The 57,671-nt window shown below is 72.8% G+C and carries 46 protein-coding genes and 2 pseudogenes (2 of these 48 cut by a window edge); 25 read left to right on the top strand and 23 right to left on the bottom strand.

All coding sequences use genetic code 11. The features are described 5' to 3' along the window. A pseudogene (locus ACIBCM_RS09580) lies at positions 1 to 232 on the bottom strand (hypothetical protein); its annotated part reaches 60 nt to the left of the window's first position; the annotation flags it as partial. Positions 233 to 298: 66 nt separating this feature from the next. On the opposite strand from ACIBCM_RS09580, the gene ACIBCM_RS09575 reads away from it, so the two are divergent. Next, positions 299 to 769, top strand: coding sequence for an ATP-binding protein (locus tag ACIBCM_RS09575; RefSeq protein WP_399241421.1), 471 nt, complete (start codon positions 299 to 301; stop codon positions 767 to 769). A 527-nt stretch (positions 770 to 1,296) separates the two neighbouring features. Here ACIBCM_RS09575 and ACIBCM_RS09570 read toward each other — a convergent pair. Beyond that, positions 1,297 to 2,031: a 3'-5' exonuclease gene (locus ACIBCM_RS09570; RefSeq protein ID WP_399241420.1), complete on the bottom strand. Its 735-nt coding sequence runs from the start codon at positions 2,029 to 2,031 to the stop codon at positions 1,297 to 1,299. A gap of 60 nt (positions 2,032 to 2,091) precedes the next feature. Next, the gene (locus tag ACIBCM_RS09565) at positions 2,092 to 3,321 is read right to left on the bottom strand and encodes an SAV2148 family HEPN domain-containing protein (protein WP_399241419.1); all 1,230 of its coding nucleotides are present in this window, start codon (positions 3,319 to 3,321) and stop codon (positions 2,092 to 2,094) included. A 354-nt stretch (positions 3,322 to 3,675) separates the two neighbouring features. On the opposite strand from ACIBCM_RS09565, the gene glgX reads away from it, so the two are divergent. Then, positions 3,676 to 5,817, top strand: coding sequence for a glycogen debranching protein GlgX (gene glgX, locus ACIBCM_RS09560; RefSeq protein WP_399241418.1), 2,142 nt, complete (start codon positions 3,676 to 3,678; stop codon positions 5,815 to 5,817). Between the two features lie 399 nt (positions 5,818 to 6,216). After that, positions 6,217 to 8,559, top strand: a complete 2,343-nt coding sequence (gene treY, locus ACIBCM_RS09555; protein ID WP_399241417.1) for a malto-oligosyltrehalose synthase — start codon at positions 6,217 to 6,219, stop codon at positions 8,557 to 8,559. A gap of 371 nt (positions 8,560 to 8,930) precedes the next feature. On the opposite strand, the gene ACIBCM_RS09550 is transcribed toward treY, so the two are convergent. Beyond that, on the bottom strand, positions 8,931 to 9,512 hold the full coding sequence (locus ACIBCM_RS09550; protein ID WP_399241416.1) for a DUF1707 and FHA domain-containing protein: 582 nt from the start codon (positions 9,510 to 9,512) through the stop codon (positions 8,931 to 8,933). Positions 9,513 to 9,759: 247 nt separating this feature from the next. Then, entirely contained in the window at positions 9,760 to 10,164 is a 405-nt protein-coding gene (locus tag ACIBCM_RS09545; RefSeq protein WP_399241415.1) for a hypothetical protein, read from the bottom strand. Positions 10,165 to 10,593: 429 nt separating this feature from the next. Between ACIBCM_RS09545 and treZ the strand changes: the two genes are divergently transcribed. Beyond that, entirely contained in the window at positions 10,594 to 12,363 is a 1,770-nt protein-coding gene (treZ, locus tag ACIBCM_RS09540; RefSeq protein ID WP_399241414.1) for a malto-oligosyltrehalose trehalohydrolase, read from the top strand. Positions 12,364 to 12,413: 50 nt separating this feature from the next. Then, on the top strand, positions 12,414 to 13,406 hold the full coding sequence (locus ACIBCM_RS09535) for an aldo/keto reductase (protein WP_399241413.1): 993 nt from the start codon (positions 12,414 to 12,416) through the stop codon (positions 13,404 to 13,406). A gap of 144 nt (positions 13,407 to 13,550) precedes the next feature. Here ACIBCM_RS09535 and ACIBCM_RS09530 read toward each other — a convergent pair whose 3' ends face one another. From ACIBCM_RS09530 to ACIBCM_RS09505, 6 genes are all read right to left on the bottom strand, one after another. Next, entirely contained in the window at positions 13,551 to 14,675 is a 1,125-nt protein-coding gene (locus ACIBCM_RS09530; RefSeq protein WP_399241412.1) for an aminopeptidase P family protein, read from the bottom strand. 170 nt (positions 14,676 to 14,845) lie between these two features. Beyond that, positions 14,846 to 15,817: a hypothetical protein gene (locus ACIBCM_RS09525; protein ID WP_399241411.1), complete on the bottom strand. Its 972-nt coding sequence runs from the start codon at positions 15,815 to 15,817 to the stop codon at positions 14,846 to 14,848. Between the two features lie 80 nt (positions 15,818 to 15,897). Continuing rightward, positions 15,898 to 16,560, bottom strand: a complete 663-nt coding sequence (locus tag ACIBCM_RS09520; RefSeq protein ID WP_399241410.1) for a nucleoside/nucleotide kinase family protein — start codon at positions 16,558 to 16,560, stop codon at positions 15,898 to 15,900. Positions 16,561 to 17,492: 932 nt separating this feature from the next. Beyond that, positions 17,493 to 18,260, bottom strand: coding sequence for an ABC transporter permease (locus tag ACIBCM_RS09515; RefSeq protein WP_399241409.1), 768 nt, complete (start codon positions 18,258 to 18,260; stop codon positions 17,493 to 17,495). 107 nt (positions 18,261 to 18,367) lie between these two features. After that, positions 18,368 to 19,984, bottom strand: a complete 1,617-nt coding sequence (locus tag ACIBCM_RS09510; protein WP_399241408.1) for an ABC transporter permease subunit — start codon at positions 19,982 to 19,984, stop codon at positions 18,368 to 18,370. A gap of 86 nt (positions 19,985 to 20,070) precedes the next feature. Continuing rightward, positions 20,071 to 21,039, bottom strand: coding sequence for an ABC transporter ATP-binding protein (locus ACIBCM_RS09505; RefSeq protein WP_399241407.1), 969 nt, complete (start codon positions 21,037 to 21,039; stop codon positions 20,071 to 20,073). Positions 21,040 to 21,173: 134 nt separating this feature from the next. Between ACIBCM_RS09505 and ACIBCM_RS09500 the strand changes: the two genes are divergently transcribed. Together ACIBCM_RS09500 and ACIBCM_RS09495 are read left to right on the top strand one after the other, a co-directional pair. Further along, the gene (locus tag ACIBCM_RS09500) at positions 21,174 to 22,577 is read left to right on the top strand and encodes a sensor histidine kinase (RefSeq protein WP_399241406.1); all 1,404 of its coding nucleotides are present in this window, start codon (positions 21,174 to 21,176) and stop codon (positions 22,575 to 22,577) included. Further along, positions 22,574 to 23,302, top strand: a complete 729-nt coding sequence (locus tag ACIBCM_RS09495) for a response regulator (protein WP_399241405.1) — start codon at positions 22,574 to 22,576, stop codon at positions 23,300 to 23,302. The genes ACIBCM_RS09500 and ACIBCM_RS09495 overlap by 4 nt, the downstream gene beginning before the upstream one ends. Positions 23,303 to 23,521: 219 nt before the next feature. On the opposite strand, the gene msrB is transcribed toward ACIBCM_RS09495, so the two are convergent. From msrB to ACIBCM_RS09475, 4 genes are all read right to left on the bottom strand, one after another. Further along, a complete protein-coding gene (gene msrB, locus ACIBCM_RS09490) occupies positions 23,522 to 23,929 on the bottom strand; it encodes a peptide-methionine (R)-S-oxide reductase MsrB (protein WP_399241404.1) in 408 nt (135 codons plus the stop codon). Between the two features lie 13 nt (positions 23,930 to 23,942). Beyond that, positions 23,943 to 25,481: a UDP-N-acetylmuramate--L-alanine ligase gene (gene murC, locus ACIBCM_RS09485; protein WP_399241403.1), complete on the bottom strand. Its 1,539-nt coding sequence runs from the start codon at positions 25,479 to 25,481 to the stop codon at positions 23,943 to 23,945. A gap of 170 nt (positions 25,482 to 25,651) precedes the next feature. Continuing rightward, entirely contained in the window at positions 25,652 to 26,122 is a 471-nt protein-coding gene (locus ACIBCM_RS09480) for an indole-3-glycerol phosphate synthase (RefSeq protein WP_399241402.1), read from the bottom strand. Between the two features lie 106 nt (positions 26,123 to 26,228). After that, positions 26,229 to 27,101, bottom strand: a complete 873-nt coding sequence (locus tag ACIBCM_RS09475; protein WP_399241401.1) for a pyrimidine reductase family protein — start codon at positions 27,099 to 27,101, stop codon at positions 26,229 to 26,231. Here ACIBCM_RS09475 and zapE point away from each other — a divergent pair. From zapE to ACIBCM_RS09455, 4 genes are all read left to right on the top strand, one after another. After that, positions 27,100 to 28,218, top strand: coding sequence for a cell division protein ZapE (zapE, locus tag ACIBCM_RS09470; RefSeq protein ID WP_399241400.1), 1,119 nt, complete (start codon positions 27,100 to 27,102; stop codon positions 28,216 to 28,218). The two genes, ACIBCM_RS09475 and zapE, sit on opposite strands and share 2 nt — an antisense overlap. Positions 28,219 to 28,260: 42 nt before the next feature. Further along, complete coding sequence (locus tag ACIBCM_RS09465; RefSeq protein WP_399241399.1) at positions 28,261 to 28,686, top strand: OsmC family protein; 426 nt, start codon at positions 28,261 to 28,263, stop codon at positions 28,684 to 28,686. Between the two features lie 541 nt (positions 28,687 to 29,227). Further along, on the top strand, positions 29,228 to 30,589 hold the full coding sequence (locus tag ACIBCM_RS09460; RefSeq protein ID WP_399241398.1) for an alkaline phosphatase PhoX: 1,362 nt from the start codon (positions 29,228 to 29,230) through the stop codon (positions 30,587 to 30,589). Positions 30,590 to 30,691: 102 nt separating this feature from the next. Then, positions 30,692 to 30,823, top strand: a complete 132-nt coding sequence (locus ACIBCM_RS09455) for a hypothetical protein (protein ID WP_399241397.1) — start codon at positions 30,692 to 30,694, stop codon at positions 30,821 to 30,823. Positions 30,824 to 30,878: 55 nt separating this feature from the next. Here the strand turns inward: ACIBCM_RS09455 and ACIBCM_RS09450 are convergent, their stop codons facing one another. After that, positions 30,879 to 32,342 carry a S1 family peptidase gene (locus tag ACIBCM_RS09450; protein ID WP_399241396.1) on the bottom strand — a complete coding sequence of 488 codons (1,464 nt, stop codon included), beginning with the start codon at positions 32,340 to 32,342 and terminating at the stop codon, positions 30,879 to 30,881. A 141-nt stretch (positions 32,343 to 32,483) separates the two neighbouring features. Continuing rightward, complete coding sequence (locus ACIBCM_RS09445; RefSeq protein WP_399241395.1) at positions 32,484 to 33,005, bottom strand: cupin domain-containing protein; 522 nt, start codon at positions 33,003 to 33,005, stop codon at positions 32,484 to 32,486. Between the two features lie 156 nt (positions 33,006 to 33,161). Between ACIBCM_RS09445 and ACIBCM_RS09440 the strand changes: the two genes are divergently transcribed. Then, positions 33,162 to 34,082, top strand: a complete 921-nt coding sequence (locus tag ACIBCM_RS09440) for a polysaccharide deacetylase family protein (RefSeq protein ID WP_399241643.1) — start codon at positions 33,162 to 33,164, stop codon at positions 34,080 to 34,082. A 149-nt stretch (positions 34,083 to 34,231) separates the two neighbouring features. Here the strand turns inward: ACIBCM_RS09440 and ACIBCM_RS09435 are convergent, their stop codons facing one another. From ACIBCM_RS09435 to ACIBCM_RS09425, 3 genes and pseudogenes are all read right to left on the bottom strand, one after another. Further along, positions 34,232 to 35,836, bottom strand: a complete 1,605-nt coding sequence (locus tag ACIBCM_RS09435; RefSeq protein WP_399241394.1) for a serine/threonine-protein kinase — start codon at positions 35,834 to 35,836, stop codon at positions 34,232 to 34,234. Between the two features lie 205 nt (positions 35,837 to 36,041). Next, a pseudogene (locus ACIBCM_RS09430) lies at positions 36,042 to 36,330 on the bottom strand (ATP-binding cassette domain-containing protein); the annotation flags it as partial. Beyond that, positions 36,327 to 36,998 carry an AIM24 family protein gene (locus tag ACIBCM_RS09425; RefSeq protein ID WP_399241393.1) on the bottom strand — a complete coding sequence of 224 codons (672 nt, stop codon included), beginning with the start codon at positions 36,996 to 36,998 and terminating at the stop codon, positions 36,327 to 36,329. The gene ACIBCM_RS09425 and the pseudogene ACIBCM_RS09430, both read right to left, overlap by 4 nt. Positions 36,999 to 37,208: 210 nt before the next feature. Here ACIBCM_RS09425 and ACIBCM_RS09420 point away from each other — a divergent pair, with 210 nt between their 5' ends. From ACIBCM_RS09420 to ACIBCM_RS09395, 6 genes are all read left to right on the top strand, one after another. Beyond that, positions 37,209 to 37,910: a peptidyl-tRNA hydrolase gene (locus ACIBCM_RS09420; RefSeq protein ID WP_399241642.1), complete on the top strand. Its 702-nt coding sequence runs from the start codon at positions 37,209 to 37,211 to the stop codon at positions 37,908 to 37,910. A 340-nt stretch (positions 37,911 to 38,250) separates the two neighbouring features. Beyond that, a complete protein-coding gene (locus tag ACIBCM_RS09415; protein ID WP_399241392.1) occupies positions 38,251 to 39,027 on the top strand; it encodes a DUF4142 domain-containing protein in 777 nt (258 codons plus the stop codon). A 402-nt stretch (positions 39,028 to 39,429) separates the two neighbouring features. After that, positions 39,430 to 40,848, top strand: a complete 1,419-nt coding sequence (locus tag ACIBCM_RS09410; protein ID WP_399241641.1) for a DUF692 domain-containing protein — start codon at positions 39,430 to 39,432, stop codon at positions 40,846 to 40,848. Beyond that, positions 40,839 to 41,786, top strand: a complete 948-nt coding sequence (locus ACIBCM_RS09405; RefSeq protein ID WP_399241391.1) for a TIGR04222 domain-containing membrane protein — start codon at positions 40,839 to 40,841, stop codon at positions 41,784 to 41,786. The genes ACIBCM_RS09410 and ACIBCM_RS09405 overlap by 10 nt, the downstream gene beginning before the upstream one ends. Before the next feature lie 375 nt (positions 41,787 to 42,161). Beyond that, positions 42,162 to 43,013: a TIGR04222 domain-containing membrane protein gene (locus ACIBCM_RS09400; protein WP_399241390.1), complete on the top strand. Its 852-nt coding sequence runs from the start codon at positions 42,162 to 42,164 to the stop codon at positions 43,011 to 43,013. A gap of 125 nt (positions 43,014 to 43,138) precedes the next feature. Further along, positions 43,139 to 44,770 (top strand): alpha/beta hydrolase, encoded by a 1,632-nt coding sequence (locus tag ACIBCM_RS09395; protein ID WP_399241389.1) that lies wholly within the window; start codon positions 43,139 to 43,141, stop codon positions 44,768 to 44,770. Positions 44,771 to 44,959: 189 nt separating this feature from the next. On the opposite strand, the gene hemQ is transcribed toward ACIBCM_RS09395, so the two are convergent. Together hemQ and hemG are read right to left on the bottom strand one after the other, a co-directional pair. Next, a complete protein-coding gene (gene hemQ / locus ACIBCM_RS09390) occupies positions 44,960 to 45,673 on the bottom strand; it encodes a hydrogen peroxide-dependent heme synthase (RefSeq protein WP_399241388.1) in 714 nt (237 codons plus the stop codon). A 4-nt stretch (positions 45,674 to 45,677) separates the two neighbouring features. Further along, on the bottom strand, positions 45,678 to 47,186 hold the full coding sequence (gene hemG / locus ACIBCM_RS09385) for a protoporphyrinogen oxidase (RefSeq protein ID WP_399241387.1): 1,509 nt from the start codon (positions 47,184 to 47,186) through the stop codon (positions 45,678 to 45,680). Between the two features lie 126 nt (positions 47,187 to 47,312). On the opposite strand from hemG, the gene ACIBCM_RS09380 reads away from it, so the two are divergent. Together ACIBCM_RS09380 and ACIBCM_RS09375 are read left to right on the top strand one after the other, a co-directional pair. Next, entirely contained in the window at positions 47,313 to 48,362 is a 1,050-nt protein-coding gene (locus ACIBCM_RS09380) for a DUF4349 domain-containing protein (RefSeq protein ID WP_399241386.1), read from the top strand. A 28-nt stretch (positions 48,363 to 48,390) separates the two neighbouring features. After that, positions 48,391 to 49,764 (top strand): FAD-dependent oxidoreductase, encoded by a 1,374-nt coding sequence (locus ACIBCM_RS09375; RefSeq protein ID WP_399241385.1) that lies wholly within the window; start codon positions 48,391 to 48,393, stop codon positions 49,762 to 49,764. A 186-nt stretch (positions 49,765 to 49,950) separates the two neighbouring features. Here the strand turns inward: ACIBCM_RS09375 and hemE are convergent, their stop codons facing one another. Further along, positions 49,951 to 50,958, bottom strand: a complete 1,008-nt coding sequence (gene hemE, locus ACIBCM_RS09370) for a uroporphyrinogen decarboxylase (RefSeq protein WP_399241640.1) — start codon at positions 50,956 to 50,958, stop codon at positions 49,951 to 49,953. Between the two features lie 148 nt (positions 50,959 to 51,106). Between hemE and ACIBCM_RS09365 the strand changes: the two genes are divergently transcribed. From ACIBCM_RS09365 to ACIBCM_RS09345, 5 genes are all read left to right on the top strand, one after another. Continuing rightward, a complete protein-coding gene (locus tag ACIBCM_RS09365) occupies positions 51,107 to 51,787 on the top strand; it encodes a DUF3000 domain-containing protein (protein ID WP_399241384.1) in 681 nt (226 codons plus the stop codon). Between the two features lie 425 nt (positions 51,788 to 52,212). Next, positions 52,213 to 52,878 (top strand): response regulator transcription factor, encoded by a 666-nt coding sequence (locus ACIBCM_RS09360; RefSeq protein WP_015037008.1) that lies wholly within the window; start codon positions 52,213 to 52,215, stop codon positions 52,876 to 52,878. Between the two features lie 90 nt (positions 52,879 to 52,968). Then, on the top strand, positions 52,969 to 54,252 hold the full coding sequence (locus tag ACIBCM_RS09355; protein ID WP_399241383.1) for an HRDC domain-containing protein: 1,284 nt from the start codon (positions 52,969 to 52,971) through the stop codon (positions 54,250 to 54,252). 951 nt (positions 54,253 to 55,203) lie between these two features. Next, positions 55,204 to 56,424, top strand: coding sequence for a thiolase family protein (locus ACIBCM_RS09350; protein ID WP_399241382.1), 1,221 nt, complete (start codon positions 55,204 to 55,206; stop codon positions 56,422 to 56,424). After that, a protein-coding gene (locus ACIBCM_RS09345) for a 3-hydroxyacyl-CoA dehydrogenase NAD-binding domain-containing protein (protein ID WP_399241381.1) crosses the window boundary here: on the top strand, positions 56,421 to 57,671 show its 5' portion. 876 nt of this gene lie beyond the right edge of the window; only the first 1,251 of its 2,127 coding nucleotides appear in the window; its start codon is at positions 56,421 to 56,423; its stop codon lies beyond the right edge, outside the window. Before ACIBCM_RS09350 ends, ACIBCM_RS09345 begins: the two co-directional genes overlap by 4 nt.

Genomic DNA, 57,671 nt, shown 5'->3' with positions numbered 1-57,671 from the left:
CGGCTATACGTTCGATAACGGTCATGTCCTTGATAATGCGCTGCCCTTGGATCACTTCGCCCACGCGGCTGGGCGTGAGTTCACACCGGCGCGCGATGAGTGCCGGATAGATGCCCGCGCGCTTCACCAGCGTGAAGACTTGGGAGAAATCACGTTCCCGGCACGCGTCGATCATCTCGGGATCCCTCAGGAGCCGTGCGGGGAGGTCGATTGGAGGCTCGGACTTCGGCATGAGCGCTGCTCCGTGTGTCGGCTCCGCGTTGATCGCGATGGCTCTGCCCGGGAGATGCTACCCACCGTGGGTATTCACGCTGGTGTGGTCCACAAAATCGCCCACCGCAAGGCTGTCGCCATGAAGTCGAATGTGACAGTGACGAACGGGCCTTCGGTCGCTCACCGTTGGACCCGTAGCCCTCGCACGGTGGGCAAGGCTCGCGCCGAACTGCTTGAGGTGCTGACCGGATGGAACCTGTGTGCGATTGAGGACGAAGCCTTGGTGGTGCCCTCCGAGCTGGTCACCAATGCGGTGCGGCACGCGCGCACCTCGCCGGGGCGACAGATTGAGACACGGTATCTGCGTGAGGCCGACGGAATCCGGATTGAGGTCCACGGCCCGGACACTCAGCGCCCCACGGCTCGTGTGCCGGGAGAGTCCGGTGGCTACGGGCTCGTTCTCGTTGATGGTCTCGCCGACCGCTGGGGAGTCGAGGAGCTGGACGGAGCCGGCAAGCCGGTGTGGGCCGTGGTCACTCTTCCACATGCGTATTGAGATGAACGCCGCAGCACTGAGCGCGTCTGCGCCACCCGCCTTGCTGACCGCCGACTGCCTCTGGTGCCAACGCCGCACGACCGCTCCTGTGGCGGTCCGCTGGGCGGCGGAAACCGCCGGCTACGCCTGTCCGCACTGTGTCAGCCTCCTGACCCCCGGTCCCTCCCCCGATGAATCCCCCACGCCTCGTACACCGCAGGTTCGAGCGACCGGACCAGATACAGGACCTTCCTGAGCGGCCGAGAAAGGCGTCCTCCTGAGGACGGGCCCCGTTCATCTGCTGTTCTCGGCAGATGAACGGGGCTGCTCGCACCCTGCGCCCGGCTCTGCTGCCGTGTGCGGCGCCGCGCCCCGGGGCACAGGTCCGTCCTCAGACGCCAGACGGGCTGGAAAGGCAGCGCCACGCCTCGCGCCCGGGTCCGTCATCACGTGCCGGACCGGGTGGAAAACCAGCACCACGGTCGGCGGCCGGGAAAGGCAGCGGCGCGGCGGACGGGCTGGAAGGGCGTCCGCCGCGCCGGTAGAGGTCAGAGGCCCGGCGAAGGGGTGGAGGCGGGAAGGGGGTGGAGGGGCCAGGAGGTGGTGATCGTGGCGGACGGGTTGCCCTTGCGGCGGAGGAAGGCCTGGAAGTCGCGGGCCCACTCCGCGTACCAGCGGATCTGGCGGTCGTGCAGTTCGCGTGGGGAGAGCGCGGCCACGGAGGGGTGGCGGGCGGCCACCGCGCGGGCCACCGCCACCGCGGCGATCGCGTCCGCGGTGGCGTCATGGGCCGAGGCCAGCGGTATCCCGTACTCCTCGCACACGGCTTCGAGGGTGCGCTTGCCCTTGCGGTAGCGGTCGACCGCGCGGTCGATGGTGTAAGGGTCGATCACCGGACCGGGCTCACGGCCGTCGAGACGGTCGGTCAGGGACGGCAGGCGGTGCCGGTCCAGCTCCGCGGCCAGCAGGGTGAGGTCGAAGGCCGCGTTGTACGCGACGACGGGGACGCCCCGCGACCACTCCTCGCACAGCGCGGTCGCCACCTCGTCGGCGACCTCCCGCGCCGGGCGGCCCTCCGCTGCGGCGCGCTCGCTGCTGATGCCGTGGATGGCGGACGCCTGCGCGGGGATACGGATCCCGGGGTCCGCGAGCCAGGTGCGGCGGACGGGCCCGTCGCCGGCGCACGCGCGGACGACGGCCGCGGTGACGATCCGGGCCTCCAGCGGCTCGGTGCCCGTCGTCTCCAGATCGAAGCCGACCAGCGGTTCCTGATGCCAGGTCATCCTGGACCACCCCTCCTCATGTCCCCGTTGCATGTTCACCCTCCCACGCGGCACTGACACTCAGGAGACCGGCCGGGAGTCGGCCCAGACCGACTCGAACTCCTCGCGGTAGGTCTGGAACAGGCCGTGCTCCGGGTCGTTCCCCGCCCGGACGAGGGCCCGGCCGCCCCGCAGCACCAGGACGGGCGCCTCCATACCGCGCGCCCTGCGCAGATAGGACTGGACGACGGCGAGCCCGTCGGGTCCGTCGCCGTCGACGAGATAGGCCGTGAAGCGGGGCGTCTCGTCGAAGACGTGGATCTCGAAGGCGCCGGGGTCCCGGAGCCGGGATCTGACCCGGCGCATATGGAGGATGTTCATCTCCACCGTGCGGCTCAGCTCGCCCTTTTTTATGCCGAGTTCACGTTCGCGCCGCCTGACCGCGCTGCTCGCCGGATTGAGGAACAGAAGTCTGACCCGCGCTCCCGACTCTGCGAGGCGGATGAGTCTGCGGCCGGAGAAGTTCTGGACGAGGAGGTTGAGGCCGATGCCGATGGCGTCGAGCCGACGGGCGCCCCCGAAGAGGTCCTCCGCCGGGATCTGGCGCTGGAGTCTGACCCGGTCGGGATGGACGGAGACCACATCCGCGTAACGGTCGCCGACGAGGTCCTCGACGGCGTCGACGGGGAGGCGGTCGGAGGACGGGACCCCGGCCCCGCTGCCGAGTATCTCCAGCAGCCGTGAGGAGGCGCGCTCGGCCTGCGCGAGGACGGCCTCGTTGAGCGCGCGGTTGCGGGAGACCACGTTCCGCGCGACCTCCAGTTCGTCGAGCGCCAGCTCCACATCGCGCCGGTCGTCGAAGTACGGCTCGAAGCAGGGCCAGTGCTGCACCATCAGCTCGCGCAGCTGGGGCAGGGTGAGAAAGGACAGGACATTGTCGTCCGCGGGGTCGAGGAGATAGCCCTTGCGGCGGGAGACCTCCCGTACGGCGACGGCCCGCTGCACCCACTCCTGGCCGGCCGGGCCCGCCGCGGCCACCACCCAGTCGTCGCCGTGGACCGGCTCGTAGACGGGCCGGAGCACCGCGGCCACCACCGCGCGCAACCGCTGCTCCACCAGGTTCAGCCAGATATAGGCGCGTCCGGCCCGCTGGGCGCGCGTGCGCACCTCGCTCCAGGCGTCGGCGTCCCAGTCCAGTTCCGCCCCGATCTCCATCGGTCTGGCGAGGGAGACGGCACCCGGCGGGACGTCGGCGGAGTCCCCCTCGTGACCACCGTCACCGGGGGGTAGCTCCAGCCCTCCCGAGCTCACACGCGTACCCCTTCCCATCCCCCACCCAGCGATCAAGGAAGACTACTCCGCCAGCGGGACGCGGTGCAGCCGGAACGGCGGTGTCCTTTCCCAACTCCCCCTCACCACCAGGATGTTCCGGTCGGCGAGATCTGATGGAGTGAGCTGATTCATAGTGGTACGCCCCCCGCCCGGGCCCTGCACCGTGCCCGGCAGCGGGCTCCGTCCCCCGCCGGCGCCCTTCCCAGGTGACGGAACGAACCGGACGTTGACCCGCGTCGCCCACGGCGAGCGGGGTGCCGTCACGGTACGTTCGGGAAGGATCCGGGCCATGTGTCCCCCACCCGTCAGGATCAGAAGGGGAAGAGTTCATCCATGCAGGTCTGGCCGGGACAGGCGTACCCCCTCGGTGCCACGTACGACGGCGCCGGCACGAATTTCGCGGTGTTCTCCGAGGCGGCGCGCCGGATCGAGCTGTGTCTGCTGCACGACGACGGCTCGGAGACCGCGGTGGAGCTGCGCGAGACGGACGCCTTCGTCCGGCACGCCTATCTGCCGGGGGTGATGCCGGGTCAGCGGTACGGCTTCCGGGTCCACGGGCCCTACGCGCCGGAGGGCGGGCAGCGGTGCAACTCCGCCAAGCTCCTCCTCGATCCGTACGCGCGTGCGATGAGCGGGAGCGTCGACTGGGGCGAGCCGGTCTACGGCTACCACTTCGGGCGCCCCGACTCCCGCAACGACCTGGACTCGGCGCCGCACACCATGGCCTCGGTGGTCGTCAATCCGTACTTCGACTGGGGCGACGACCGCTCGCCCCGGACGGACTACCACCGGACGGTGATCTACGAGGCCCATGTGAAGGGGCTGACGATGCTCCACCCGGAGCTGCCGCCGGAGCTGCGCGGAACCTATGCCGGGCTCGCCCATCCGGCCGTCGTCTCCCATCTGACGGAGCTGGGGGTGACCACGCTCGAACTGATGCCGGTGCACCAGTTCGTCCACGACCACCGGCTGGTGGACGCCGGTCTGAGCAACTACTGGGGCTACAACACCATCGGCTTCTTCGCCCCGCACAACGCCTATGCCTCCTGGGGCGACCGGGGCGAGCAGGTGCTGGAGTTCAAGCACGCCGTACGGGCACTGCACCAGGCGGGGATCGAGGTCATCCTCGATGTCGTCTACAACCACACCGCCGAGGGCAGTCATCTCGGCCCGACGCTCTCCTTCCGGGGCCTGGACAACGCCTCGTACTACCGGCTCGCGGAGGACCGCCGTCACTATACGGATACGACGGGGACCGGGAACTCCCTGCTGATGCGCAGTCCGCACGTCCTTCAGCTGATCATGGACTCGCTGCGGTACTGGGTCACCGAGATGCATGTCGACGGCTTCCGGTTCGATCTCGCGGCGACGCTGGCCCGTCAGTTCCACGAGGTGGACCGGCTCTCGTCGTTCTTCGATCTGGTGCAGCAGGACCCGGTGGTCAGCCAGGTGAAGCTGATCGCCGAGCCGTGGGACGTGGGCGAGGGCGGCTACCAGGTGGGGAACTTCCCGCCGCTGTGGACCGAGTGGAACGGGAAGTACCGCGACACGGTACGGGATCTGTGGCGCGGGGAACCCCGTACGCTCGCCGAGTTCGCCTCCCGGCTGACGGGGTCCTCCGATCTGTACCAGGACGACGGCCGCCGGCCGCTGGCGTCCATCAACTTCGCCACCTGCCACGACGGATTCACCCTGAACGACCTGGTCTCGTACAACGAGAAGCACAACGAGGCCAACGGCGAGGGCAACCGGGACGGCGAGAGCCACAACCGTTCGTGGAACTGCGGTGCCGAGGGCGAGAGCGACGATCCCGGGGTGCTGGAGCTGCGCGCCCGTCAGATGCGGAACTTCATCGCGACCCTGATGCTCTCCCAGGGGGTGCCGATGCTGAGCCACGGTGACGAGTTCGCCCGTACGCAGGGGGGCAACAACAACGCGTACTGCCAGGACAACGAGATCTCCTGGGTGCAGTGGCCCGAGCCGCCCGCCGACGGGGCGGACGGGGGCGACGGGGGCGAGCAGACGCTGCTGGAGTTCACCCGGGCGATGGTGTGGCTGCGGCGGGACCATCCGGTGTTCCGGCGGCGGCGCTTCTTCCACGGGCGGCCGGTGGAGGGCACGCACGACGATCTGACGGACATCGCGTGGTTCACGCCCGAGGGCGAGGAGATGATCCAGCGGGACTGGCAGGCCGCGCACGCGAAGGCGCTGTCGGTGTTCCTCAACGGGAACGCGATCTCGGAGCCGGGGCCGCGCGGGGAGCGGATCTGTGACGACTCGTTTCTGCTGATGTTCAACGCCAGCTCCGACGAGCTGGACTTCTCCGTGCCGGTCCGTCACGGCCGGCAGTGGCAGGTGGTGGTGGACACCGCCCGCAAGGAGGGCGTCCCGCCGGGCGGGGGCCCGACGGTGGCGGCCGGGGAACGGCTGCGGCTGGTGGGGCGGAGCCTGACGGTGCTGCGCAGGCCCGCGTAGGAGCGGTACGGGGTAGGCGGCGGTCGCTCCGGGTGGTGTGCCGGACGGTCCCCGGGGCCCATGGGCCTTCTGCGGGGCAAGCGGCGGAGGCTTCGGGCGGGTGCCTTCCCTTGGCGCGCGGCGGAGGCTTCGGGCGGGTGCCTTCCCTTGGCGCGCGGCGGAGGCTTCGGATGGGCCCGGGGCACGCTCCGGACGGCGGCGGGCTTCTGCGGCAGGCGCCCGCCCCTTCCTCTGGCGAGGCGGCTTCCCCGGGCGGGCGCGGGCGGCCCGTGCCCGGTTCCGGCGCGTGGCCCACGGCCGCCTCCGGGCCGGGCGCGCGGGCGCGGGGATCACCCGATCGGGCCGCACCCGGGCCGGGGAGATGACACAGATCCGCTCCGGGAGGGTACGTACGCCACCATGACGCCCACCTCCACCTACCGCCTCCAGCTCCAGCCCGCCTTCCCGTTCTCCGCCGCCGCCGCGGTCGTGCCGTACATCGCGGGACTCGGTGTCTCGCATCTGCATCTGTCGCCGGTGATGGAGGCCGTACCGGGTTCGACGCACGGCTACGACGTCACCGATCCCACCCGGGTACGGGAGGAGCTGGGCGGTGAGGCGGGGCTGAGAGCGCTGGCCGGCGCGGCTCGGGAACACGGGCTCGGGCTCGTCGTGGACATCGTGCCGAACCATATGGCCGCGGTGCCCCGGTTCAGTCCCGCGCTGCGGGAGGTGCTGCGGGAGGGGCCCTCGTCGCCGTACGCCCGGTGGTTCGACATCGACTGGGAGGCGGGCGGCGGGAAGGTGCTGCTGCCGGTGCTCGGGGGCCGGTTCGGGGACGAGCTGGCGGCGATGCGGGTCGAGGGGGAGGTCCTGCACTACGGGGAGCACCGGTTCCCCCTGCGCGGACCGGTTCCGGACGGGGTGGGTCCGGCGGAGCTGCCGGAGCTGCTGGACCGGCAGTGGTACCGGCTCTGCTGGTGGCGGCTGGCCCGGACCGAGCTGAACTACCGGCGCTTCTTCACCGTCTCCGAGCTGATCGGTGTGCGCGTGGAGGATCCCGAGGTCTTCGACGCGACCCATGCCAAGATCCTCGAACTCGTCCGGGACGGCGTCGTGGAGGGGCTGCGGATCGACCACCCGGACGGGCTCGCGGACCCGGAGGCGTATCTGCGGCGGCTGGACGAGGCCACCGGCGGCACCTGCTGGACCGTCGTGGAGAAGATCCTCACCGGGGACGAGCATCTCCAGCCCGGCTGGCCGGTCGCGGGGACGACCGGGTACGACGCGCTGCACCGGATCGACGGGCTGCTCACCGACCCCGAGGGCGCCGGGGAACTCGTCACCCTCTTCCGGGAGTTCGCCGGTCCGGCCGGGGACCGGGGCGGTTACTGGGAGGCGACGGTCCGCCGGGCCGCGTACCGGGTCGTCACCCGTGAACTGGCCGCCGAGACCGATGCCTTGACCCGGCTCGCCGGGCGGATCTGCTCGGCGGATCCCGCCCTGCGCGACCATGCGCCCTGGGCGCTGCGGACGGCGGTGCGCGAACTGCTGGTACGGGTGCCTGTCTACCGGCCGTACCGCACCGGCGGCGAGGATGTCCTGACGCTCCGGGCGGCGGCGAGCGCGAAGGCGGCCTTCACGGTCCCGGAGGAGAGCATGGCGGTGGACGTCGTACGGGATCTGGCGCTGGGCCGGCTCGGCGAGGGGCCGGACCACGAGGCATTCGAGGCGCGGTTCGCCCAGACGGCGTCGGCGCTGCGCGCCAAGTCGGTCGAGGACACCGCGTTCTACCGCTATACGCCGCTGCTGTCCGCGAACGAGGTCGGCGGCGATCCGGGGCGGCCGGCGGTCTCCCCGGGTGAGTTCCACGCGTACTGCGAACGGCTGGCGCGCGACTGGCCCACCACCGGGACCGTGCTGACCACGCACGACACCAAACGCAGCGCGGACGTACGGACCCGGATCGCGGTGCTCTCCGAGTGCCCGGAGAGGTGGGAGGCCTTTCTGCGCCGGGTCGTCGAGGAGTCGGGCCGGCTGGAGGGCGGGCGGGCCCCCGATCCGCAGCTCGCGTGGGTGGCCTGGCAGACGGCGCTCGGCTTCGGATTCCCGTACGAGGAGCGGTTGCAGTCGGCGCTGCTGAAGGCCGCGCGGGAGGCGGCCCTGCACACCAGGTGGACACGGCCCGACGAGGTGTACGAGAAGGCGCTCACCGACTTCGTGAGCGCCGGGCCCGCGGGGCCGCCGCTGTACTCGGTGGCACTGTTCTCACGGGAGCTGGACCCCTATGCGCGGGCCAACGCGCTGGGGGCCGCGCTGCTGCATCTGACGATGCCGGGGGTGCCGGATCTCTACCAGGGCACGGAGCGGGAGTATCTGGCGCTGGTGGACCCGGACAACCGCCCGCCGTTCGCGGAGGGCCCGGCGAACGAGAAGACGGCGCTGACCCAGGTGGCGCTGCGGCTGCGCGGTGCGCGGCCGGAGGTTTTCGGCGCCTCGGGGACGTACGTCCCGCTGGAGGTGACGGGGACGGCGGCCGGGCACGCGCTGGCCTACTGCCGTACGGGCGAGGTGGTCGCGGCCGTCACCCGGCTGTCGCTGCGGCTCGAACGGGCGGGTGGCTGGGGAGACACGGAGGTGTCGATTCCGCCGGGGCGGTGGGCCGATCTGCTGGGTGGCCGGAACTTCGCGGGCGGCCCGGTGCGGGCGGCGGAGCTGTTCGGCGAGTGGCCGGTGGCGCTGCTGGAACGCCGGAGCGGGTAGGGGGCGGCTGGGCGGAGTCGCGGGCGGGGCGGAGGCGGGCGGCGCCGTCGGGCGGGTCGTCGGCGTTGCGTCGCGGGCGGGGCCGCGCGGGTCTCGGGGCAGGGCCGGGTCCACGCGGGCCGGGGGCGGGGTCGCGTCGATCCGTCGGCCGCGCGGCCTGCGTCGGGGCCCGGATGCCTCCGGCGTCCGCGCGGTGACGGGCCGGTACCGGCGGGGGCCGGGGCCGGAGAGCCGTACTCCGGGCACACGGTCCCGGAGCGTGCTCCGGGGAACGCGGGCCGGGGAGCCGTGCCCGGGGTACAGGGTCCGGGGCCGGTGTCTGCCGACGGCTGCCGCAGGCGGCGCCCGCCGACGCCCGGCCCGGCGCCGCCTTACCCCGGCATCGCCGGGCCCGCCGGGTCACGCGCGGTGAGCCGGAAGCCGATCCGGCCGAAGGCCACCATGTCCCCGTCCCGCACGGGCACGGCACCGGTCACGCGCCGGCCGTTGACGGTGGTCCCGTTGGTGGATCCGAGGTCGCGCAGGATCCAGACGTTGTTGTGGAGGCTCAGTTCGGCGTGCAGCCGGGAGACGCTCTCATGGCTGAGCCGCAGTCCGTTGGCGGGGTCGCGGCCTATCCGCAGCGGGTACGGTCCGGGTTCGGGCAGCAGCAGCGGCGGCAGCTTCTCGGCGGCCCAGGCCCTGCGGAGCCGTTCGAAGAAGGCGGACACCCCGCCCACCGCGCGGACCACACGCCGGGAAACCCCTTCGTCGGTGCGCAGATCGGCGGTGAGGGCTTCGAGTTCCGCCGGATTGCGGGCGGCCAGGGCCAGTTCCATCCGGCGCAGAAAGGTGTCGTGCGACAGCCTGCCCTGGGCCGCGCCCTCCCTGAGCACACTGACGGCACGGTCCCGCTCGGCGTCCGAGGGCCGCGCGGAAACGGGATAAGTGTGGAACTCGGAAGGCGACGTCACAGACCGATTGTCGGTCCGGCCGCCCCGGAGTGTCCAGAAAACCGGGGCATCCGTATCCGGCGGACGGCTTCTGACCTGCACGGAAGCGACGGTTCCGCCACAGGCGCGCTACCGGGCCCATGACATGTGCGCCTCCGCCGGGCGGATCGGATCCCCGCGGGCGGCTTTCCCCGGGTCCCCCGCCATGGACCCCTCCGATCCGCCCGCAGGCCCGCGCGAGGGCCGCCGGGCGGATCGGAACGGGGGATCAGGCGACGGCCTGCTCGGTGTGGCAGTCGTACGGATCCCGGTCGGAGCGGGTCTGGCAGGAGGTCAGGGTGACCCTGGTGCCCTCGGCGAAGCTCAGGTTGAACGTGGTGCCGGTCCCGGCGCCTCCGCTCCAGTAGTACTTCTCGCCGTTGACGATCGCCATCACACCCTCGCCGTTCGCCGCGTAGTCGGAGAGGGTCAGTTGTTCGCCGTACGACATGAACCTGACCATGTCGACCCTGATGTTCCCGGGGCCCTGATGGTAGATGCGGCAGGATTTCCCACCCGGATCACCGTCATTCGTCCAGCAGCCCGCCTCGATGGCCAGGGCACTGCCCTGGTTCAGAGCGAACAGAGCGCCCGCGGCCACGGCGACGGTCGCGATACGGCCCGGCTTGCGCATGAAAACCCCCTGGTAGCACGATGATTGCCGTCGGCGATCCTGACCGAATCTCGCGGGCGGCTGCAACTATCACCGCGTGCGCCCACAGCGGTGGCGGACCGGGTGTCCCTCACTGCCCCGGAGGACGTCATATGCTCCCCCGCACTCCGGATGACGGACCATCAGCCGCATCGCCGCCGGTCGTGACCGCCGGACACGCGGTACCGGACCGCTGCGGACGGAACTCCACCGGGCGGCCGGCGGTGAAGCCGCCCCCACGGGAGGCGGAGGTGATACCGGACGGCGAGGACGGCGAACGGGGGCGCAGTGCGCCTCCCGGCGCCGGGCGCGGGCCATGACCTCAATGGGCGTAACGATATGTCCGCCGCGCCCCGCCCTTGCCAGGATGGGAACCCCGGACCGGGGCCGTCGACGACAAGGGGACCGCCAGTGCTGTTCGAGGTGTGGGCGCCGCAGGCCGAGGAGCGGGTCGCGCTGTGGCTGGAGGGCGCCCAGCGGCCCATGGAGCGGGCCGAGGGCCGTCCGGGCTGGTGGAGCACGGAGGCCGGCGCGTCCGAAGGTACCCGGTACGGCTTCTCGCTGGACGGCGGCCCGGTGCGGCCCGATCCGCGCTCCCGCCGCCAGCCCGACGGGCCGGACGGCCCCAGCGCCGTCGTCCTGCCCGACACCCATGTGTGGCGGCACGACTGGCCGGGGCGCGGGCTGCGGGACGCCGTCCTGTACGAGTTGCACATCGGGACGTACACCCCGGAGGGCACCCTCGACGCGGCGGCCGGGCGGCTCGGGGAACTGGCCGCGCTCGGTGTCACCCATGTGGAGCTGATGCCGCTCTGCCCCTTCCCCGGTACGCGCGGCTGGGGGTATGACGGAGTGTCCCCGTGGGCAGTGCATGAACCCTACGGCGGGCCCCCTGCCCTGAAGCGCTTCGTCGACACCGCGCACGGGCACGGCCTGGGGGTGGTGCTGGACGTGGTCCACAACCACCTGGGCCCCTCGGGGAACCATCTGCCCGCCTTCGGCCCGTACTTCACCGACACCCATCACACGCCCTGGGGCTCGGCGGTCAACCTGGACGCGCCCGGCTCGGACGAGGTGCGCGCGTTTCTGCGGGGCAGCGCGCTGGCCTGGCTGCGGGACTACCGGCTCGACGGGCTGCGGCTGGACGCGGTCCACGCGCTCGCCGACACCCGTGCGCTGACGTTCCTGGAGGAGCTGTCGGCCGCCGTGGACGCCCTGTCCGCCGATCTCGCCCGGCCGCTGTTCCTGATCGCCGAGTCCGACCGGAACGATCCGGCGACGACCACCCCCCGGGAGGCGGGCGGTCTCGGACTCGCCGCCCAGTGGAACGACGACTTCCACCATGCCCTGCACACCGCCCTGACCGGTGAGTCACAGGGCTACTACGCCGATTTCGCCGCCGCCCCGCTCGCCGCGCTCGCCCGGACGCTCACCCGGGGCTTCTTCCACGACGGCACCTACTCGTCGTTCCGGGGCCGCACCCACGGCCGGCGCGTGGATCCGGTGGCGACGCCCTCCCACCGATTCCTCGGCTACGCCCAGACCCATGACCAGATCGGCAACCGCGCCCTCGGCGACCGGCTCTCGGCGACCCTCTCCCCCGGATCGCTGGCCTGTGCGGCGGCGCTCGTGCTGACCGGGCCGTTCACGCCGATGCTGTTCATGGGCGAGGAGTGGGGGGCCCGTACGCCCTGGCAGTACTTCACCGACCACACGGACCCGGATCTCGCGGAGGCCGTGAGCCTGGGGCGGCGGCGGGAGTTCGCGTCCCACGGCTGGGCGGCGGCCGAGATCCCCGATCCGCAGGACCCCGCCACCTTCGAACGCTCCCGGCTCGACCGCTCGGAACGGACCCGTGAGCCCCACGCCCGGCTGCTCGCCTGGCACCGGGAGCTGATCGCCCTGCGCCGTACGCAGCCCGATCTGACCGACCCCGATCTGGCCACCGTGAAGGTCGCGTACGACGAGGAGGCCCGCTGGCTCGCCGTCCGGCGCGGTGATCTGCGGATCGCGGTCAATCTGTCCGGGACGGCCGCCGGTATTCCGCTCGGCGGGGGCGCGGGCGGCAGGAGTGCACGGGTGCTGGCCGCGTGGGCCCCTGTCGAGCCGCCCCAGCCGCCCGGGCCGGACGGGGTTCTGTGGCTGGGGCCGGAGTCGTGCGTGGTGCTGGCGGACGAGTGATGCCCGCTGGGAGCGCACCAGGTCCTGGGGAGGTTCTAGGGTCGTCTCTCATGGAAACCACGAATCTCGGCCGGACGGGACTGAAGGTCAGCGAACTGTGCCTGGGCACCATGGCGTTCGCCGACGACGAGTCCGGACACCGTGTTCTCGACGGCTTCACCGAGGCGGGCGGCTCGTTCATCGACACCGCCGACATGTACGGGCAGGGCGAGTCGGAGGAGATCCTCGGGCGCTGGCTCAAGAACCGGCGCCGGGACGACCTCGTCATCGCGACGAAGGTATGGGGGCGGATGGGGGACGCGCCCAACGACGGCGGGCTCGGCCGCAAGCACATCCTGGCGGCGGTGGAGGCGAGCCTGCGGCGGCTCGGCACCGACTACATCGATCTCTACCAGACACACATCTGGGACTCCGGGACCCCTCTGGAGGAGACCCTGGCGACTCTCGACACCCTGGTGACCTCGGGCAAGGTCCGCCATATCGGCGCGAGCAACGTGACGGCGTCACAGCTCCAGCGCGCCCTCGACCTGGCGGAGTACCGGGGGTGGGAGCCCTACGTCTGCCTCCAGCCGCGCTACAACCTGCTGTGCCGGGAGACTGAGTGGGAGCTGCTGCCGCTCTGCGAGGAGCGGGGCGTCGGCGTCATCCCGTGGGGCCCGCTCGCGGGCGGCTGGCTGACCGGCAAGTACCACCGCGGGATGGAGTCCGTGCCGGCCGGCTCGCGCGAGGCGTACTGGCAGGAGCGGTCCGGTGAGGAGGGCTGGCGGGCCAAGGCCACCGAGGAGACCTGGCGGGTCATGGACGCGGTGCTGGAGGTGGCCGGGGAGACCGGGCGGACCCCGTCCCAGGTGGCGCTCCGGTGGGTCCGGGAAAAGCCGGGGGTCACCGCGCCCATCATCGGCCCGCGCACCCATGAGCAGCTCATGGACAATCTCGGCGTGCTGGGCTGGGAGCTGACGGCGGATCAGTCGGCGCGGCTGGCGGAGGCGAGCGAGAAGCCGCTGCCGTATCCGTACGAGATGCTGAGCAGACTGAGCGGGTAGCGGGAGAGAGGGCCGCTGGGGAGGCGGGGCGCGGAGGGGCGGGCGGCCCGCCGCCGGGACCCGGGGGCTGTCGGGCCGCGGATCGCCCGACCGCGCGGGATCCGGGGCCCGCCCGTGCGCAGGCCCGGTGAGGGCGGGGCCGGGCTACTCCACGATCGCCATCTCACGGCGGGTGTTGTTCAACCGGCGGCCGCCGTCCTCCGTCACCGTCACGATGTCCTCGATCCGGACGCCGAACCGGCCCGGCAGATAGATTCCCGGCTCGACCGAGAAGCACATCCCCGGTACGAGCGGCTGTTCCTCGCCCTCGATCATGTACGGCGGTTCATGGGTCGTGACGCCGATGCCGTGGCCCGTGCGGTGGATGAACAGATCGCCGTACCCGGCCTCCTCGATGATCGCGCGGGCGGCCCGGTCGACCTCCTGGCAGGCGACACCGGGCCGCACCGAGGCGACCCCGGCCTCCTGGGCCTCCCGTACGACATCGTGGATGTGCTGCTCGGCGGGGGCGGGTTCGCCGACGTGGACCGTACGGGTGGTGTCGGAGCCGTACCCCTCCATCAACCCGCCGAAGTCCAGAACGACCATGTCGCCGTGCCCGATGGTCCTCTCACCGGCCTCGTGGTGCGGGTTCGCTCCGTTGGGGCCGGAGCCGACGACCGTGAAGTCCACCTGCGCATGGCCGAACCGCCGGAGCAGGGAGTCGAGATCACGGGCGACCTCCGTCTCCTTCCGCCCGGCGAACCGGAGTTTCACGATCTCCTCGTACGTCGCGTCCGCGGCGGCCCCCGCCGCGGCCAGCCGCTCCAGCTCGTGCCGGTCCTTCACCGCGCGCAGCATCGGCAGCGCGTCCGACAGCGCGACGTACGACGACGACGGCAGTGCCCTCTGGAGGCCCAGCAGATGCATGGCCCAGGTGTTGTCGCTGACCGCGAACCGTCCGGAGGCGCCGAGCAGCGGTGCGGTGAGGGCGTACGGATCCACGCCGTCGGTCCAGTCGCGCAGGGTCATCACCGGGGCGCCGACCGCCTTCTGGGCGTCCGGTGCCTCCAGGGTCGGCACGACCAGGACCGGGTCCTGCCCGGCCACGAGCACGAGCAGCGTGAGGCGTTCGGTGGCGGCGGGCGGGTGGTACCCGGTGAGATGAACCAGGTCGGGTCCGGGCGCGACCAGCACGCCCGCGAGCCCGGCCTCGTCGGCCGCCCGGGCGGCGCGGCTCATCCGGGCGCGGTAGTCCTCGGCGGTGAAGGGCACGGGTGGTCTGGCCATGCGCCCATCCTGCCCGCGCCCCGGGACCGGCGCGACCCCACCGCCCCGGCCTTTCGGGCGCCTCGGTCTCTCCGGGCGCCCCGGCCTCTCGGGCGCCCCGGTATCCGTCCCCCGGGACCGGCCGTCGGCGGCCTGTCCCGGGGCCTGTCACAGTCGTCGCCGGACCGGTCTCAGTCGTCGTCGGACCTGCGGCGCCGGTCCTCGGTGACCAGGCGTTCCAGCAGGTCCTGGAACTCCTCCCCGACCACGATCCGCAGCCCCTCCCCGTCCTCGTCACGGTCGCTGAGCTGGGTGAGGGTGCCGTCGCGCCACCAGTAGACGTACGGGCTGATCGCACCGGGCGTATCGGCGTAACCGGAGGCCGCGAACGCGGTCATCCCGTTGAGCGCGGGAATGAGGCCGACATCGCGGATGACGTGGAAGGCGAGTTGATGCCGGAACGGCATCGCCACCAGCGCTCCGTCGGGCGTGAGCTGCTCCCCCGTCGCCTCGCGGACGACGCTCTCCAGGGCGAGGACCCGGCTCGCGGTGTAGAAGGAGTCGCCGAGGATCACCTCGAAGCGCATCCCGTCGTCGCCCTTGACGCTCTCATGGCCCTCGATCGGCAGCCCGCGCAGATTGTAGAGGGCCTGGTCACGCAGGTACTGGAGATCGCCGAGGGGCTCCAGCGCCTCGTCGGTGAGCATCATGACGCTCTCCGGGAGGTCGAGCGCGATGATCTCGTACAGTCCGGGCGCGAGGGGACGCGCATAGCCGAAGTTCTCCGGGTCGAAGCCCTCCGCGCCGAGGACCCGGGGGTAGAGCTGGGCCCGGATCTGCTCGGTCGGCAGGGTGTCCAGCGCGGAGGGTGCGTCCATGGTGCGCAGCACCATCCCCACATGCCGGCGCACCAGCTCGGGCCAGCCGCGCGGGCCCCGGTCGTCGTTGTGGAGGACCGCCGCGAGGTTGGCCAGCCCGAACTGCCGGCCCGCGCTGTCCGAGACCACATCCGCGTAGACGGTCACCTCAAGGCCCTGCTCGGCGAAGGCCTCCCGCACCAGGCCGCGGAAACGCGCGCCCTCGTCGGCCGAGAAGTAGGAGAACTCGGGGTCCCGGGGTGCATCGCGTCCGTCGCGCTTCGGCCCTCGCCGGAACAACCCCACGTCATCCGCCTTTCACTCGCTTGCCCTGCCCCGACTTCGAGCGTACCCACCCCGGCGGTTCCGCCAGGCGAAACAGCGGTCTACGGCATCGGAACGACGAGGTCGGCCCGGTCCCGGCCGCGGGCGACCAGGCGCGCGTTGGCCTCGTCGGAGTCGCGCACCCAGCGCTCGGCGTACGCCCTCTCCTTGCCGAAGCGCACATGGCGGTCCACAAGGCGTCGTACGCGGACTCCCGGTTCGAGTTCGAGGAACCAGATCTCGTCGAGGAGCGGGCGGATACTCGCCCAGGGGCCGGTGTCATGGAGGAGATAGTTTCCCTCGGTGACGACCAGAGGAACCTCCGGCGGCACGGGAATACTGCCGGCGACCGGTTCCTCCAGGGTCCGGTCGAAAGCGGGCGCGTACACGGTGGTACCGGCGTCGGGCGTACGCAGCCGGGTGAGCAGGGCGGCGTAACCGTGCGGGTCGAAGGTGTCGGGCGCGCCCTTGCGGTGGGAGCGGCCGAGACGCTCCAGCTCCCTGCGGGCGAGATGGAAGCCGTCCATGGGGACGAGGACGGCGAGGCCGTCCAGCGCGGCGACGATCTGCCCGGCGAGCGTGGACTTGCCCGCCCCCGGCGCTCCGGTGATGCCCAGAACGCGCCGCCGCCCGGGCTGAGCGAGCTCCCGGGCACGGGCCAGGAGCCGGGGCGGCGGTGGCGGGTGGGGCGGCGGTGCCTGCGGCGGCGTCGGACGGGCGGACATAGGCGCATTCTCGCACCGGGGGCGGGTGGGGTCCGGGGAGTGGGGGACGTGGGGCGGGGGGTGCGGGGGCGGGCGGTGCGGGGCGAGGGTGAGGGGGCCTGGTGTCAGCCGGGGCGCGCGGTCCCGCACCCGGGTCCGGGCCGGCATGCGGGCCGGCCCCCGGGCCGGGCCTCTGGGCTCGCCTGCCCCTCCGGCCCCGGTGGACCTGCCAGCCCCAGTGGTCTCACCAGCCCCGCCAACGGGTGAGGGTGGAGGCTCCACGACCGACTCCACGACCGGCCCACGACCTGTGCCCGCTCCTGTGAGCAGTGCTCACACACAAGATCGGCGCTCTGGAACCGAGACTGGAACCGAGAGCGGTGCTTCCTCCTGAGTACGGTGGCCGGGGGTGCGGGCGGCGCTTCCACATTGGGCTGCCGCTCGCGTTTGTGAGCGGTGCACTACTTCGAGAGCGGCGCTCTGCTTTGCGGTCGGCGCTCACGACGGTGAGCGGTGCCAACGAGAGCGGTGCTCACCGTTGCGGTCGGCGCTCCCGGCAGTGAGCGATGATCGCGAGAGCGGTGCTCTCGCCCCAGCACAGCGCACCAACATAAGAGCGGCGCGCACAAGTTGGAGCACGGGCCGCGAGTGTGAGCAGCGCTCACGCCTGCGATCGCTGCTCCCTACGGAGAGCAGTGCTCACCCTGGCGATCGCTGCTCGCGATAGAGAGCGGCGGCAGCGGGAGCGACGCTCACCCTTGCGATCACCGCTCCTGAAAGAGAGCAGTGCTCTCGCCTGCGATCGCCGCTCGCAGTCATGAGCAGTGACCGCGGGAGCAGCGCTCACCCTTGTGGTCGGCGCTCCCAGTGGAGAGCAGCGCTCACCCCTGCGACCACCGCTCCCGGCAGAGAGCAGTGCTCTTCCCGGGTCCGGCCCCCACCCGCCCCACCCGTCACGCATCCCGCAGCCTCAAGCTCGTCCAGCCCACGAGCAGCGCACCCACCGCGTACCCCGCTAGTACCGCGAGGCCGGACCAGGGGGCGATGGGCTGGAGGTGGAGGTCGGTCGTCGCCTGGATGGCGAGACCCGCCGAGCCGGGGCCGACACGCTGGAGACGTTCCACCCACCGGGGATCCGTCACCACCTCGCTGAACAGCGGAAACGCATACAGCAGGCCCAGTACCAGCGTCACGGACCCCGCCGTGTCCCGGAGCAGCGTGGCGACCCCGAGGCTGAAGAGCGCGACGAGCACGAGATACAGCACCGTACCCACGCCGGCGCGCACGGTCGAACCGTCCGTGAGCGAGTAGGGGGTGAAACCGCTGCCGGGCAGCAGTGCCCGGCCCGCGAGCAGGGAGCCGAGGACCGCCGGCGCGGCGGCGGCCGCCACCACGGCGGACAGGACGCCCGCCTTCGCCGCGAGGAGCCGGGCGCGGCCGGGGACCGCGGTCAGACTCGTACGGATGGTGCCGGTGCCGTACTCGCCGCTCATGGTGAGCACGGCGAGCACGACGACGGCCGCCTGGCCCGCCCACACCCCGGTCAGGCTCTGTTTCACGATGTCCTCGTGACAGCCGTCCGGTGCCCGGCAGTGCTCGGTGGACAGCGAACCCGCCGTCAGCGCGCTGACGGCCGCGGGCAGGACGACGGCGGCGAGCAGCAGCCACCAGGTGCTGGGCAGGGTGCGCAGCTTGGTCCACTCGGCGTGGGGCGCGTTCACGGCCGCCGCCCTCCCGGCACTCCTCCTCCCGGTACTTCTCCTCCCCGCTCTCCCCACCCCCCTCCTCCTCGTCCTCCGCGTGCGCCCGGCCCGGAGCGCGGTCTCGCTCATACGTCACTCCTGCGCAGCCGCCACACGGCGACAGCGAGCACCAGGACCGCGTACCCGCCCAGGGTGGCGAACCCCACCCACGGCCCCTGGGGGAAGCACCCGTCCTGGGGCAGGCACAGGCTGGTGACCTGGTCGTAGCGGATCCGGGTGTCGTGGAGGGCGAATCCGGCGGTGGGGGTGAAGCGCTGCAGCCACTGGCCGACCCCTACGGGCAGGCCCTCGATGAGCAGCAGCGGCAGGACGATGACGACGATCACGGCGCCCACCGCCGCCGCCGTGTGCCGCAGCAGCGCTCCGACGGCGAGCGCGAGGACGGCGGTGAGGGCGAGGATCGCTGCGGTGCCGATCACCGCGCGGAGCACGGGCCCGTCGGTGAGGGTGATCTCGGGGTAGACGGGCGGCCTGTGCCCGTTGTCGCGCAGGGTCCGGATGCTCAGCTCGAAGGAGACCACGGCCGCGACCAGGCCGACGGCGAAGGCCGCCCCGCCGACGACGAGCGCCTTGGCCAGCAGCATCCGGCCCCGGCGCGCGGACACGGTGGCCGTCGTCCTGATCATCCCGCGGCGGTACTCGGCGGTGATGAACAGCGCGCCCAGGGCCGCCAGCAGTACGAGGCCGATCCGGCTTCCGCTCAGGGCCTGGGAGGTGAGATCGCCGGTGGTGGTCAGGGGGGCGATGTCGCCGGAGCCGGTGAGGGTGGCGGTGCCGCCGTTCCACCGGGTCCCGGCGGCGTCCTTCGTCGCTTTGGGCCCCCCGGGTGCCGCCGCCTTGCCGCCCGCCGATTCCGGCATGCCGACCTGGGTGTTGCGCCAGTCGCCGCTCACCGTGCCGGTCAGGCCGACGCGGTCGAAGTCGGCGGTGGCCCAGGTGGAGGTCCCCCCGAGGGACAGCGAACCGAATTCGCGCTCGATACGGACGGAGTTGGGCGAGGCGACGAACAGTCCGGCCTCGACGGTGTCGGGCAGCCCGGCGAGCCGCACCGAGCCGATGGCCGTCCAGCGGGCCCCGTCGGCGGACTCGTAACCGGTGAGGGTGTCCCCCTCGCGGGTGAGTTTCAGCCAGCGTGACGAGGTGCCGGGAGTGTCGCTGCCGGGGGTGTCCCGGGTGAATCCGGACTGGAGGCGTACACCGTGGTCCTTCGTCAGCATGACCGCCGCGTAGGGCGATCCGGCTTCGGAGGACTCCTTGACGATGATCCCGGCCTTCGCCCACTCGGGGTATTCAGCGCCCGTCGCGTTCCCGCGCAGCCGGGACACACGGGCGACGATGCTGCCGTCCCCCTTCAGGGTGCGGTGCGTGAACTGGAACCGGTCCTCCACGGCGCTGCCCTGGGGCCCCACGGTGATGGGCGGACCTTCTCCGCGGCCGAAGAACGTCTCGGAACCGGCTGCGGAGAGCACGGAGATCAGGACGGTGACCACGCCCGCGGCGGCGAGGGTGAGCATCCAGCGGCTCACCGAACGCAGCTTGGTCCATTCGGCGCGTACGAGTTGGAGGAAGCCGTCGCGGGCCACCCCCGCGAGGGCGGAGCGGTAGGGAGCGGCGGGCGCGGTTCCGGGGTCGGGCGTGGTTCCGGCGGACAGGGAGGTTCCCGGCCGGGTCCCCCCGGACAAGCCGGACAAGTCGGACAAGCCGGACGGGCCGGACGAGTCGCGCGAGCCGGACGGAGGCGGTGTTCCCGGCGGTGGTGTCCCGGTGGTCATCGGTGCTGCTCCCCCTGGTCTGTTCCGGGCACGGGTGCCGTGTACTCGACGGAGTCCCTGGTCAGTTCCATGTACGCCTCTTCGAGGGTGGCCCGGTACGCGGCGACCTCGGAGAACGGCACCCCCTCACGGCCGAGGACCTCCACGACCCGTGAGGCGGGCAGCCCGGAGACGGTCAGCGTCTCCCTGCCGGTGGCGGCGACGGTCGCGCCGGCGCCCGCGAGGACGGTCATCGCCTGGGGGCGGGCGTCCGTACGCAGGGTGACCCGGTCGCCGGAGGCCGCGTCGAGCAGTTCGCGGACGCCGGTGTCGGCGATGACCCGGCCCCGCCCGATGACGACGACGTGGTCGGCGCTGTCCTCCAGTTCGCTCATCAGGTGGCTGGAGACCAGAACGGCCCGTCCCTCGGCGGCCAGTGAGCGCAGAAAGCCGCGTATCCACTGGATGCCCTCCGGGTCGAGTCCGTTCACCGGCTCGTCCAGGAGGAGTACGGCGGGGTCGCCGAGGAGGGCGGCGGCGATGCCGAGGCGCTGGCGCATGCCGAGCGAGTAGCCGCCCGCGCGGCGGCGCCCGGCGCCGGTGAGGCCGACCTGTTCCAGCACCTCGTCCACCCGGCGGGCGGGCAGCCGGTGGGAGTGGGCGAGCCACAGGAGGTGGTCGCGCCCGCGCCGGCCGGGGTGGACCGCGCCCGCGTCGAGCAGGGAGCCGACACGGGTCATGGGCGCCCGCAGGGCACGGTAGGGCACGCCCCCGATCAGGGCCGTACCGGAGTCGGGGGTGTCGAGGCCGAGGATGACCCGCATGGCGGTGGACTTGCCCGCGCCGTTGGGGCCGACGAAGCCGGTGACCCGGCCGGGCGGCACGGTGAAGGACAGCCCGTCGACCGCCGTGACGGAGCCGAACCGCTTGCGCAGCTCCCGCACTTCGACCGTGGCTTCCTGGATTGCGTCGGTGGGTACTTCCATGGGCAGTGAGGCTAGGGACACCGGGGGCCGGGGGTCGTCCCGCCGGAGAGCGGTTCCCCGGGCCCCCGGTGCCGGGGACGCGCATCCCCCGCACGGGGGACTCCGGTGGCGGTGTGCCCCGGGACAATGGCGTGGTGGATACCGCGACGACCTCGACGGGCCGGCAGGGGAACCGGACATGGGCGGGGCGATACGCCCGTGCGCCCGAGACGGCGGTGGCGGCCGCGGCGCTGCTCGGTCTGCTGGCGTCGGTGGAGGTGATCCTGCGCCGGGAGGGCGCTGCGGGTACGGCGACCCTGTCGCCCGGTGTGACGGCCGCCGGTGGTGCCGGGATGTCGGTGGCGCTGCTGCTGTGCCTGTGCGCCACGGTCCCCCTCGCCCTGGCGCGTACGCATCCGGTGCCGGCGGCGGTGGTCACGGCGGGCGCCGGGCTGCTGTCGCCGGTGCTGTTCCAGCCGTCCACGGTGGCGGGGCTGGTGGCGCTCGGGGGGTGCCTGTATGTGCTGCCGGGGCGCGGTCCCCGGCTGCTGACGGTGTTGCTGGCGCTGCCGTTCACGGCGTACGCGATCGCGGCCCCGTCGTCCCCGGTGGCCTCGGCGGGGACGGGTGACCGGCTGATGTCGGTGGTGGCGGCCGCGGTGTCGGCGGGGGCGGCCGGGATGGGGCTCGCCCGGCGGGCCCGGCGGGAGGCCCTGGTCCACAGCGCCACCGAACGGGCCGTCGCGGACACGCTGCTGGCGCACGCGGCGCGCGGTGAGCGGGCCAGGATCGCCCGGGAGCTGCACGATGTCGTGGCCCATCATCTGTCGATGATCTCGGTCCAGGCGGAGACCGCGCGGCTGACGACGGCCGGGCTGCCGGAGGACGGCGCCAAGCGGCTGCTGGCCATCGGGGACACCGCGCGGGCCGCGCTCACCGAGATGCGGCGGCTGCTGGGCGTACTGCGCGAGGACGCGGGAGGCGGCGCCGACCGCCGCCCCCAGCCGGGCCTCCAGCAGCTGAACGAGCTGGTGGACGAGGCACGGGACGCGTCGGCGTCGGCGATCCGGCTGATCGTGAGCGGTATGGTCCGCCCGCTGGACCCGGGGGTCGAGCTGACCGCGTACCGCCTGGTGCAGGAGGCCCTGACGAACGCGCGCCGCCACGCGCCCCGGGCACCCATCGACGTCGAGCTGCGCTATCGGGCGGACGAGTTGGTGCTGCGCGTACGGGACAACGGGCCGGGCCCCTCCCCGTACGGGCGTGCTCCGCGTGCGGACGGCGGGGGCGGCCACGGGCTGGTCGGGATGCGCGAGCGGGCGGCGACGGTCGGCGGTGAGCTGCGTACGGGTCCGGCGCCCTGCGGTGGCTTTCTGGTGGAGGCGGCCCTGCCGGTCCCGGCGGGCACGGGAAGCCAGGCCGGCGCGGGAAACCCGGCAGGCACGGGAAGCCAGACGGGCGCGGGAGGCACAGCGAGCGCGGGGAATCCGTCAGGCGCGGGCAACCCGGCGGACGGAGCGCGGCCGGTGTCGCCCGCCGGGGGACGGCGGGTGTCATGACCCCGCCCCCCGTACGGCTGGTGGTGGTCGACGATCACGAAGTCGTGCGCGCCGGGTTCGCCGGGCTGCTGGCCACCCAGCAGGACTTCGCGGTCGTCGGAACGGCCGTGGACGGCGCCGAGGCGGTACGGCTCTGCCGTGAGCAACACCCGGACGTGGTCCTCATGGATGTACGGATGCCCGTGATGGACGGCATCGAGGCGACCGCCCGGATCACCGCGGACACGCCCTCGGCGCGGATACTGATCCTCACCACCTTCGATCTGGACGAGCATGTGTACGACGCGCTGGGCGCGGGCGCGAGCGGCTTTCTGCTGAAGGACGTGACGGCGGAGGGGCTTTTCGACGCGGTGCGGGTGATCGCCGCGGGTGAGGCGCTGCTCGCCCCGACGGTGACGCGCCGGCTGATCGCCGAGTTCGCCCGTCAGCGCCCCCGGGGGACGGGCCCCGCCCGCCCGGCGCCCGCGCCGGCGGGGCTGACCCCGCGTGAGACCCAAGTGCTGCGGCTGGTGGCGGAGGGGCTGTCGAACCCGGAGGTCGCTGCCCGGCTGCATGTGGGCGAGGAGACCGTGAAGACGCACGTCAGCAGGGTGCTGACCAAACTGGGGCTGCGTGACCGGACCCAGGCCGTGGTACTGGCGTACGAGTCGGGGCTGGTCGTCCCCGGCGGAAACCAGGATTCCCGTCCGCATGGCCCCCCGGATCCGGCGGGGCGCCCGGTATGAGCACCGAAGCCCAAGAACAGCGGACGCCGGGCCCGCGGCGACGACCGGAGCCCCGCCCCCCCTCCGGCCCCGGTCCCGGGACCGGGCGGCGAAAACCGGAGTCCCGCGCTCCCGACGGCCCCGGACGCGGCCCGACGCCCCCGGCTCACGTAACGCGGCTTCGGGCGCGCCTGGCCCGACCCCGGACGCCCCGGGGCCCGGAAGCGCAGACGGACGCGCTCAGCCCTCGTCGGGAGCGAGCCGCAGCGAGATGCTGTTGATGCAGTACCGCTGGTCGGTCGGGGTGGGATAACCCTCACCCTCGAAGACATGCCCGAGGTGCGAGCCGCAACGGGCGCACCTGACCTCGGTACGGACCATGCCGTGGGAGCGGTCCTCGATCAGTTCGACCGCGTCGGTGTCCTTGGGGTCGTAGAAGGACGGCCAGCCGCAGTGTGACTCGAACTTGGTGTCCGAGCGGAACAGCTCCGCCCCGCACGCCCGGCAGGAGTACACACCGGGCGTCCTGGTGTCGGTGTACTCCCCGGTGAACGCGGGTTCCGTGCCGGCCTTCCGCAGGACCTGGTACTCCGCGGGGCTCAGCTCGGCACGCCACTGCTCGTCCGGCTTCTCGATGTCGTACGCCATGGGGCTCGCTTCCTCAGCTCGACGGGCGGGAGCTCGACAGGCGGGCCAGGATCAGCGGACCGAGGTCCGTGACATCGCCCGCACCCATGGTGAGAACGAGATCGCCGGGCTTGGCCATTCCCGCGACGGCGTCGGGCACGGTCTCCGTGTCGTGGACGGCCGTGACATCGGCGCCCGCCGCACGGGCCGCGGCGATGATCATCTCGCTGGTGACACCGGGGATCGGGTCCTCGCGCGCCGGATAGATGTCGAGGACCAGGGAGGCGTCGGCCAGGGCGAGGGCGTACCCCATCTCCTTGCCCAGTTCGCGGGTGCGGGAGAACAGATGCGGCTGGAAGACCACCAGCAGCCGGGAGTCGGCCGCCGCGCCCCGCATGGCTTCGAGGTCGGCGGTCATCTCGGTCGGGTGATGGGCGTAGGAGTCGATGACCTGGACGCCCGCCGCCTCGCCCTTGAGCTGGAGCCGGCGCTTGACACCGGTGTACGTGCCGATCGCGGAGGCGAGATTGTGCGCGGGGATGCCGAGGGCGACACCCGCGGCGAGCGCGGCGACGGCGTTGAGGGCGTAGTGGCGGCCGGGGACGGAGACCGTGAAGGTGAGGGGTCGGCCGTCGAGGAGGACGGTGACCTCGCTCGTCAGTCCCCGCGGGGTGATCCGGTGGACCCGGACGTCCGCCGACTCGGACTCGCCATAGGTGACGATCTTCAGATCCCGCGCGCTCGGGCCGTCCTCCGGGGCGTCCCCGCCCTGACGGCGGGTGTCCCCGTCCTCCCGGGGAGTGTCCCCGCCGTCGGCCGCCGTGCCCCGGGAAGCGAGGTCCCGGGCGGCACGGCCCCCGGCTGCACGGTCCCGGACCAGTGCGGTCAGCTCCACCGCGCCCGGCTGGTCGGCGGAGATCACCAGGGTGCCGCCGGGGACGATCTTCCGGGTGAAGATCTCGAAGGACTCGTAGATCTCGTCCATCGAGGCGTAGTTGGCGTGGTGGTCCAGCTCGACGTTGAGGACGATCGCGACCTCGGGGTCGTACTTCTGGAAGCTGCGGTCGCTCTCGTCCGCCTCGGCGACGAAGATGTCGCCGTCGCCGTGGCGGGCGTTGGTGCCCGGGCCCTCCAGATCGCCGCCGATGGCGTACGAGGGGTCGAGACCGAGGCCGGTCAGCGCCACCGCCAGCATGGAGGTGGTGGTGGTCTTGCCGTGGGTGCCCGCGACCGCGATGGCGCGCCGCCCGGTCATCAGGGAGGCCAGGGCGTCGGAGCGGTGGACGACGGGGACGGCCAGTTCGGCGGCGCGCACCAGCTCCGGATTGTCGGGGCGGATCGCGCTGGAGACGACGACACAGGTGGCGTCGCCGGCGAGATGACCGGCCTCGTGGCCGATGTGGACGGTGGCGCCGAGGGCGCGCAGGGCGTCCGCCGTGGGCGACTCCCTGGAATCGCTGCCCGCGACCTCGGCGCCGCGCCGGGCGAGGATCTTCGCGATGCCCGACATCCCGGCGCCGCCGATGCCGATGAAGTGCGGGCGTTCCATGGCGGCAGGGACGGCGGATGCCATGCGTGTGTCTCCCAGGTGGTGCGTACGGTGCCGGTCGCCGCTCGGTGCGGGCGGGGCGTCCGGGGGTCTTCCGGTGGGTGTTGCCTGCGCGTGCTCCCCCGCGCGCGGCGCGGACATCGCGTCACGGACTTCAACGACGCGAGCGTTCCGCGCGGCGGGAAGCCCCCAGCCTATTCGCTGTGCGCGAAGAGTTTGAGCACCGGGACGCCGACCTTGTGCCGTGCCCTGGACGCCCAGTCCCGGTGGAAGAACTCCTCCACGTAGTGGGGCGCGGTCAGCACGATCACCTCGTCCGCGCCCGACTCGTCGACGACGGCCTTGAGCCTGTCGAGCGGATGGTCCTCGACGACCTGGCCCGAAGCCCGGCAGCCGGCCGCGCGCAGGGCTGCGAGGGAGTGCTCCAGGGCCAGCCGGGCGGGCGCCTCGGCCTCCTGCCCCTCGGGCACCTCTCCCTCGCGGACGGCCTGCTTCAGCTCCCCGAGCGCCACATCGTCGATGGCGCGCAGCAGGACGTCGGCCTGATCGCCGCGGGGCTGCATCAGCACCACGAAGGAGACACCCTCTTCCCCGTGGAGAGTGGTGACGAACTCCACATCGTCCGAGGTCAGGGGCTTCTCGATCATCAGTACGCTTGTGAACACGTCAGGACCCCTTCTGCGGAAACCATCCTTCCCCGTGCCCGCACGGGGTCTGCGAGAGTAAGTCTGCCCAGCCGGAGCTAACCGGAACGGTGAATTCCGCCGATTGTCAGATGCGCCGGTACCGGGTGAACAGGAAGCCCGCCTCCTCCAGTACGGACGCCAGTGCGAACCGGTCCGGCACGGCCGTCCCGGGCCCCCCGGCGATCCGCTGCGCGTCACCCGCCGTCAGCACCGGCGCGAGGGTCAGACACAGCTCGTCCAGCGTGCCGGAGGCCACGAACTGCCCCAGCAGCCGCGGCCCGCCCTCGGTGAGCAGCCGGGTCAGCCCGCGCCCGGCCAGTGCCCGTACCGCTTCCGCCGGCTCGGCCCCGGGTCCGTCACCGGCGATCACCACCTCCGCACCCGCCTTCCCCGCCGCCCGGATCCGGTCACCGGGCGCCGCGGCCCCGGTCAGCACCAGGGTCCGCACCAGCGGCCGGGCGAACAGCGGGGCCGAGAAGTCCAGGTCGAGCGAGGCGCTGACCACCGCGATCACGGGAGCGGGGCCCTGCCCGGCCGCGGCCCGGCGCGCCGCGAAGGCGTCCCGGGCGCGTGCGGGGCGGTACCCCTCACGACGTACCGTTTCCGCGCCCACCACCACCGCGTCCGCGAGGCCCCTGAGCACCCCGAAGATCCTCATGTCGGCGTCGCCGGAGAGCGCCTGCGAGCGGCCCTCGTGCTGGGCCGCGCCGTCGAGCGACGAGACCATGTTCGCCCTCAGCCAGGCCCCCGTCGCCGCACGACCGCCCGCCCCGCCGCCGGTCGCATCCGCGGCACCGGCCCCGGCCCCGGGCGCCGTCGCGGTTCCGGGCGCCGCCCCGGGGTCCCCGGCGGAACCGGGGACGACGTCCGGATACGCGTAGGCGTCGGCCAGCTCGTCCAGGGACCACTCACGGTCCTCGATCGGTGTCTGGTCGGTCACAGGGAGCAGGCGTCGCATGACGTGCAGTCTGGCACGGCGCTTACAGTGGGGAACTGTGCCCACCCCTGCCACCAGTGCCATAACCGAAGCGGCCCCGCTCTCCCTGTGCGCCCGCGAACCGCATGTCCCCGCCGGCCGGCTCGTCGCGGAGATGGTGCCTCCGCCACGCTTCGACGCGGTGCGCTTCGACACGTACGTTCCCGACCCGGACCAGCCCAGTCAGCGGGAGGCGGTCTCGGTCCTCGGCTCGTTCGCGGCCGGATTCGGCGGGGCGCACGCGAGCGGCGCGGGCCGGCGGCGCTGGTTCGCCCGCAAGCCCGCCGCCCCGGCCGGGCCGCGCGGGGTGTATCTCGACGGCGGTTACGGCGTCGGCAAGACCCATCTGCTGGCGTCCCTGTGGCACGCCGCCCCGGCCGACCCCTCCCTCAAGGCGTTCGGCACCTTCGTGGAGCTGACGAATCTGGTGGGCGCCCTGGGCTTCCAGCAGACCGTACGGACCCTGAGCGGGCACCGGCTGCTGTGCATCGACGAGTTCGAACTGGACGACCCGGGCGACACCGTCCTCGTCTCCTCGCTGCTCGGCAAGCTGGTGGAGGCGGGTGTCGCGCTGGCCGCGACCTCCAACACGCTGCCGGGCAAGCTCGGGGAGGGACGGTTCGCCGCCGCCGACTTCCTCCGTGAGATCCAGGGGCTCTCCGCGCACTTCCGCCCGCTGCGGATCGACGGCGAGGACTACCGCCACCGGGGGCTGCCCGAGGCCCCTCCCCCGTACTCCGACGAGGTGGTCGCGAAGGCCGCGTACGTCACCGACGGCGCGTCCCTCGACGGCTTCCCGGCGCTGCTGGAGCATCTGGCGAAGGTGCACCCGAGCCGGTACGGCGCGCTCACCGACGGGATCCGGGCGGTGTGTCTCACCGATGTGGGACCGGTGCCGGACCAGTCGACCGCGCTGCGGCTGGTGGTGCTCGCCGACCGGCTGTACGACCGCGAGGTGCCGGTGCTCGCCTCCGGGCTCCCCTTCGACCGGCTGTTCAGCGACGAGATGCTGAACGGCGGCTACCGGAAGAAGTACTTCCGGGCGATCTCGCGTCTCACTGCGCTGGCCCGGGACGCGAAGGCCGTGGCGGGGCAGTAGGTTCGGGTGTGTAACCACCGTTCGTCAGAAGGGATTCACACCATGGCCACCACGCGCACGGCACACACGGTCTGGGAAGGCGAGCTGCTCAAGGGGTCGGGCACGGTCACGTTCGACTCGTCCGGCATCGGTTCCCAGCCGGTTTCCTGGCCGTCCCGCGCCGAGAAGGCCAATGGCAAGACCAGCCCGGAGGAGCTGATCGCGGCCGCGCACTCCAGCTGCTTCTCGATGGCTCTTTCGCATGGTCTGACGGGCGCGGGCAACCCGCCGGTCCGGCTGGAGACCAAGGCCGATGTCACCTTCCAGCCCGGCGAGGGCATCACCGGTATCCATCTCACCGTGCGCGGTGAGGTTCCCGGCCTCGACGCCGAGGGATTCCAGTCGGCCGCCGAGGACGCCAAGAAGAACTGCCCGGTGAGCCAGGCGCTCACGGGCACGACCATCACGCTCACCGCCGAACTGGCCTGAGCCTTGAGCCGGGTCCGGGGCGCTCGCTCCGGGCCCGGGCTCCCGGCGGGCCCCGGGCCCGACCGGTGTGACCCGGCCGGGAACCGGTGCCCCGGGGCATCGGCTCCGATTCCGGCTCCGGGGACTCGTACGGGTACGGCTCCGGGTCCGGGGTCACCGCTACTGCCGGAGCGCACCGATACCGCCGGAGCGCACCGGTCCGGGGCGGGCGGCGGATCCGGCGGGGGCACCCTCGATCCAGCCGGGGCCCCGAACCCTTGATGGCATCCCGAACAACCTGAACCCTCGATGGCATCCCCAGCCACCCGGGCCCGCGGAAGCGCCCGATCCGGCCCGCCCGCCGCCGGGGAGTACTCCGGGTGCCCGCACCCACGGGGCGGCCCCTCCCAGCCCCGTACCGCGCCCGTGGACAACGCGTCGCACGGCGGTCCCACGGGATCCGGCCGACACACGGGCACCATGACCCCCACGGTTCACGCGCCCACCGGGCGCGTGCTAGACAGATGCGGGTCATATCTCTGTCCCCAGCAGGGAGTTGCCCATGCCCCCCACAACACGACGCCGGCTGCTGGCCGGTACCGGCGCGCTCGCCGCCGGGATCGCCTTCAGCGGCACCCTCTCCGAACTCTTCGCGGGCACCGCCGAGGCCCACGGGCGCCGCGGATACGGCCCGCTCGTCCCCGACCCCGCCGGACTGCTCGATCTGCCCGAAGGCTTCGCCTACACGGTCCTCTCCCGGGAGGGCGACCCCCTGCGCTCCGGCGAGGGCACGGTCCCCGGCAACCACGACGGCATGGGCGCCTTCGCCGCCCGCCGGGGCAGAACGCTCCTGGTGCGCAACCACGAGAACCGGCACACCGCCCGGCTCGGCGTACCGGCCGTCGACGGCCTCATCTACGACCCGGCGGCCAGGGGCGGCTGTACTGCCCTGGAGCTGGACAGCCGCGGTGAGGTGGTCGCGGAACGGGTCGCGATCGCCGGTACGGCCGTGAACTGCGCGGGCGGACAGACCCTGTGGGGCACCTGGCTGACCTGTGAGGAGAACGAGGACCGGGCCGGCACCAACGGCTACACCAAGGACCACGGCTTCGTCTTCGAGGTCGACGGCGCCGACCCCCGCCGCACCGGCGCCGTGCCGCTGACCGCGATGGGCCGCTTCCAGCACGAGGCGGTCGCCCTCGACCCGTACAGCGGGATCGTGTACGAGACGGAGGACGCCTTCGAGCGGCCGTTCGGGCTGTTCTACCGCTTCCTCCCGGACCGTCCGCTCGGCGGTACGGGATCCCTGCGCGCGGGCGGTGAGCTGGAGGCGATGCGGGTGCCGGGCGTACCGGATCTGTCCGCGGTCGACGAGCCCGGGGCGTCCTTCGGACGGGTGGAATGGGTGCCCGTGCCCGACAGCCAGGCCCGGCGGACCCCCATCCGGGAGCAGGACTTCGGGCCCGGGGGCATCACACACGCCCAGAAGCTGGAGGGCTGCTACTGGGGCGGGCGCTCGGTGTACTTCGTGTCCAGCTACGCCCGCCGCGGCGAGGGTTCGGCGGGTGACCACTCCGGCCAGGTGTGGAAGTACGAGCCGCAGCTCCGGAGACTGACGCTGACCGTCGTCTTCGGCCCCGGTACGGACGTCCGGCTGCCCGGGGAGTCGCCGGACAACATCTGCCTCGCGCCCGGCGGCGGTCTGATGGTGTGCGAGGACGGCGGGGGCGCCCAGCATGTGATCGGGGTGACCCGGCGCGGCGAGGTCTATGAAATGGCCCGCAACCGCCAGAACCTGGGCACGCCCGGGGCTCCCGAGTGGGGTGAGTTCGCGGGCGTCGTCTTCTCGCCGGACGGGGAGACGATGTACGTCAACTGCTACAGGCCCGGGACCACGTTCGCGGTCACCGGCCCCTGGGGCTGAACCACGGCGCCTGCCGGGGTGCCGCTGTCCGCGGCGGGAAAGGGCGGGACGGGCCCGGGAGACTTCCGGGGATGCGTCCCGCCTTCGCGCCGCAGGGGTCCCGTGAGCCGGTGGCCCGTGACCGCCGAGGTCGGCACCGGCAAGGGCCTGCCCATCGGTGCTGACGGCGACACCGGACTCGGCGGGAGCGCCCGGCCGGGGCGTGCGGCGGACGCAAAACGCCGGGCGGACTGAGAGACTCAGCCCGCCCGGCATTCATGGGGTCGTGGTCGGCGCGGTGCGCCGGTTGTCAGTTGTACGGCTGCCCGGCATCGCCGTTGCCGCCGTTGCCGTCACCGCCCTCGTTGCCGTCGCCCTCACCGCCACCGGTGTCCGCGGTACCGCCGTTCTGGGCGTCACCGTTCGCGTCACCGTCGGCGCCGGCGTTCTGCTCACCGCCGTTCGCGCCCACGTTCTGGTCGCCCCCGTTCTGGTCGCCGCCGTTCACGTCACCGTTCTGGCCGCCGTTCTGATCGCCACTGTTCGCGCCGGCGTTCTGCTCGCCGCCGTTCGCTCCCTCCGCGCCACCGTCGCTCCCGGTGCCGCCGTTCTGCTGTGCCCCGGCCGCGTTGTCGCCGCCGCCCGCGCTGCCCGCGTCATCGGTGCCGATCCGCGCGCCGACCGCCGCGAGGGCCGTGGTCACCGGCTGGAAGAAGGTCTCGCCGCCCGAGGTGCAGTCACCGCTGCCGCCCGAGGTGAGGCCGATCGCGTTGCCGTCACGGGTGAACAGCGCGCCGCCGCTGTCACCGGGCTCGGCGCAGACCGTGGTCTGGATGAGACCGGTGACCGTGCCCTCGGGGTAGTTCACCGTGGCGTCGAGTCCGGTCACCTGGCCGCCGCTGAGACCGGTGGTGCTTCCCATCCGGAACACCTCCTGGCCCACCGCCGCGTCGGCCGCCCGGCTGATCGCGACCGTCTCGCCGTTGCCCACGTCGACCACGCCGGGGGCCACGGTCGCCGGGTCGTCGTACGTCACCAGCGCGAAGTCACCGGCACCCGGGAACACGGCCTCCTGGACCGTGCCGATCGGCGCGCCGTTCTGGCTCTCGGACCACTGCTCGGCCGCGACACCGCAGTGCCCGGCGGTCAGGAAGCCGGGGCTGCCGTCCCCGGTGGTCACATTGAATCCGACGGAGCAGCGCGCGCCGCCGCCGAAAACGGCGTCACCGCCTTCGAGGAAGGGCTTGAACACTCCGGCGGACTTCTGGATCCGGGCCACTCCGGGCCCCAGCGCCTTCACCGCCCTGTCCAGGGTGTCCCACTTGTCTCCGGCGACGGTACGGTCCGCCGTGACGAGGACCTGGTTGTTCTTGGGGTCGACGGCCCAGGAGGTGCCCGGAATCGCGGCGCGCCTGCTCAGGGTGCTCCTGGCGTCGAGCAGATCGCTCGCGCTGTTGCGGACCGTGCGCGGGACCGCGCCCGCCTTCCTCACCTGCACGATGACGTTGTTGTCGTCGCCGACGACATTGACGACGACCTGCCGCTCGGCGGCGTCGTAGTACGCGCCGCCGTAGGTGTCCGCGCCGAGCCGCTGCCCGAGCTGTCGCACCAGCTCCGCGGCGGAGGCGGCGGTCAGCTTCTTGGGGCGGATCTCGGGCTCCTGCCCGTCCTGCGAGGCGTACGCCTGCGGCAGCAGCACGGCCGCCGCGGCGATGCCGACGGCACCGGCTCCCGCCAGAATGGCCTTTCTCTTCGGTATTCGCCTGTGACTCAACTCGTCGCCTCCTGTTGGGGGGTACGGAGCCCGGTGCCCGGGGGCATCGGGGTACGCGTCCGCCCCTTGGTACGGATGAGACACGGGAGTTGCTCATCGCGAAGGCGAAGGAATGTTGGTGAAAACCCGTCAGAAGACGGTTCAGGACGGCAGCCGGGTGCCGCAGCGGGCGCAGTAACGTGCGCCGGCGCTCTCGGCGGGGAGGTCGCAGCCGGGGCAGATCCGGTTCAGCATGCAGGCGGCCTCCCCGCCCTCGGCGGCCCCGCTCCCGGCCGCCTCGGGCGCCCGGACCGCGCCCGACGCCGCGCGGGTGATCGACAGCCCCGGCCGGCGCGGGTGCGAGGTGAGACAGACGAGCCCGTCCGGTCCGGCGGCCAGGGCCCGCCGGGCGCCCCGTGGAAACCAGGCCACGGCCCCCGGCTCCAGGTGCTGCGGCCCGGCGTCGCTCTCCAGCTCACCGCTTCCGTCGAGCACACAGAGCAGTACGTCGAGGTCGTTCTCGACATGGGAGTCGATCCGCGCCCCCGGCCGCATGCGGATGATGTTCGCGTCCAGCTGCCGCCCCGGCTCGGCCAGCCGCCACACCGCGCCGCCCCGGTCGTCGGGCACGGCGGCGGCATCGGCCGCCCGGGCGAGGACCCGGGCCGTCGCGGACTGGGGCATGACGTTCCTCCTGGAGGTTTCCGGCCGCGATCCGGGCCGCTGCCGAGTGCGGGCCGGTGGAGCCGCACCCGCTCGGGTGGACAGCCTGGCCGTACGGCCGACACAGACGCAAGGCGGCCCTTCTCCACCGGAATATTGACTTACTTTCCCTTTGTGATGATTTCCGTACGAAGACTGACGGCACGAAGGCTGACGGCCCTGGCCGTCCTGGGCGCCGCGCTGTCCGGCTGTGCCGGAGCGCCGGACACCGCGGGGGGCTCCGCCCCCGCCCGTACCGCGGGCTCCGGCAGGGCGACGGCCGCCGTCCCCGAGCCCGTAGCGGCCGGGGCCGCGCCGAACCTGGCGCCCGGACCGGGCGGAGTGACACCGGTCTTCGAGCGCGCGGCCGCCGCCCCCGACCGGGCGGAGAAGACCGTCGCCCTCACCTTCGACGCCGATATGACCGCCGATCAGGGGTCGCGTGCGGCAGGAGGCGAGCGCTTCGACAACCCCGCGCTCATCGCCTCGCTCCGGCGGCTGAAGGTCCCCTCGACGATCTTCATGACCGGCCGCTGGGCGGAGGAGTACCCGGACCAGGCGAAGGCGATCGGCAACGATCCGCTCTTCGAGGTCGCGAACCACTCCTACAGCCACCACGCGTTCACCCCCTCCTGCTACGGCCTGCCGACGATCGCCGAGGGGAACATGAAGGCCGATGTGGACCGCGCGTTCACCGCGTTCCGCAGGGCCGGGGCGCGCAATGTGGTCCCGTACTTCCGCTTCCCCGGCGGCTGCTACGACGAACAGGCCCTGCGTGCCATCGCCCCGGCCGGGGTGACCGCCGTCCAGTGGGACGTCGTCAGCGGGGACGCCTTCGCCAAGGACTCCGACGCGGTCGCCGAGCAGGTGCTCGCGGGGGTGAAACCGGGCTCCCTGGTGGTCCTGCACTGCACCCGCAGCGCGGCTCCGGTGACCGAGCGCGCGATCGCGGGGATCGTCCCCGAACTGCGTCGACGCGGCTACCGCATGGTGAAGGTCTCCGAACTGATGCGCTCCGCCCAACAGGCGGCGAAGCCGCCTGCCGGGGCGGGTCCCTGAACGGCGTCCGGATCATGGCGCCTTCCAGCCGGAGGCGAGCGCCTGAGATGTGGCCGGACAACCACCGGGGCCCTTCGCCCGGGACCGGGACCGGGACCGGGACCACCGATGGACTCGCCGCCCACGGCCCGGGAGTCCCCCGACTCACGTCACCGGGCCGCCCGCCAGACCGTCATGTCCGCGGTCAGGAAGCTGACGCCCGCGTCCGGCAGGGCGGTCGACTTCACCTGGACGACGAGCAGCGCGATGTCTCCGGAGGGGTGCTCGACACAGATCTCACTGCCTCCCGCCACGGCGGCGAGCGGGAGGGTCTTGCTGTCGGCTCCGTCGAGGGCGATACGGCACGATTCGAGGGTGGCTCCCGGCTTGGCGTACAGCAGGCTGATCACGCTGGTGTCGCTCTCCAGAGAACAGCCGGTCTCCTCGCAGCCGAAGCGGATGTCCCCCTTGCGGCCCTCGCGTCTGACCGGCTCCTTGATACTCAGTGAGTTCTTCTCATCCATCCACTGAAGGGGGTACGGGACGGCCTGCGGCGACTCGGACGCGGTCGAGGAAGGGCGCGCCGCTCCTGATGTCCGGCCACCGGAACCTGCGGCGGGCGCGTTCGGCCCCGCGGAGTCCGCCGGTCCCGGTACCGCCGGACCGGGCGCCGCGGATTCGTCCGCACGTTGCCGGAGCCGGTCCGCCGTGTCCATGACGGTCCAGGTCAGACCTGTCAGCAGGAGCGCACCCGCCGCCACGGCAGCGGTCGTGAACAGCGCGGTGCGCCGCCGGAGGCCCCTCTGCTCCTCCGGCCCCGCCGGCCGAGGCGGTGTCACCAGCGGCAGGGTGCGTACCGGGGTGGCGTGGGGGACGGGAGGCGGAACCATAACCTCCGGCCCGGTGGCCTCCCGCCAGACGGCTGGCCCAGCGCCCGCGTCGACATCCGGACCCAACTCCCGCCGGCACCACGCGACGATCTCCGCCGGAGTGGGCCGCTCCCGCGGATCGGCGGCCAGGCACCGGGCGATCAGCGGCCGGAGCTTCGCGGGCAACAGGGACAGATCGGGTTTCGAGTGCACAATCCGGTACAGCACTCCGACCGAGTGGCCGTCTCCATACAGGGGGCTGCCCAGTGCCGCGAACGCCGCCGTCTGGCCGAGCGCGAAGACATCGGTGGCCGGCGTGATGTCCCCCGCGGACGCCTGCTCGGGGGACATGAACGAGGGCGTGCCGACGGCCGAGCCCGTCGCCGTGTGCGAGGTGACGCCGGAGGCCAGGGAGATGCCGAAGTCGATCACGCGGGGCCCGTCGGCGGCCAGCAGCACGTTCGACGGTTTGAGGTCCCGGTGCACGATTCCCGCGCCATGGATGGCCTGGAGCGCCTCGGCCACCCCCGCCACCAGCCACAGCACCGCCGCCACGGGCAGCGGTCCGCGCCCGGCGACGGCCTCCGCCAGGGAGGGCCCGGGCACGTACAGCGTGGCCAGCCAGGGCGGTACGCCGTCCGCGTCGGCGTCGATCAACTCGGCGGTGTAAGGGCCCCGGACCCGCTGGGCCGCCTCGATCTCCCGGCGGAACCGCCGCCGGAAGGCCGGGTCGTCCGCCAGTTCGGGCCGTACGACCTTGATCGCCAACGGCCGACCGCCCTGTGTGTGCGACAGATAGACCCGGCCCATGCCGCCCGCGCCGAGCCGGGCAGCAAGGCGGTAACCGGCCACGAGCGGCGGATCATCCGCCTGCAGTGGCTGGAACACCTCGGTTGCATGGCTCATCGACCTTTGTCCCCCCCCTGATGTGATCGACGACAGCAGCCTAAACGCTGCTCTCACCGATACCGGAGCACGGGGTTCCGCGCTCCGTATCAGGGCCACCCTGTCAGAGCCCGGAACGGTCGCCCCGCCCCCGCCCCGCCGGAGCCTCGTTCGGACCAGGCTCAGCCCGAGAGCAGGGTGCGGTGCCGGAGGGAGCCCCCAGCGCCGGGTCGCCGAGCCCGTGGATCCGTCCCATGCGGGTCAGATAGCCGATGGCCGTGAACGGCAGTACGGCCGGGAATCGTTCGGGAACGTAGGCCGTGCACGGGCGGCCCTCGATCCGCCCCTCCGTCGGCGCGTCGATCCCGGCGAGCAGCCGCAGCAGGGTGGACTTCCCGGTGCCGTTCGTCCCGGCGATCCGCGTCAGGGTGGACGGGGGGGAGTTCGAGGTCGACTCCGCGCAGCACCCACGGTCCGCCGAGTCCGTAACGGCGGCCCACCCCTCGCAGCCTCAGCTCGGCCTCTGGTGGACGAGTTCGCTGGGACGCACGACCACGAAGCCCTCCCCCTGGAGCGCCAGCTGTACGGCTTCACCCGATCCGCCGCGCACCATCGAGCCGAAGGACTGCGAGCGGTGCAGTGAGGTGTTGAGGTTGGCGCTCCAGCCGACGATGGCGTCCGTGTCGACGTACACCGGCTGGGAAGAGGTCACGGGGATCACTATGGGCTGGCCCTCGCAGATGAGGGCGAGCTTGCCGTAGCCGGTGAAGACGCTGTTGAAGAGCCCGCCGCCGGCCGCGCCGACACCCTTCACGGTCTTGATCTCGTACGAGAGGGACGCGTCGAAGCAGAGGACGTTGCGGCCGTTGACGGTGAGGGCGTCGCCGTGCTCGATGTCGACGATGAAGCAGTTCGCGGCCTCGTGCGCGAACCACGCCTCGCCCTGGCCGCGCACGGCCATCAGCGCCAGCCCCTCGCCGGTGACGGCGCGCTTGAGCATGCCGCCTATGCCCTGGCCCTTGCGTTCGAACTGGAGATTGCCCCGGTAGGCGACCATTGATCCCTGCCGGGCGTGCATTTCACCATTGACAACATATTTGATGGATTTGGCGTTCTGTAGCGTCATTCCGGGGGCGGTCGCCTGCTGAGCCATGTTTTCGGAGGCGAAGAGGTCGCTTTTCATAGGGGGCATCCTCACCCGGAGTCCCCTGTTCCGCCAAGAAGCGAGGGCACGGAACGCTCCGGTCCATCGCCCGGTGACGGTGGCGCGCCTGGCAGACTTGACGATGTGAGCAGCGCATCCCACGGCCCGGACGGGCCCCTCAGCCCGCTGGGCCCCGGCGGTTCCGGTTCCCCCGGCGGCCCCGGCGGGCCGCCGGACTCCGATGTCTCCCTGAGCCCCGACAGCCCCTTCCGGCACGCGAGCACCGACCGGGACGAGGCTCCGCAGTTCGTGCTGCCGCTGGTCGCCCGGATCGAGAAGACCGCTCCCCCGTCGCTCACCGACGCGCTGGAGACGGCCGCCCGCGCGGTACTCACCGTCCTCGCCGACGAGCGGTCCACGGGTGACGGGCCGTGGGCCCGCGCGATGCGGGACTGGCAGGACGCCCGGATCCGCAAGGTGGTCCGCCGGGCGCGCGGCGCCGAGTGGCGCCGGGCGTCGGCCCTGGACGGCATCACCGTGACCGGCGGCACCGCGGAGGTCCGGGTCTTCCCGCCCGTACCGCTGGACGGCTGGCCGAAGGAGCTGGCCAGGCTCCAGGTCTCGGGCACCGATCTGACCGACCCCGCGCCACCGGCCGCGCCCGACCCGGCCGGCCCGGTGCTCTGGCTCAGCCCGGAGGTGGAGATGTCGGCGGGCAAGGCGATGGCCCAGGCCGGTCACGGCGCCCAACTGGCCTGGTGGGAACTTTCGGAGACGGACCGCAAGGCATGGGCCGCGACCGGGTTCGCCCTCGCCGTCCGCACCGCGGAGCCCGCCCGGTGGGCCGCCCTGATGGCCTCGGGACTTCCAGTCGTACGGGACGCCGGTTTCACGGAGATCGAGGCCGGTTCCTGCACGGTCGTCGCCGACCACCCGGCGCTGCGCCGCTGAGAAACCGCGCGCGGACGGGACGCGGTCGCCGCGGGCGGGACGCGATTGCCCCAGCCGGGACACGGTCACCGCCGACCGACGGGACGCGATTGCCGCAGCCGGAACGCCCTCACCCGCGGGCGGGCCCTCACCGTCCGGTGCCCTCCGGCGCGGCCGCCCCCTGCCGGTGGATCACCCGGCGCCCTTCCTCCCGCCCCGGACTCCGCACCGAATCTCTCGTTCCGCCTCTGAACACCGGCGCCCCGCGTTACGTACCTCTCAGTACCGCCAAACGCATTGAATCGATGTTCAGTTGGCGGTTGGTTGGGCCGTCAGTCGGATCGGCACGGGAGGCACATTGTTGCGGCGCATCAACGGGACGGCACTCATCATCGCGGCACTCGTGGCCACCGTGGGGGCGCTGGCGTTCCCGGTGTGGTCGTACGCGGACCGTTCCGGCACCGGTCAGGACAATCTCAACGCCTCGACCGTCGCGACCCAGTGGGGGCCTCTTTCGGCCACCGACCGGGACTTCCTGGTGAAGGTACGGCTGGCCGGTCTGTGGGAACTGCCGGCGGGGCAGCAGGCCATCGAGCGGGCGCCGACGAAGGCGATCCGGGACGCGGGCGACCACCTGGTGGTCGGTCACACGGACCTCGACGTCCGGGCCCGCGATGTGGCGTCGAAGCTCGGTGTGGAGCTGCCGAACCAGCCGAACGAGCAGCAGCAGGGGTGGCTGCGGGAGCTGTCCGCGGCGAGCGGGCAGGAGTACGAGCGCAAGTTCGCCAATCTGCTGCGCAACGCACACGGCAAGGTGTTCTCCCTGGTCGCGCAGGTCCGGCACACCACCCGTAATACGCTGATACGGCAGTTGGCGACCGATGCCAACCAGACCGTGCTGGACCACATCACCATGCTGGAGGCGACCGGGATGGTCGACTTCGACGCACTCGCGAACGAGGCCGCGGGCCGGGCGACCGCCAGCCCGACCGGGCCACCGCCGCCGAACGGCAACCTTCCGGCGGCGCCCGCGCCCGCGCAGCCGTCCGGAGGAGGGGAGCTGACGTCGCAGCCGTCGACCAGGCCGGGGCCGCCGACGTCCATCAACACCAACCGTCCGGCGCCGTCGTCGTCATGACCGCGGACGGTGGGTGACGGGAGGGGCCGGCGCGCGCCGGCCCCTCCCGGTCGCCACGCTGCCCGCCCGGCCGCCGTGAGGCATTGCGCCCCTCCGGCCGCCATGAGGCCCTGCGCCTTTTCGGTCGCCGTGGAGCCTTCCCGTCGTTCCACCGCCGCCGCCCGGCCCCGGCGCCCGCCGGGACGTCGATGCCCGCCGGGACGCGGATGCCCGCCGGTCGCCGGAACGTCCGCGCCGTCCGCCGGAAGGATTTCGCCGGAGGCATTTCGTACACCACCGGACCGGCGGGGAACCTCAAATGATGCTCTGAACGTCCCCCTCTGCGGGTTCACCGCCGATTGGCGGGGCCATGACCTATGCACGCACCACATCAGGGCATAGTGGTCACGGGGAGGGGACATGATGAGACTCGGCACAGGAATCGGCTGGCGGCCGGAAATCGCCGACGCGGTCGAGACACTGCCGGGCGTCGACTGGGTCGAGGTCGTCGCGGAGAACGTCTGCACCGACCATCTGCCCGACTCCCTCACCCGGCTGCGCGCCCGTGGCGTCCGGGTCGTCCCGCACGGGGTCTCCCTCGGTCTCGGCGGCGCCGACCGCCCGTCCGAAGAGCGGCTCAGGGATCTGGCGGCGCGGGCGATCGCGCTGGACTCCCCCCTGGTGAGCGAGCACATAGCGTTCGTACGCGCCGGAGGCGCGCGCACCGCCACGCCCCTGCTGGAGGCGGGCCATCTGCTGCCGGTCCCCCGCACCCGGGACGCCCTCGCGGTGCTGTGCGAGAACGTCCGTATCGCACAGGACTCGCTGCCCGTTCCGCTGGCGCTGGAGAACATCGCGGCGCTGATCTCCTGGCCGGACGAGGAGCTGACCGAGGGGCAGTTCCTCGCCGAACTGGTCGAGCGCACCGGTGTCCGGCTCCTCGTCGACGTGGCCAATCTGCACACCAACCACGTCAACCGCGGTGAGGACCCGGCCAAGGCCCTCGACGAACTGCCCCTCGACGCGATCGCCTATGTCCATGTGGCGGGCGGCGTCGAGCGCGACGGCGTCTGGCACGACACCCACTCCCACCCGGTCACCGAGCCGGTCCTCGCGGTCCTGCGGGAGCTGACCTCGCGCGTCTCGCCCCCGGGCGTCCTGCTGGAGCGCGACGACGACTTCCCTCCGGCGGGCGAGCTGGCGGGTGAACTGGAGACGATACGGGCGGTGCTGACATCGGCCGCACCGCGCCGATCCGGCTCCACCGCCGTTCAGGTCGCCCCCGCCGGCGGGTCGGCCGGCCCCGGGACGGTCATGGAACCGGCCGCCGGGACGGGGGCGGATACGCGGGAGGTGGCGATGGCGGCGCCCGGCGCCGCGGTCGCCACTGCGGTTGGCGAAACCCCCGCCCCCGCCGCCCGGGACCGGCTCGCCATCGCACAGGCCGCGCTGCTGTCCGCCCTGGTCGCCGGGACGCCCGCGCCCGAGGGGTTCGACCGCGGCCGGCTGCGGGTGCAGAGCCGGGCGCTGGCCGCCAAACGCTCCAGGGTCGTCGCGAAGCTCGCGCCGGAGCTGCCCGAGATCCTCGGTGACGGCTACCGTTCCGCGTTCCTCTCGTACGCCAGGTCACGGCCGATGCGCGCCGGATACCGCAGGGACGCCATGGAGTTCGTCGAGCGGTTGCTGCTCACGGGCCACCACGAGAACACAGTGGACGAAGAGGCCCGGGCACGGCTGAGGAACTGGTGGCAGGAGCGCGCGGTCCCGCGCCCGCGGCGGCGGAAGCGGCGGATCGTCCGTGCGGCCCGTGCCGCACTCGTCAGGAGGCAACGATGGACCTGAGCACGCTCGCGGTCCTCGTCTATCTCGCCCTGGTGCCCTCCAGCGCTCTGCTGATCATCCGCCGGAGGGTGCACGAGCGGCGCAACCCGCCGGTGGAGCCCGGCTATACGGTCGACGACGTGTACGAGGCGGCGTTCCTCGGCGGTGGACCCGGCCGGGTGGCGGACGCGGCACTGGCGCAGATGCACGCCGACGGACGGCTGGTGTCGGCCGAGCCCGGCATCGTCTCGGTGACCGTTCCGGTCGCGAACGACCCGGTGGAGCAGACGGTGCTCGACGAACTGCACGCCGCGCCCAACGGCGCGCTGAGCGCGCTGCGCCACAGCGTGATGCGCTCCTCCGTCGTGCAGGCGATCGGCGACCGGCTCGCGGAGCGCGGGATGGTCGTGGCGCGCGACCGGTGGTCGGCGGTGATGCCGAAGTGGAGCTACACCCAGGCCCTTCTCTCCCTGCTGATGATCCCCGGCTCCATCGTGCTCACGGTGGTCAGTTACGTCCGCGACTGGGACCGCCCCCTGGTGCCGTTCGCCGTGCTGGTGGTGCCCGGTCTGATCGCCGGGCTGGTGATCGGGTCCTCCGGGATCATGGGCCCGAAGGGGCGGGTCCTGCCGCTGGGCGAACGGGCTCTGCGCGCGCACGAGCAGCGGCACCCCCGGCCGGAGTCGCCCGCCCGCGGTGTCGCGCTCAAGGGGTCGGGCGCGGTCGCTGATCCCGCCTTCCGGGGGCTGCTGATCGCCGCGGCCGCGGTGACCATGGTGGGCGCCGCCGCCGCTGCGGGGTCGGGCGGTGACGCGTCGGCCTCCGCCGCCGTGTGGTGCGGTTCCCAAGGGGGCTCCGGCTGCGGAACCGGCGCGAACGGCGGCGACGGGGGCGGGGACGGCGGTGGTGGCGACGGCGGGTGCGGGGGCTGCGGCGGATGCGGGGGCTGCGGCGGCTGACACCGGTAGGCCGTGAGGACGCTTCGGAGCATGGGAGTCCGGTACTGATCTATTCGGATTCTGCGCCTGGGGTGGGTGACTTCGGCCCATCGAGCAGGTGACCGCGGGGGCTTCGTACCGCCCCGCGTCCGCAACCTGACGGCCCGTGCGGTCGGTCGCGGCCTGCCGGCGTCGCAGGCGTGGTGCCGGCGCGTACCGGGCAGTGACCAGCCGACGGTGCGACCCTGCCGTCCGCACGACGACGTCGGACGCGCACATGGACCGCGTGTCGGCCAGCGTACGGAGTGCCTTCGCCCGGCCTCCCGGCCGGGCGCCCTCGCACGCGCGTACGGAAACTCCCTGGCGCCGCGGCGCGGCCTCACGTAGAACTCGGTCATGCTCTGGGTCGTCCTTCTGCTCCTGGCCTGGGCCGCGACGGGTACCGCCTGCGCCCGGGTCTGTGTGGCCGCCGTCACCGCCGCCCGCCGCCCCGCCCCGGGTCCGGGTCCGGCGGACGACGGTGACGGCCACGCCCCCGCCCCTGGACCGGGGGCGGGTCCGGTGGCCGGACCGGGGGGACTGACCCTGTACGAGACCGCGTTCCTCTCGGGCGGCCCCGGCCGGGTCGCGGACCTCGTACTGGTCTCGATGCACCGCCGCCGCGGGCTGTTGCTCGCGCACACCGGCTGGGCCACTCTCGTCACCCCGGAGGGCGGGAACGCCCTGGAGCGCTCGGTCGTCCGCTCGATCGGGCCCGCCGGCCACCAGGTCCCGACAGCGGTGGTCCGGGCCGCCCTGTCCACCGCCGGTGCCCTGCGCGCCGTCGCCGACGGTCTCGTACGTGCCGGGCTCGCCGTCCCGGAGACCACCCGGACCCGGACCTCCGCCGCCCTGCGCTCGGTACGGGCCGCCGCCGTGCTCGTCGCCGTGCTGGCGGTGGCCGCCGTGGCACTCCCCCAGGGCCCGCCTGCGAGGGGAACGGCCCTCGCCTGGTTCGCCCTGCCGCTGCTGCTGACCCTGAGCTGTCTGGCGATAGCGAAGGTCGAGGTCCGCCCGTACACCGGCTGGGCCTCCCCCGAGGGCCGCCGGCTGCTCCGGGCGCTCGCCCCCGACGGCACCGCCCACGGCGAGCTGACGGCCTTCGCGCTGAAGGGGCCCGACGCCGTCGGCGACCCCCTGCTCCGGGAGGCGCTCACCGGCGGGCGGCGGGAGCGCGCGGGTGAGCGCCCGGCGCATCGGAGTCATTGACCGCGACACCGCCCTGAGGTGCTTTACATCGGGGAGCACCGGGCGAAGGCTGGCGTCCCCATGCCGTCCGTGCGCATGCCGTCCTCCGCATGCCGTCCGGCTGCTGTCCGCACGAAGGGAACGCGATGAGAGCAGGAGCGAAGCTCGGACTTCTCGCCGGTCTCGGCTCCTTGGTCGTCACGACCCTGGCCGTGCCGCCCGCCCTCGGCGCCGATGCGCCCACCGGTCCCGTCGACGAGTCCGGTGCCGTCGACGAGTTCCAGGGCACCGCGATCGCCGCCCGCCGCGCCGCCGGCGCGGGCATCACCTTCGGCGTCTGCCCCGAGGCGGAGGCGCTGCCCGCGTCCGTCTCCTGCGGCACCGTCGAGGTCCCGCTCGACTACGGCAGGCCCGACGGCCGGAAGATCTCCCTCACCGTCAGCCGGGTGAGGGCGAGCGGCCCGGCGGAGGAGTACCAGGGCGCCTTCGTCTACAACCCCGGCGGCCCCGGGGCGTCCAGCATGTACTTCCCAATGGTCACCGGGCTCCCCGAGTGGAAGCGGATCGCCCGCGCGTACGACCTCGTCGGATACGCGCCGCGCGGTGTCGGCCGCTCCGCCCCGCTCTCCTGCCAGGACCCCGGGGACCTGCCCCAGGGCCCCACACCCGCGCCGGTGCACCCCTCGCCGTCGTTCAAGCTGGAGCGGATCGCCGAGGCGAAGGCGTACGCGGAGGGCTGTGCGCGCCGGGGCGGCACGGCGCTGCGGCACTACACCTCCCTCAACAACGCCCGTGACCTCGATGTGCTGCGGGCGGCGCTCGGCGAGGAGCGGCTGACGTTCATGGGCGCCTCGTACGGCACCTACTTCGGCGCCCTGTACGCGACGCTCTTCCCCTCCCATGTGCGGCGGATGGTCTTCGACGCTCCGGTGAACCCCTCGCGGGACAAGATCTGGTACCGCAGCAATCTGGACCAGTCGCTGGCCTTCGAGAGCCGCTGGGCGGACTTCCGGGCCTGGGTCGCGCGGCACCACGCGGTCTACGGGCTGGGGGCGACGCCCGAGGCGGTGTCCCGCAGCTACGAGGTGGCGCGCGCCCGGCTTGCGGAGAAGCCCGCGGGCGGGAAGGTCGGGCCGGGGCAGCTCCAGGCGGCGTTCCTGGGCGCCGGCTACTACGACGACTACTGGGTGCCGCGGGCGACCGCGCTCTCGGAGTATCTGCGCGGCAACGACAAGCCGCTGATCGCCCAGGCCGCGCCGAGGCCGAAGGAGGCGCCGTCCGTCGAGAACGCCTCCGCCGTCTACACGGCGATCGAGTGCAACGACGCGCCCTGGCCGGCGGACTTCGCGGTCTGGGACCGCGACAACACCGAACTCGCCCGCGAGGCCCCCTTCGAGACCTGGGACAACGTCTGGATGAATCTGCCGTGCGCCTACTGGTCCGGGCCCCGGCAGCAGCCCCTGGAGGTCCGGACGAAGCGGGGCGCGCTGCCCCCGGTGCTGATCCTCGCGGCCGAGCGGGACGCGGCGACGCCGTACGAGGGGGCCGAGGAGCTGGCGCGGCGGCTGAAGGGCGCGGTACTGATCACGGAGGAGGACGCCGGGACGCACGGTATCGGCGGCGGCCCCAACGCCTGTGTGAACACCCATCTGGAGAACTATCTGCTCCGTGGTGAGACGCCGGTGCGCCGCGCGTCCTGCGCACCGCGCCCGGAGCCGGACCCGGTGGCACCGGGGTCCCGGGCGCGGCAGCCCGAGCTGTCCCGCCCCGCCGTCTGACCGTCCGTACCGGAGCACGCGGTACGCGGTACGGAAGCACGCGGTACCGCAGCACCGGGGAGACACGGGAGACCGGAGCGCCCGGAGGTACGACGGGGCCGGGCCCGCGCCCACCGCGCGGGCCCGGCCCCGGCCCCGGCCGTTGCGGAATCCGCCCGGTGACCGACCGGTCACCGGGCGGGAAAACCGTCAGGCGAGCCCGTTCACCAGCTCCGCCACCGACTTGCGGCGGCCCGTGTAGAAGGGGACCTCCTCGCGGACGTGCATCCGGGCCTCGGAGGCACGCAGATGGCGCATCAGGTCGACGATGCGGTGCAGCTCGTCCGCCTCGAAGGCGAGGATCCACTCGTAGTCGCCGAGTGAGAAGGAGGCGACGGTGTTGGCCCGGACGTCCGGGTAGCCGCGTGCCATCTTCCCGTGGTCCGCGAGCATGCGCCGGCGGTCCTCGTCGGGCAGCAGATACCAGTCGTACGACCGTACGAAGGGGTACACGCTGACGTAGTTGCGCGAGACCTCGTCGGCGAGGAAGGCCGGGATGTGCGACTTGTTGAACTCGGCGGGCCGGTGCAGCGCCATGTTCGACCACACGGGCTCCATCGCGCGTCCGAGACGGGTGCGCCGGAAGAGGTTGTACGCCTCCTGGAGCTGGTCCGCCGTCTCGGCGTGCCACCAGATCATGAGGTCGGCGTCGGCACGCAGCCCGGAGAGGTCGTAGGTGCCGCGGATCCTGACGTCCTTGGCGGCGAGCTGGTCGAACAGCTCCTGGACCTCGTCGGCGTAACCGGTCCGGTCCTCGGGGAGCACATCGCGCAGCTTGAAGACGGACCAGAGCGTGTACCGGATGACCTCATTGAGGTCCTTGGCCTTCTTGCCCGCGTTGGGGATCTTGTCTGGCGCACTCATGAGGCTATTGTCCCGCGCCCCGGCCGGCGCCCGACGCCAGGGTCGCCGTCGCGAGGATCTCCTCGGCGGCCCGCTGCCCGTCGGCGACGCACGCGGGGATGCCGACACCGTCGTACGCGGCTCCGCAGACCCGCAGGCCGGGGAGCCGGGCGACCTCCGCGCGGATCCGGGCGGTGCGCGCCGGATGGCCGACGGGGTACTGCGGCAGGCCCCCGGTCCAGCGGGTGACCTCGGCGGCGACGGGTCGGGCGGTGAGTCCGGTGGCGAGGCCGAGGTCCTGGAGGGAGACGCCCACGAGGTCGCCGTCCTCGCGGTGCAGGTGTTCCTCCTCGCCGTACCGCCCGACGGAGGTCCTCAGGACGAAGAGGCCGGACGAGCCCTCGTCCACCCAGTTCCACTTGCGGCTGGAGAAGGTGGACGCCTTGATGGTGCGGCCGTCGACGGGCGGGACGAGGAAGCCGCTGCCCTGGGGCAGGACTCCGGCCACGTCCGCGCGCCGGAAGGCGAGGGTGACCAGGGCCATGGAGGCGTACTCGATCCGGCGCAGCTCGGCCGCGGCCGCCGGGGACTCGGCGGAGAGCAGTTCCGCGGCCGGCCCGGCGGGGGTGGCGAGGACGACCGCGTCGGCGGTCAGCACGGTGTCCGCGGTACGGATCTCCCAGCCCCGGGCGGTCCGGCTCAGCCCGGTGACGGGGGTCCCGGTGAGGATCTCGCCGCCCAGGGCCCGTACGGCGTCGGCGACCGCGCCGGGCAGGGTGCCGACACCGCCCTCGATGCCCATGAACGCGGGCCCGGTGCCGCTCTCGCGTCCCTTCCGCCAGACCTCCCGGGCGCCGTCGAGCAGGGAGCCGTGGCGGGCCGCGGCCTCGAACAGCGCGGGCACGGAGGCGCGCATCGAGATCTGGTAGGCGTCTCCCGCGTACACCCCGCCGAGGAGCGGTTCGACCAGCCGGTCGACGACCTCGCGGCCGAGGCGTTCGGCGACGTACGCGCCGATGGCGACGTCGTCACCGAGGTCGGCGGGGCCGAGGTCGCGCTCCCGGCCGACCCGGGCGACGCCCTCCGGGGTGAGCAGCCCGGCGAGGGCCCCGGGCTCGGCCGGGACTCCCATCACATGGCCCTGGGGCATGGGTCGCAGCGCGTCGCGGGTCCAGAGGGAGGCGGTGGCCGTGGCGGGCGGCTGGAGCCGGGCGCCGATGCCCACGGCACGGGCCAGGGCGACGGCCTCCGGACGGCGGGCGAGCATCGACTCGGCGCCGAGGTCGACCCGAACGCCCTCGATCTCCCCCGCGTACAGCTTGCCGCCGAGCCGGGCGCTCGCCTCGACGAGGGTGACGCGGGCTCCCGCGGTGACGAGCCGGTGGGCGGCGGCGAGACCGGAGATACCGCCTCCGATGACGACGACCCGCCCGGCGGAAGCGCCGGGTCCCGCTCCTTCGGGGATGCCTGAGCCCGGCGCGGAGACGGTGGCCGGGGCGGTGCGGGGGGCGTCCACATGCGGGGAAGACTGCATGCCCCCACTGTCTCAGACCCCGTTCCGAGTCCTGAACGTGACTGGTTCGGGACCGAAAACCCCAAACGCTCCGGGAGGTCCGCGCGTCGAAGGGGCACACGACCAGACGACCTTGGGGGGCCGGATATGCGCGGACGACGTGTGTTCGCCGCACTGCTGCTGACCGCTTCCGTCGCCGTCGCGGGATGCGGCGGCGGGAACAGCGACGATGCGTCACAGCTGAGCAAGCAGGACGAGGCGAGGGGCGCCGCCGCGCCGGAGGAGGCGGGGGCGGGGCCCGGGGCGGATTCGGACGCCTCGCTCGCCGAGGGGGCGGACGGGAAGACCGCAGCGCCGGGGGCGCCGGGCAGCCCCGGGGGCTCCCGGGGGAAGATCTCGGTGGCACCGTCCCATGTCATCCGTACCGCCGTCCTGGAGATCGAGGTCGAGGACGCCGAGAAGGCCCTCGCGACCGCCCGCCGGACGGCCGAGAACGCCGGCGGCCATGTCGCCGGCGAATCGACCGAGCGCATCGACGACACCCATATGTCGTCGCGGATCGTGCTGCGGGTGCCGCAGCAGCGGTACGCCGAGGTGCTGGCCGACCTCGCGAAGGGCGGAAAGCTCCTCTCCCGTAAGTCCGACGCCAAGGACGTCACCGATCAGGTCGTCGACGTGGAGAGCAGGATCGCCACCCAGCGGGCGAGCGTGGCCCGGGTGCGGGAGCTGATGGACCGGGCCGGCAAGCTGACGGACATCGTGGCGCTGGAGGGTGAACTCAGCAATCGCCAGGCCGAGTTGGAGTCGCTGCTCGCCCAGCAGGCCGCGCTGAGGGACCGTACGACGATGTCCACCGTCACCCTGGAGCTGAGCGAGCCCGAGGCGAGGGAGAAGGAGCGGAAGAAGGAGGACGACCCGGGCTTCCTGGACGCGCTCGGCGGCGGCTGGGACGCGCTGACGACGACCGTGCGCTGGATCGGGGTGGTACTTGGTGCGGTGTTCCCGTTCGCCGTCGCCCTGGGTGTGCTCTACGGGCTGTGGCGCCTGCTGATCCGGCCCCGGCTGCCGGAGCGGCGGGCGGGCGCGGGTGCTCAGTCCCCCGCCCCGCTGCCGGTGCCCGCCGCCGGTCCCGAGCCCGGAGCCACGGCGGAGGCCGGGTCGTCTCCCGGGACCGACCCGGAGCCCGATCGGGGCTGAGTGATCCTTCCCCCGTAGCGTGTGACCCATGGCAACGGAGCGACTGGTGGTCATCGGGGGCGATGCGGCGGGCATGTCCGCCGCATCGCAGGCGCGCAGGTTCAAGAGCCCGGACGAGCTGGAGATCGTCGCCTTCGAGCGCGGCCACTTCAGCTCGTACTCGGCGTGCGGGATTCCGTACTGGGTCGGCGGCCAGGTACCCGGGCGCGACGAACTGATCGCCCGTACGCCCGCCGAGCACCGCGAACGCGCGATCGATCTGCGGATGCGTACGGAGGCCACGGAGATCGACATCGCGGGCGGCCGGGTGCGCTCACGCGATCTGGAGAGCGGCGAGGAGTCCTGGACGGGCTACGACAAGCTGGTCATCGCGACGGGCGCCCGGCCCGTACGTCCCCCGCTGCCGGGCATCGACGCGCCGGGCGTCCACGGGGTGCAGAACCTCGACGACGGCCAGGCCCTGCTCGACACCCTGGCCGCCACCGGCGGGCGGCGCGCGGTGGTCGTCGGCGCGGGCTATATCGGCGTCGAGATGGCGGAGGCCCTGATGAACCGGGGCTTCGAGGTGACCGTCCTCAACCGCGGCGAGCAGCCCATGGCCACACTCGACCCCGATATGGGCAGGCTGGTCCACGACGCCATGGACGGCCTCGGCATCACGACCGTCGGAGGCGCCGAGGTGACCGCGATCCTCACGGGAGGCGACGGCCGCGTACGGGCGGTGGCGACCGCGGACGCCGAGTACCCCGCCGATGTGGTCGTCCTCGGCATGGGTGTCGAGCCGGAGACCACCCTCGCCCGTGCGGCCGGGCTCCCCCTCGGCACGTACGGCGGTCTGCTCACCGATCTCTCGATGCGGGTCCGCGGCCAGGACGCGATCTGGTCCGGCGGGGACTGCGTGGAGGTCCTCGATCTGGTCTCCGGCCGTGAACGCCATATTCCGCTCGGCACCCACGCCAATAAGCACGGCCAGATCATCGGCGCCAACGTGGGCGGCGGCTACGGCACCTTTCCCGGTGTCGTCGGCACGGCCGTCAGCAAGGTCTGCGAACTGGAGATCGCCCGTACGGGACTGCGCGAGAAGGACGCGAGGGCGGTCGGCCTCCAGTACGTCACCGCCACCATCGAGTCCACCAGCCGGGCGGGCTACTACCCCGAGGCCAGCCTCATGACCGTCAAGATGCTCGCCGAACGCCGCACGGGCCGCCTCCTCGGCGTCCAGATCGTCGGCCGCGAGGCGGCGGCGAAGCGCGTCGACATCGCGGCCGTCGCCCTGACGGCGTCGATGACGGTGGACCAGATGATCTCCCTCGACCTGGGATACGCCCCGCCCTTCTCCCCGGTCTGGGACCCGATCCTGGTGGCCGCCCGCAAGGTCTCGGGCCTGGTCAGGCAGTCCTAGTGCTGTGGCAGGACAGGTTTGCCGGGCCCTGGGATCGGGTTTCCGGGGCCCGGGTTCCGGCCCACCTCGGTGAGAGGGTCCCCGGGGCCGCGATCCGGCCCGTCCGGCGACGGAGGAGCCGGGGTCCGGGGGCGGAGCCCCGGACCCCGACCATGGGCTGAGCCCCCGGGCACAGACCAAGCGGTCTCAGCGCGCCGTCCGCTCGTGCACAAAGGCCACCAGCCTCGTCAGGGCGTCCGGATCCATCGCCGGCAGCACCCCGTGTCCCAGATTGAACACATGCCCTTCGAGCCCGGCCGCCGCGTCCAGGACCTCCTGGGTCTTGGCCTCCACCGCGGCGGTGGGCGCGAAGAGGACCGCCGGGTCCAGATTGCCCTGGAGCGCCTTGCCGGGACCCACCCGCCGCGCGGCCTTGTCCAGGGGTACGCGCCAGTCGACGCCGACGACATCCGCCCCCGCCTCGCCCATGAGGCCGAGCAGTTCCCCCGTACCGACACCGAAGTGGATCCGGGGCACGCCGTAGGACGCGACGGAGTCGAAGACCTTCGCCGACGCGGGCATCACGGAGCGCCGGTAGTCCGCCGGGGCGAGCGCCCCCACCCAGGAGTCGAACAGCTGGACCGCGCTCGCGCCCGCCTCGATCTGGACCCGCAGGAAGGCGGAGGTGATCTCCGCGAGCCGGTCCAGCAGATCCGCCCACAGCTCCGGGTCGCCGTACATCAGCGCCTTGGTGTGCTCGTGGTTGCGGGAGGGGCCGCCCTCGACGAGATAGCTCGCCAGCGTGAAGGGCGCGCCGGCGAAGCCGATCAGCGGGGTGCCGCCCAGCTCGGCCGTGAGCAGGCCGATCGCCTCGGTGACATACGAGACGTCCTCGGGTGTGAGGTCCCGCAGCCGGGCCAGATCCGCGCGGGTGCGGATCGGCTCGGCGATGACCGGCCCGACGCCGGGCTTGATGTCCAGATCGACGCCGATGGCCTTCAGCGGTACGACGATGTCGCTGAAGAAGATCGCCGCGTCGACCCTGTGCCGCCGCACCGGCTGCATGGTGATCTCCGCCACCAGCTCCGGCCGCATACAGGAGTCGAGCATCGCGATGCCCTCGCGCACCTTGAGGTACTCCGGCAGCGAACGGCCCGCCTGACGCATAAACCAGACCGGGGTGTGCGGCACCGGCTCACGTCGGCACGCCTTCATAAAGGCGGATTCGTACGTCTTCGGCTGCTGGCCCGTGGGGCGGTCATGGGAACTCACGACCCAAATCTTCGCACGTACGCGGGAAGTGGCCGCCCGCTACGGGTGTCCTTCCCTGCGCCCGGGCCCCGTTCCGCCTACTCTTCCCCGCATGGCTGCGGCTCAGGGACGTTTTTCCGATCATGCTGAACATTCAGACAGCGCCGACTCCGCGGAGGGCGCGGAGGGGAACGGTGTCCCACACGCGTTCCGGCTCGCGGTGGAAGGGCTGAAGGCGGCGCGGCTGCGTCCGGAGATCGAGGTGGACCCGGCGCGCCCACCGCAGCGGCTCGCACCCTTCGCGTACGCGCTTGAGGCGGCCGTCGTCGACGACGGGGAGGATCTCGCGGACGGGCGGCTGGTGCTGCTGCACGACCCGGCGGGCCACGAGGCGTGGCAGGGGGCGTTCCGGCTGGTGACGCTGGTGCGCGCGGAGCTGGAGCCGGAGATGGCGGCGGACCCGCTGCTGCCCGAGGTGTGCTGGTCGTGGCTGACGGGCGCGCTGGAGGCGCGCGGACTCTCGTACGGAGAGCCGAGCGGGACCGTCACCCGCGCGGGGTCTCACTATTTCGGTGGACTTTCGCAGCGGCGCCCGGCGACCCAGATCGAGATCCGGGCGTCGTGGACGCCGAGGGAGGGTCATGGCGGGGTGCCGGACACTGCGGCACACCTCGCGGCCTGGTGCGATCTGCTCTGCCAGATCGCCGGGCTGCCCCCCTCACCGGCCGGTCCGGCGGACGCGGCGACGGGTGTGGTGACTCTCCCCCAGCGCCGGGGACCGCAGCACCGGTGAGATCGCGCGGTCCGGCGGGGCGGTGCGGTCCTGGACACTGGGTCCCGGGCCGCTCCCCTCTCCGGTTTCCGGTTGCCGGCCGCTCCGCACCCGGGTGCCGTTCGGGATCCGGGGCATCGGGGACCCGGGCGCTTCCCGGGACCCTTCCGGTTCGTCCCCGCCCCGACCGCGCCGGGCCGGTGGCGGACCGGTCGCGGGGTGCCGGGAAACCCGCGCGGCGCATCGTTCGTAACGGACAGTCAGATCGTTCGTAGGATGATCGATCACACGTCCGAATTGCACCAATTGTTACTCACCAAATCGTGATCATTCTCTAAAGGCTGCCGGGTTTGCTGCCGAAGAGGTCAGTGACCCTAACTTCACGGTTCGCCCCGGCTTCATCCCCGAGCCGGCCCCGTCCCGCATCCTTCCCCCCAGGAGGCCTGGTGTCCGTTCTTCTCGAGCAGCCCGCAAGCCTGGTCGCCTACCGCCCGAACAAGCCGACGGCCATGGTCGTCGTGGCCGACCCGCGCGTCCGCTCCACAGTCACCCGCCACCTGTGGGCACTCGGAGTGCGTGACGTGATCGAGGCGTCGTCCATCGCGGAGGCCCGTCCCCGCGTCGGCAACCCACGCGACATCTGCGTTGCCGACGTCCACCTGCCCGACGGTTCCGGGCTGACCCTTCTGTCCGAGACCCGAGCCGCGGGGTGGCCGAACGGCCTCGCGCTCTCCGCCGCCGACGACATCGGCGCGGTCCGCAATGCCCTCGCCGGCGGCGTCAAGGGCTATGTCGTCACCGGTACGCGTACGAATATCGGCCACCCCACCCGCCCCGGCGCCGCCCCCATCGGCGCCGCGGCGGCCCGTCTCGGCCACCGCCGCCCCCCGGGTGCCCCGAGCCACCCGGGCGGCTACCGGGAGCTCTCCGGCCGTGAGGTCGAGGTGCTCAGGCTGGTGGCGGAGGGCCAGTCCAACAAGGCGATCGGCGTCTCCATGGGCCTGTCCGCCCTCACCGTCAAGAGCCACCTGGCGCGGATCGCGCGCAAGCTCGGCACGGGTGACCGGGCCGGGATGGTGGCCGTCGCCCTGCGTACGGGCATCATCCACTGACCCCTGCAACCGTCCCGCACCTGTCCCACGCGCCTGTCGGCGGATCGTTTCCGTCGACAGGCGCGCTCCGTTCACGGATACCCTTGACACGTGACCGACGCCCAAGACACCGCAGCAGAGACCGCACTGCGAACCGCCGGGGGCGCTCCCCCGGACGCCGGCGTCGCAGCCGAAGAGGCACCGATTCCCCTGCTGGAGCCCCGCGACGGCATTCCCCCGGTCGTCGCCGACGCCGAGGCGCTGGCGGCCGTCGTCGCCGCGTTCGCCGGTGGCAGGGGGCCCGTCGCCGTCGACGCCGAGCGCGCCTCCGGCTACCGCTACGGCCAGCGGGCCTACCTCGTCCAGCTGCGCCGGGAAGGCGCGGGAAGCGCCCTGATCGACCCGGTGGGCTGCCCCGATCTGTCCGTCCTCGGCAGCACGCTCGCCGATACGGAGTGGATCCTGCACGCCGCGACACAGGACCTGCCCTGTCTGCGCGAGATAGGCATGGTCCCGACACGGCTCTTCGACACGGAGCTGGCGGGGCGGCTGGCCGGATTCCCCCGGGTGGGCCTCGGCGCGATGGTCGAGTCCGTCCTCGGTTACGCCCTGGAGAAGGGCCACTCCGCGGTCGACTGGTCCACCCGCCCGCTGCCCGAGCCCTGGCTGCGGTACGCGGCGCTCGATGTGGAGCTGCTCGGCGATCTGCGAGACGCCCTGGAGAAGGAACTCGACCGGCAGAACAAGCTGGAGTGGGCCCGCCAGGAGTTCGACGCGATCGTCACCGCGCCGCCGCCCCCGCCGCGGAAGGATCCGTGGCGGCGGACGTCCGGGATGCACAAGGTGCGGCGGCGGCGCCAGATGGCGGTCGTCCGGGAGCTGTGGACGGCCCGCGACAGGATCGCGCAGCGGCGCGACGTCTCCCCCGGGAAGGTGCTCGGCGACGGCGCGATCATCGAGGCCGCGCTCGCGCTCCCCTCGACCGTGCACGCGCTCACGGCACTGCCGGGGTTCGGCCATCGGATGGGGCGGCGGCAGCTGGAGCAGTGGCAGTCGGCGGTGGACCGGGCGAAGGCGCTTCCCGACGCGGAGCTGCCGCAGCCGGGGCAGCCCCTGAACGGACCTCCGCCGCCCCGGTCCTGGGCGGACAAGGACCCCGTGGCGGCGGCGCGGCTGTCGGCCGCCCGGGCGGCGGTGTCCGCCCTGGCGGACGAGCTGCACCTCCCCCAGGAGAACCTGATCACCCCGGACACGGTGCGGCGGGTGTGCTGGGAGCCACCGCAGGATACGTCCGTGGAGGGGGTGGCGGCGGCGCTGACGTCCCTCGGTGCGAGGGCGTGGCAGGTGGGGTTGGTGGCGCCGCTGCTGTCCCGAGCGCTGACCCGTACCGGGTAGGTCCTGGGTGGCGGGCGCCTGCCCCTGCCGGGGAGGTCCCGGGGCGCGGGCGTCTACCTCTACCGGGGAGGTCCCAGGGCGCGGGCGTCTACCTCTACGGGGAGGTCCCGGGGCGCGGACCCGGGACCCGGCGCCTCAATCGCCGGCGGGGCTGGGTTTCTCCGGGTCGGCCCGGCACGCCCGGTCCCTCCGGTGGAGGCCGGCCTCCACCCCACCCCGGGGCTCCGCCCCGGACCCCGCGCCTCAAACGCCGGCGAGGCTGAAAAGGATCCCCCGCCCCGGGCCCGTGTACAGCCTGGCCGGGTTCCCCCGCCCGCCCCGTAGCGGAGGCGGGGGCGGTCCCCACATCCCCGGGGCTCCGCCCCGGACCCGGCGCCTCAAACGCCGGCGAGGCTGAAGGTGGTCCCCGGCACCGGCCTTCTGGGAGCTGGGTCAAGCGCCGAGGCCATACGAGGTGGCCGCACCCGTCCCAGGCCACTTCCCAGCCCCTCCGGCGATTCAGGAGCGGAGCCCACGGCGGAGCCGCGGCAGGAAGGCGGAACCCAGCCCCACCCTCGGTACAGGGCGGACACAGAACCCGTCCCAGGCCACTTTCCAGCCCCTCCGGCGATTGAGGAGCGGGGTCCGGGGCAGAGCCCCGGGGAAGCGGAGGACCGGCCCCGGCCCCCGTGCGAGGCGCACAACAAAACCCGAGCCCTCCACGCAACCCGGACGAGGAGACCCCCTCCCAGCCCGGCCGGCGATTGAGGCGCCCGGCCCGGGGCTGCGGCGCGGAGGAAGGGAGGCGTGCTGGATCGGGGAAAGGGGCGACACGGGGCGGGAACGTGTGATGTTCGACGCTCGGAGCAGGGGGGCTGGGCACTAGGGTTACCCGTAAGTAGCATGAAGGGAAGCGCGCGCTTAGTCTCGCGCCCCGCAGCAGTGCCATCCGCACCCTGGAGGAGAGCCATCGTGCCTCGTACCGTCAGGGACGTCGTCTTCGTCGACGGCGTCCGCACCCCGTTCGGCAAGGCGGGCCCCAAGGGCATCTACCACGAGACCCGCGCCGACGATCTCGTCGTCAAGGCGATCCGGGAGCTGCTGCGCCGCAACCCCGGCCTCGATCCGGCGAAGATCGACGAGGTCGCCGTCGCGGCCACGACGCAGATCGGCGACCAGGGGCTCACCCTGGGCCGTACGGCCGGCATCCTCGCGGGGCTGCCGCACACCGTGCCGGGGTACTCGATCGACCGGATGTGCGCGGGCGCGATGACCGCAGTGACGACGACCGCGGGATCGATCGCCTTCGGCGCGTACGACGTGGCCGTGGCCGCCGGTGTGGAGCACATGGGCCGGCACCCGATGGGCGAGGGCGTCGACCCCCACCCCCGCTTCGTCAGCGAGAAGCTCGTCGACGAGTCCGCCCTGTTCATGGGCATGACCGCCGAGAATCTGCACGACCGCTATCCGTCCCTCACCCGCGCCCGCGCGGACGAGTACGCCGTACGGTCGCAGGAGAAGGCGGCCAAGGCGTACGCGAACGGGAGGATCCAGCAGAACCTGGTGCCGATCTCCGTGCGCCGCACCAACCCGGAGGCCGGGGAGACCGGCTGGGGGCTGGCCACCCAGGACGAGCCGATGCGCCCCGGCACCACACGGGAGAACCTGGCCGGGCTGAAGACCCCGTTCCGTACGCACGGGCGGGTCACCGCGGGCAACTCCGCCGGGCTGAACGACGGAGCCACCGCCTCCCTCGTCGCGTCCGAGGACTTCGCACGCGAGAACGGTCTTCCGGTGCGGATGCGGCTCGTGTCGTACGCGTACACCGGTGTCGAGCCCGAGGTCATGGGGTACGGACCGATCCCCGCCACCCAGAAGGCCCTCGCCAAGGCGGGGCTGTCGATCGGGGACATCGGGCTGTTCGAGATCAACGAGGCGTTCGCCGTCCAGGTGCTGGCGTTCCTGGAGCACTACGGCATCGACGACGACGACCCGCGCGTCAACCAGTACGGCGGGGCGATCGCCTTCGGCCATCCGCTGGCCTCCTCGGGCGTACGGCTGATGACCCAGCTGTCCCGCCAGTTCGAGGAGCAGCCGGAGGTCCGCTACGGCATCACCACCATGTGCGTCGGCTTCGGCATGGGCGCGACGGTCGTCTGGGAGAACCCGCACTTCGAGGGAGGCAGCAAGTGAGCACCGCTGAACTGCTGAAGGGCGCGGCCGGGCTGTTCCCGGACGAGGTCGTCACCAGCGCGCACGTACGCCATCTCGACCTTCCCGGCGGGGCGGGCCGCTTCGCGCTCATCACGCTGGACAACGGCCTGGACCACACCAAGCCGACCACCTTCGGTCCCCAGTCGCTGGCGCATCTGAACACCGCGATCGACCAGGTCGAGAAGGAGGCGGCGGAGGGCTCGATCACCGGCGCCGGTATCACCGGCAAGCCCTTCATCTTCGCGGTCGGCGCCGACCTCAAGGGCGTCGAGCTGCTGCGTACGCACGAGGACGCGCTCGCCATCGGCAAGGGCGGGCACGATGTGTTCAAGCGGCTGGGCGCGCTGGCCGTTCCGACGTTCGCGTACTACAACGGCGCGGCCATGGGCGGGGGTGTCGAGGCCGGGCTGCACTGCACCTACCGCACGGTCTCCCGGGCAATCCCCGCGTTCTCGCTGCCCGAGGTCTTCCTCGGACTCGTCCCGGGCTGGGGCGGCTGCACCCTGCTGCCGAATCTGATCGGCCCCGAGAAGGCGATCTCGGTCATCGTCGAGAACTCGCTGAACCAGAACCGCCAGCTCAAGGGCGCCCAGGTCTTCGAGCTGGGGATCGCGGACGCGATCTTCGACGGCGCTGACTTCCTGGAGCGGTCGCTGGTGTGGACCGCGTCCGTGCTCACGGGCGAGACCGTGGTCGAGCGCGCCCCGATCGACCGGGGGCAGGCGTGGGACGCGGCGGTGGCCCACGGCCGGACCGTGGCCGACTCCAAGGTGCACGGGGCCGCCCCGGCCGCCTATCGCGCGCTGGACATCGTCGCCGCGGCCAAGGACGGGAATCTCCAGGCCGGTTTCGACGCCGAGGACCGGGCGCTGGCCGATCTGATCATGGGCGGCGAACTGCGCAGCGGTATCTACGCCTTCAATCTGGTGCAGAAGCGGGGCAAGCGCCCGGTCGGCGCGCCGGACAGGAGCCTGGCGCGCCCGGTGACCAAGGTCGGTGTCGTGGGCGCCGGGCTGATGGCCTCTCAGCTGGCGCTGCTCTTCCTGCGCCGGCTGGAGGTGCCGGTCGTGCTCACCGACATCGACCAGGAGCGGATCGACAAGGGTGTGGGGTACGTCCACGCCGAGATCGACAAGCTGCTCGGCAAGGGGCGGATCGGCCAGGACAAGGCGAACCGGCTCAGGGACCTGGTCACGGGTGTGCTGGACAAGGCGGAGGGCTTCTCG

Source organism: Streptomyces sp. NPDC051018 (assembly GCF_044456085.1).
Lineage (GTDB): Bacteria > Actinomycetota > Actinomycetes > Streptomycetales > Streptomycetaceae > Streptomyces.
This window is presented reverse-complemented; position numbering and strand designations above follow the sequence as displayed.

What these genes read in the sequence shown, in the direction of transcription:
- hemE (WP_399241640.1), bottom strand. Translation starts at nt 50,958, where the DNA reads ATGAAGGCGTGCCGACGTGAGCCGGTGCCGCACACCCCGGTCTGGTTT.
- ACIBCM_RS09505 (WP_399241407.1), bottom strand. Translation starts at nt 21,039, where the DNA reads ATGGAAGTACCCACCGACGCAATCCAGGAAGCCACGGTCGAAGTGCGG.
- msrB (WP_399241404.1), bottom strand. Translation starts at nt 23,929, where the DNA reads ATGGCGTACGACATCGAGAAGCCGGACGAGCAGTGGCGTGCCGAGCTG.
- ACIBCM_RS09380 (WP_399241386.1), top strand. Translation starts at nt 47,313, where the DNA reads ATGCGCGGACGACGTGTGTTCGCCGCACTGCTGCTGACCGCTTCCGTC.
- ACIBCM_RS09405 (WP_399241391.1), top strand. Translation starts at nt 40,839, where the DNA reads ATGGACCTGAGCACGCTCGCGGTCCTCGTCTATCTCGCCCTGGTGCCC.
- ACIBCM_RS09365 (WP_399241384.1), top strand. Translation starts at nt 51,107, where the DNA reads ATGGCTGCGGCTCAGGGACGTTTTTCCGATCATGCTGAACATTCAGAC.
- zapE (WP_399241400.1), top strand. Translation starts at nt 27,100, where the DNA reads ATGACGTGCAGTCTGGCACGGCGCTTACAGTGGGGAACTGTGCCCACC.
- hemG (WP_399241387.1), bottom strand. Translation starts at nt 47,186, where the DNA reads ATGCAGTCTTCCCCGCATGTGGACGCCCCCCGCACCGCCCCGGCCACC.
- ACIBCM_RS09535 (WP_399241413.1), top strand. Translation starts at nt 12,414, where the DNA reads ATGGAAACCACGAATCTCGGCCGGACGGGACTGAAGGTCAGCGAACTG.
- ACIBCM_RS09530 (WP_399241412.1), bottom strand. Translation starts at nt 14,675, where the DNA reads ATGGCCAGACCACCCGTGCCCTTCACCGCCGAGGACTACCGCGCCCGG.
- ACIBCM_RS09570 (WP_399241420.1), bottom strand. Translation starts at nt 2,031, where the DNA reads ATGACCTGGCATCAGGAACCGCTGGTCGGCTTCGATCTGGAGACGACG.
- ACIBCM_RS09460 (WP_399241398.1), top strand. Translation starts at nt 29,228, where the DNA reads ATGCCCCCCACAACACGACGCCGGCTGCTGGCCGGTACCGGCGCGCTC.
- ACIBCM_RS09545 (WP_399241415.1), bottom strand. Translation starts at nt 10,164, where the DNA reads ATGCGCAAGCCGGGCCGTATCGCGACCGTCGCCGTGGCCGCGGGCGCT.
- ACIBCM_RS09395 (WP_399241389.1), top strand. Translation starts at nt 43,139, where the DNA reads ATGAGAGCAGGAGCGAAGCTCGGACTTCTCGCCGGTCTCGGCTCCTTG.
- ACIBCM_RS09495 (WP_399241405.1), top strand. Translation starts at nt 22,574, where the DNA reads ATGACCCCGCCCCCCGTACGGCTGGTGGTGGTCGACGATCACGAAGTC.
- ACIBCM_RS09475 (WP_399241401.1), bottom strand. Translation starts at nt 27,101, where the DNA reads ATGCGACGCCTGCTCCCTGTGACCGACCAGACACCGATCGAGGACCGT.
- ACIBCM_RS09445 (WP_399241395.1), bottom strand. Translation starts at nt 33,005, where the DNA reads ATGCCCCAGTCCGCGACGGCCCGGGTCCTCGCCCGGGCGGCCGATGCC.
- ACIBCM_RS09425 (WP_399241393.1), bottom strand. Translation starts at nt 36,998, where the DNA reads ATGAAAAGCGACCTCTTCGCCTCCGAAAACATGGCTCAGCAGGCGACC.
- glgX (WP_399241418.1), top strand. Translation starts at nt 3,676, where the DNA reads ATGCAGGTCTGGCCGGGACAGGCGTACCCCCTCGGTGCCACGTACGAC.
- ACIBCM_RS09440 (WP_399241643.1), top strand. Translation starts at nt 33,162, where the DNA reads ATGATTTCCGTACGAAGACTGACGGCACGAAGGCTGACGGCCCTGGCC.
- ACIBCM_RS09435 (WP_399241394.1), bottom strand. Translation starts at nt 35,836, where the DNA reads ATGAGCCATGCAACCGAGGTGTTCCAGCCACTGCAGGCGGATGATCCG.
- ACIBCM_RS09520 (WP_399241410.1), bottom strand. Translation starts at nt 16,560, where the DNA reads ATGTCCGCCCGTCCGACGCCGCCGCAGGCACCGCCGCCCCACCCGCCA.
- ACIBCM_RS09375 (WP_399241385.1), top strand. Translation starts at nt 48,391, where the DNA reads ATGGCAACGGAGCGACTGGTGGTCATCGGGGGCGATGCGGCGGGCATG.
- ACIBCM_RS09400 (WP_399241390.1), top strand. Translation starts at nt 42,162, where the DNA reads ATGCTCTGGGTCGTCCTTCTGCTCCTGGCCTGGGCCGCGACGGGTACC.
- ACIBCM_RS09410 (WP_399241641.1), top strand. Translation starts at nt 39,430, where the DNA reads ATGAGACTCGGCACAGGAATCGGCTGGCGGCCGGAAATCGCCGACGCG.
- murC (WP_399241403.1), bottom strand. Translation starts at nt 25,481, where the DNA reads ATGGCATCCGCCGTCCCTGCCGCCATGGAACGCCCGCACTTCATCGGC.
- treY (WP_399241417.1), top strand. Translation starts at nt 6,217, where the DNA reads ATGACGCCCACCTCCACCTACCGCCTCCAGCTCCAGCCCGCCTTCCCG.
- hemQ (WP_399241388.1), bottom strand. Translation starts at nt 45,673, where the DNA reads ATGAGTGCGCCAGACAAGATCCCCAACGCGGGCAAGAAGGCCAAGGAC.
- ACIBCM_RS09465 (WP_399241399.1), top strand. Translation starts at nt 28,261, where the DNA reads ATGGCCACCACGCGCACGGCACACACGGTCTGGGAAGGCGAGCTGCTC.